Below are 57,671 nucleotides of genomic sequence, written 5' to 3' on the forward strand. Positions count from 1 at the left end.
ATAGCATAAAAAACTTACGAAATTATTTTTTAAAAATTAATTGTTTCTAAGGTTTGTTTGCCATACCTTAAATTAATAGCATCAAAACAATAAAGCACCAGCAAAAAACTGGTGCTAATAATTAAAACTTTTTGGGACATTTTCAAAAATGCTTGACATATTTATTTAAAATTATTCTTATTAATTAAAGTTATAAAAAGGAGGATACATGCAAATGTCAAATTTAAATAAAATTGATCCTTGTCAATTAAACAAAAGTACTTTTCAACTTATAGGAAAAGACTGGATGCTAATCACTGCCGAAAAAGATGGAAAAGCGAACACCATGACTGCAAGCTGGGGCGGTTTTGGAGTCATGTTTAGAAAAAATGTTGCATATATAGTTTTAAGGCCTCAGCGTTACACAAAAGAATTTATCGATGGATCAAATAAATTTTCCCTGTCATTTTTAGATGATAGTTTTAGAGATACACTGAATTATCTTGGAACTGTATCTGGCAGGAATGAAAATAAGATCCAAAAATCCAATCTTACGCTCTCACATTACAAAAACATACCTTATTTTGAAGAGGCAAAACTTGTAATTACCTGCAAAAAACTTTATGCACAAACCTTCGATCAAAAATCTTTCGTTGAAACCTCAATTATTGATGAATGTTATCCTAAAAGAGATTTTCACACTTTATATATATCTGAAATAGAGGATATACTTGAAAAAAAATAGCAATAATTTTAAAAGCAGACATTGGATTTAGTTACCAATCGTCTGCCTTTTTATATGTTTATAAAAACTGCTTTTAGGGTATACTATGAGATAATATTTACTAAAAAGAGTTGTTTTATGAACTTGGATATTTAAGGCAATTTATAATCTTATTATAGATTGCGTAAAATTTTATCATATTATGAAACAATTCTATTATTTTGTTTCATTGATATTATTATTGACAAGAGTAATACCAACACTTTTAGCAAATATATTTGCAAAATCAATCAAAAAATGCATAAATACAATGAAACGTTTTTGTATCTAGTAATATTACATCAGGAGGTATATTCATATGACAGTAGAGCCAATAAGAGATAAACGTAAGATAAAGCAAATATATTATTATTTAAAAGGAAAAGATTTAAAATATGGGTTGTTATTAAAGTTTGGATTAAATACCGGTCTAAGAATAAGTGATATATTGCCAATTAAAATAAAAGATATTTTTACTGACAGGTGGAATTATAAAGATTATTTAATTTTAAAAGAAAAAAAGACAGGAAAAGAAAAAAAAATAAAGCTTAATGATTCCATTAGAAAGGAGATAAATAATTATATAAGGCAGAGGAGTGTTACATTTGAATCATACCTGTTTCCAAGTCGCAAGGGTGGTCATATAAAAAGAGTTCAGGCTTATAAAGTATTGAAAGAGGGTTCTATAGTTTGTGGAATTGAGAATTTTGGTACACATAGTTTAAGGAAAACCTGGGGGTATTGGACATATAAAATGTCAAAGTATAATATAGGACTAATAATGGACACTTTCAATCACAGCTCGCAAAATATAACCCTTAGGTATATAGGAATAAATCAGGATCAAAAAGACAAGTTATATTCCATTGTTCAATTTTAACGAAAAAGGTACAATAAATTAGCAGAAACTGTAGTAAAAAGTAGACAGTTAATCTATTATATGATATATATATATTATGAAACAAAATAATAGAATTGTTTCATTGATATTATTATTGGTGGTGATTAAATTGCTTCAATCATATAAAATAGAGTCTACTGAAAATTCTACGGACGTCTTATTAAACTATTTAAAGAAATATTTCAACTGTGATTTAATATTGGCTTTTAATTACACTGAAGATAGTGCCTTTATTACAATAGACGAAATTCTGAGTGTAAAAGATATTGAACCTGAACTTACATCAAAGTTGTCAAAAGTACAAATTGATAATTTCTACAAAAAACTTTTAAAACAATCTCGCCATGAAAACAGTATTATCTACTTAAAAAATGATAATACGATACATAATTCTATTTTTGATAAAAATTCAGAAGATGAATTATTTATCCCTATGCAAATCGAGAAAAATTCAATAACATTTATATATTTATGTTCTCTTCATAACAATAAATGTATGAATGTCGACTTTATAAGTAAAGTTAACTTCAAACCCATGCTGTACTGCTTAATAAATATATATAAGTCTCTTTATAAAAGACGTGAATTCACTTTCGAACTTATTAACATACTCACAAAAATAACAAAAGAAAGAGAACCTATGTTAGTATTTCATCCATACAATGTAGCAGATATTTCAAAAAAAATAGCAATCCAATTGAAACTGAGCAGTAAGCTTATTAACAAAATATATTTTGCCGGTTTATTACATGATATAGGTAAATTATACATAAATAAAAATACTCTAAACAAAACAGGCAAACTGACGAAAGATGAATATAATTTATTGAAAAAACACAGCACCTACGGTTATAATTTGTTAAAAAACTTGTATCCGGACATAGCTATTTACATAAAACACCATCATGAAAAAATAGATGGCTCAGGATACCCTTACAATTTAAAAGGCAAAGAGATCCCTCTGGAAAGCAAAATAATCTCTGTAGCAGATGCTATAGACGCAATGCAGTCATCTAGAAGTTATAATACCCCCAAGAATATGGACGCTTCAATTACAGAACTTCTTCAAAGTACAAATCAATTTGACAGTGAAGTAGTAAATGCGGCAGTAACAGTGTTGATGTCATCTAAAAGAAGCGATACTTACAACTTAGACAATGAAATTGAATGGAGTACAATTACAATAACAACTCAGAAAGAATTCTATTCAACAGATGGAATTTTAAGAAGAACAAACTACGGATACAGGTTTATATCAAACCAGATAAATTTTTCATCAGACATAAATGTAGTTGATATTCAATCCATAAACCTCTATATTTGCAAAAGCCAGACCAAGATATACCAGTATGGTATATTTTATAGCCATTTTACCGAAAATATTTTATATATAAAAGATATCAACCAAATCAAATCAAACGATTCATTTAACATAGAATGGATATTACAGGGCATCTTGGTATTTCAGAAATTACCTATAAATAAAATTTCAATATTTAAACTTGGTGGTAACTCACTTATGTTTTACTTTGATATAAATATAAAAAAATATTATTCAAAGGAACCTTTTTACATAAAAATTAATTTTAACGACAATGAAAATGTACTTGTTGAAGGTTTTCTAACTCAGCTATTTAAATCAAATTCGAATTATTATTACGAATTCAAATATACAAACATTCCCGAAACCACACGTGAAAAGATTTTTAAGAAGATCTTCGAAAAACAAACACAAATAAACAAAGTATTCTAAAATCAACAATTCAGACTAAAAGTCAAATTTATATTATTATACCACAATTTCTCTATTATAAATTTATCTTTTCTTAAAAAGCACACAAATAAAGCTCTGGACAGATCCAGAGCTTTACAAAGTATATATCTTTTAACTTAATGGAGTAGATAGCCAATTTAAACTATTATATTTTTATTATACAATATTTTGAAAACAATTACAAGATTTTAATGTAAATAAATGTTGTTCATGCTTGTACTGTAGGTTCAATCACTGTCAACGTATTATTATAAGTATTAAGATTGGTCATGGCTCCTATTGGTATGGTCATTTTATAAGTTCCGTGTCCCGATGCCAAATTTGTCATAAGAGGCTTGTTAAGAGGTACCATAACTTCATTGATCAAATCTTCATATGACTTACCGTATGAAGATTCACAGTTCGTGCATTCTCCCATGATTATACCTTGGCAGTCATCAAATTTCCCCGCCAATATCAAATGATTTATATACCTGTATACTGTATTTATAGGTTCTCTAACTTCCTCAATTAAAATTATCTTTCCTCTCGTATCAACTTCAAATGGCGTGCCAAGATTGTCTACAAATGATGTAAGATTGCCGCCTACCACAACTCCAGTTACATTTCCGAATACTTTGCTTACTAGTGGCATTCCAGGAGGATTTTCAAGTCTTCTAGATAAAACAATTGTGGATGTAGCCTCCAAAAATTGATTTATATTATATGCTGGAGTCGTAGGTTTAAAATCTATCAATAGAAGGCTATGAAAAGTAATTAGCTTACAACGAACATACAATGTATTCAATAATATTGTTATATCACTGTATCCCGTGATAATTTTGGGATTCTGTGCTATAAAGTCATAATCTAAATATGGTAAAATTCCTGCAACGCCAACACCTCCCCTTGAAGGTATTATTGCTTTAACTTCCGGATTTCTAAACATCATCATAAGATCTGATGCTCTTTGTTCCGCTGTTGCCGAAACATATCCATCATACGAATACACGTACCTTCCGACAACTACCTTAAATCCCATATTTCTAAGAGTTTGTATGCCAAGATTAATTGAATTTGCAGATAATGGACTGCCTAAAGTAACTATTCCTATTGTATCCCCAGGACTTAAAATCTGTGCTCTTACTACTATAATTATTCACCTTCCAAATAACTTATTGATACTTATCCAATAATATATATTACTTTTATTAATTAAATATTACTCTATTTTTGCCATACTACTTACAATCTGAGCACTTTTGGTGATTTCACCCAATGTGGCTGTCACTTCCTCCGTTGCTGCTGATTGATTTTCTGAAACAGATTTAACCTCGTTTACTATTTCAAAAATATTTTTAATATCTTCATTTATTTTCAATAATATGTCTGAAATTTTCTTTGATGATTCATTACTTGATTGGGCTAATTTTCTGATTTCATTTGCCACAACTGAAAAGCCTTTTCCAAATTCACCTGCCCTAGCTGCTTCTATAGCTGCATTAAGTCCAAGCAAATTTGACTGTGACGCTATCCCCTGTATGATTCTTATAATTTCATTGCTTTCCAACAGCTCTTTTTCTGATTGCTTTATAACCTTTGAAAGATTTTCTATCATATTGAACAATCTGTCCGAACCCGCACTTATTTCCTCAATACTTGCATTGGTTTCTTCAAGTGAAGAAAATAAATTTTCGGCTGACTCTTCAACTTTAGATTGTTTGTCCAAACTTCTTCCTATTGCTATTCCTCCTAAAACCATACCACGTGCATCCTTTACTGGATATGATATCTCTCTAAATGAAATTCCGAATATTTCTTTTGGTACTACTGTATTATGAGGTTTTCCATCCCTTATAGCCTTATACAGGTTACTGTCAATTGGTATTCTTTCATCTACATTTACCTTTATATCCAAAGTGTCTCCAGGCTCGTAATATAAATAGGTTGAAGTGTCAGCAACCGCTACAGCTATATCTTCAAGCAGTATATCTTTAATTACCGGCATAACTTGTAAATATGCTTCTAAACCTTCGTTTTTCACCATAATGATTCTCCTTAAAATATATTTTACTTACAACACTAATATTCGATAATAATCGACTTTTTTCCTGCCGAAAATATTTATTTTAGCAACAAATATTTTGAATTTTTAACTTATGTAAAAGAGCTGCTTATCTAAGCAGCTCTTTTACATCTTTATATACAAGTGTGTTGGATATTCCTCCGTAATACCTTATAATCCCGTCTATAACAACTATGGGTGGATAAAATCCTCTTTCTATAATTTCCTCAACTCTATTTTTCTCATAAGAAATAACTTCACTTTTATTAAGACTTATAAAACTAACATCCACATTGTCACATATATCAGTGTTTTTTAAATATTTACAGAGGTTCTCACACAGCTCTTGCAAAGTTATCTCATTTTTTTCGGAAGAACTGCATCCACTGCAATTTCCTTTTTCACAATGTGCACTGCAGGAATGTTTGTTCCCACTGGAACATCCTTGAAAAATAGTCCTGTCTTCATAACCATATATATTTATCTTTATTATATCCATCACAGTAAGTCCTTTCAGAAAAATATATTTTGACAACTAAATTATATCATATATATTTTCCCGAGGAACCTGTATATATTCAATAAATTTACTTAAGTACTGCACCCGTATTTGCAGATGTAACCAACTTTGCATACCTTGAAAGATATCCTTTTTTTATCTTTGGTTCAGGTTTCACATAGCCTTCTCTTCTTCTTTGAAGCTCAGAATCACAAACCTTGAGTTCAAGATTCTTATTTTTTATATCTACAAGAATTGTGTCACCTTCTTCTACAAGTCCTATAAGTCCTCCTTCCATGGCTTCAGGGGAAACATGTCCAATAGATGCGCCCCTAGTAGCTCCTGAAAATCTACCATCTGTTAAAAGTGCAACATCTTTGTCAAGCCCCATTCCTGCTATAGCTGACGTTGGTGAAAGCATTTCCCTCATTCCAGGTCCTCCCTTAGGGCCTTCATATCTTATTACTATTACATCGCCTTTATTTATCTTGTTTCCAAATATTGCAGAAACAGCTTCTTCTTCAGAATTAAATACTCTGGCAGGTCCTTCATGCACCATCATTTCATCTGCAACTGCAGACTTTTTTACCACGGCACCGTTTTTAGCAAGATTTCCCTTCAGTATTGCTATCCCGCCCTCTTTATTATACGGATTATCAAGATTTCTTATTATATCATAATCAAGCACTTCATAGTTTTCTATAGTTTCTCCCACAGTTTTTCCTGTAACTGTCATACATTCCTTGTTTATGAGATTGTTTTTTGAAAGTTCGTTCATTACAGCTGGTATACCGCCTGCCATGTGAAGGTCTTCCATATGATGTTTTCCGCTTGGACTTAATTTCGCTATACATGGAGTCTTTTTGCTTATTTCATCAAAAAGATCAAGATCAAGTTCAAAACCAGCTTCATGTGCTATAGCAGGGAGATGCAGCACTGTATTTGTAGAGCCTGCAAGGGCCATGTCAACAGTTATTGCATTTTTAAATGCATCGATTGTAAGTATATCACTTGGACGTCTATCATTTTTCACACAATCCATAATATACATTCCAGCATGTTTTGCAAGCTGATTTCTCTCTCCTGTTTGTGCAAGTGCAGTACCATTTAAAGGAAGACCCATTCCAAGGACTTCGGTTAAGCAGTTCATACTGTTTGCTGTAAACAGACCAGAACACGACCCACATCCAGGACAGGATCTTTTTGCTTCATTTTCAAGTTCTTCTTCAGCTATTTTACCGTCACTACACGCCCCCACCTGTTCAATACATGTACTGAAATCTAGGCTCTTGCCTCTTAATTTTCCTGCCCTCATAGGTCCTCCACTTACTACAACGGCAGGAATGTCAAGTCTTGCAGCAGCCATAAGCATTCCAGGTACGACCTTGTCACAATTAGGTATCATGACAAGACCGTCAAAACCATGTGCCATTGCCATAGCTTCAATAGAGTCAGCTATTAATTCTCTACTTGCAAGTGAATACTTCATTCCTATATGTCCCATTGCAATTCCATCACAGACTGCAATGGCAGGAAACTCAATAGGTGTACCACCAGACATTGCCACTCCTATTTTCACAGCCTTTGCAATTTCGTCAAGGTGCATATGACCTGCAACTATTTCGTTCTGAGAATTTACTATGCCTATCAGAGGCCTCTCTATCTCCTCACTGGTATAACCCATACCATACATGAGCGCTCTAGCCGGAGCTGCTTTTATTCCGCTTTTCACCAAATCACTTTTCATTTATGAGTCCTCCTTTAATTTTACTTCAAGTTATAAATAAATTATCCGCAATCTATCAATTTATATTAAAAGCCCCTTTATATTTATGATTCAAAAACAAATTTTAAAACATCAACCTATGCTTTCCATTATAGATGCACCCGGTGGTACTATTGGAAATACTTTATCATGCATATCAATGCAGCATTCTACTATAACAGGTCCCTTTTGCTCTAAGGCCATCCTAAGACCACTTTCTACCTGGCTGGATTTTGTTATTCTAATAGATTTTATTCCATACGCTTCTCCAAGTTTTACAAAATCAACATCATCGGTAAGTTCTGTAAAACAATACCTCTTGTTGTAAAACATCTCCTGCCACTGATGAACCATACCGAGTGTTCTGTTATTCAATACCAGCTGGACAAGCGGCAGATTATATTTTGAAACCGTCGCAAGCTCGTTTGAATTCATTTTAAAACTTCCATCTCCCGCGATATTCAAAACTTTTTTATCAGGATTTCCAAAGCATGCTCCTATGGCTGCCCCAAGTCCGAATCCCATAGTCCCAAGCCCCCCTGATGATATAAAAGTTCTTGGTTTCAAAAACTTAAAGTACTGCGCTGTCCATATCTGATTTTGTCCAACTTCCGTTGTAACAAAGCAATCTCCTTTAGTAAGCTTGTAAAGCGTATCTATTACATATCTTGGATCAGGACATTCATTCTCTTCTGATTGAAAATCATAATAATTTTCACTGTCCTTTTTTTTAAGCCCTAATATTTTTTTCATCCAAGCTGAATGACTTTGTTTTTCCATCTTGTTATTCAAAATATCCAGTGCGTTTTTTATATCTCCTCTTATGGCAACATCCACATCAACATTCTTGCCAAATTCTTTAGGATCTATATCTATATGAATTATCTTTGAGTTGTTTGCAAAAGCACTGACCTTGCTTACTACCCTGTCGCTGAATCTTGCACCTATAGCTATCAAAAGGTCACAATTTGTAACTGCATAATTCGAGCATCTGCTTCCATGCATTCCTATCATTCCAGTATAGTTATCCATGTCTCCCGGGAATGCCCCAATTCCCATAAGCGAACATGCAACTGGAGTATCGAGTTTATCGGCAAATTCAAAGAGTTGTTTTTCAGCTCCGGAGGATATTGTCCCCCCACCTGCATATATCATAGGTTTTTTACTATTTTTTATAATTTCAACGGCTCTGTCTATATTATCAACGTATTTTTGCGAAAGCGATTCAACTTTTTCTCTGTCATATGATTCATCACAGACAATATCAAGCTGTTCCAAATTGCTGTCAATCTCGGAAACTTGAACATTTTTCGGGATTTCAACAACGACAGGCCCCTTTCTGCCGGAAACAGCTATCTTAAAAGCTTCATCCACAACACGCTTTATATCAGAGGGTTTGTTTATAGTAAAAGTCCTTTTAGTTATTGATTTTACTATACTTGTAATATTGACCTCCTGAAATGAATCCTTTCCTATAAGACTTTCAGGAACCTGACCAGTAAATACAATGATTGGCATAGAATCCATGTATGCAGTAGCAATACCTGTAACAGTATTTGTAGCCCCAGGACCCGAGGTTGCAATAACAACCCCGACCTTTCCTGTTGACCTTGCATAGCCATCTGCAGCATGAGCCGCCCCTTGCTCATGTGCAGTTATTATATGATTCAATTTTTCCCTCATATCATATAGTGCATCATATATAGGCAGAACTGCTCCACCAGGATATCCAAATATAGTATCAACTCCGTGTCCTATAAGACTTTTTAAAAGTACCTCAGCCCCCTTCATAGTCACAGCCTCCTTTTTTATAATAAACTATTCATTATCAGGATTTTCATTTATCCATGACATCATTGATCTAAGTTCTTTTCCTACTTTTTCAATAGGTGCATTTTGTTCCAATTTTCTTCTTGCAGTAAATCCAGGTCTTCCAGTCTGATTTTCAAGGAGCCAATCCCTTGCAAAAGTTCCATCCTGTATTTCCTTTAATACCTTCTTCATCTCTGCTCTGGTATTCTCATTTATTATTCTCTTGCCTATCTTGTAATCACCATATTCAGCAGTATCACTTATTGAATATCTCATTCTATTGATTCCGCCTTCATACATAAGGTCAACTATCATCTTCATCTCATGCATGCACTCAAAATATGCGTTTTCAGGAGCATATCCTGCTTCTACAAGAGTATCAAATCCTGCCTGTATAAGTTCAGCAATTCCTCCGCAAAGTACTACCTGCTCACCAAACAAATCAGTTTCAGTTTCAACTTTAAAAGTTGTAGTCATAACACCTGCTCTAGTTCCTCCAATCCCTTTTCCATAGGCAAGAGCTATTTCTTTTCCTTTTCCAGTATAGTCTTGATATACTGCATATAAGCAAGGCACACCTGCTCCAAGTGTATATTCTCTTCTAACTATATGTCCCGGTCCTTTTGGAGCTATCATAAGTACATCTATATTTTTAGGTGGTACTATCTGGTTAAAGTGAATATTGAAACCATGTGCAAAGAAAAGTGCATTTCCTTCATCAAGGTTGTCCTTTATGCTGTCTTCATAAACTTTCCTTTGTTTCTCATCAGGTATTAATACCATGACGATATCTGCCTTTTTAACAGCTTCTGCTATTTCATATACTTCAAATCCATAGTTCTCGGCTTTTTTCCATGACTTACTTCCCTTATACAAACCAACTATTACATCAAGTCCACTTTCTTTTAAATTCAAAGCATGTGCATGTCCCTGACTTCCAAATCCAAGAACAGCTATTTTCTTACCTTTCAAGATATCTAAATTTGCATCCTCATCATAATAAACTTTCAATTTTTCCATAATAAATTTCCTCCTAATATTTTTATTTACATAATTTAATTTGATACATAAATCTAAAGAAAAATCATACGAGATCAGATATAAAAATATTTAGATAATTTCTAATGTTGGAAATATTTTAAATCTGATAAAGTCAAGCAAATTTTGTTGCTTTGTACCGTCCCCATAATATTTATATAAAATTTTATATAAAAAAAGCAACCAACATTCTCTGCTTGGGGCGAGAAGTTTGGTCGCGCGGTACCACCCAAAATTTTTACTCAAAGTAATAACGGTTCTACCGATAAAGCCTACTTAAATTTCAACTCATAACTCCGAGGCTACCTTCAATAGCTAAATCCATGAGTTCCCACCAAACCTCACTCTCTAAGAAATTATCACTATCTACTCTTCCTCATCATTGCTTTTATACTCAATTACACCAAACAGACACAAAGCAAGACCATATAAAAAATAAGGTCAACTAACTGTTCAGCATAACATTATTACTTCATTACTTTAAATTTACTTTTAACAATTTACTTAATCAATATTTAGTGTATGTGACGATAATAATACCTAATGATAAAATTGTCAATAGTTTTTCAAAAGTTTTTTTGTAATTAAATTTTTCTACATATATAGGTTTTATTTTAATTTAAACTTGTATTTTAATTTATAAAGTAATGCCTTAGACTCAATATGCATTAAATTATTTATGATATTTTTAAAAATATACGTATTATATTAATAAACAATCAATTATTTTATGTATTATTTGAGTATTTATCTTAAATTTAGGCGTTGAAAATAAATAATAGTGCTTTTAAATATTGACACAAATATTTTTTTATAGTATAGTGTTTGCAAATACAAAAACGATGACAGAGACGAGTAAACAAAAATATGCTTTCAGAGAATAGGGATTTTGGTGTGAACCTATAGGCTAAAGTTGTTGAAAATCACTCTAGAGTTGCATGCTGAAATGTAAAAAGTAAGTATTGCCGGCTATGCCGTTATATATACAAGTAGTAATTTGGGTGGTACCGCGAACAGACTTTCGCCCCATGGTTGGGGATATGTCTGTTTTTTTTATACTCTAATTCTACTTTATCTTTAATTTTTACTTTAATCAAAACATAATCAATACTAGTGTATAAGTATCAATAAACAAGTTAAAAATCATGACTACAACACATTTTATGTTATTATAGTCATGTATATTGGAATTACAATCATGCTCAAAATAGTAGTGATTGATGTTACTACTGCTGCATATTCACAATCTGCACCATATTGTCTTGCCACAATAGATGTGTTAGTCATTACAGGCATAGCTGCCTGTATTACGAAAACCTGCTTCATAAGATTTGGTACCGAAACAAATCTCGCAAGGAGCATTATAAGAAGCGGAGATACTACAAATCTGCCTATAATAACAAATATTATGTCCATACTAATCTTTACTTTTCTTATATCTACATAATAAATTGTTATGCCTATAAACAACATAGAAAGCGGTGTTGTCATTTCTCCAAGATATTTGCACGTATCCATAACAAACCCTGGAAGCCTGATATTCAGCATTATAAGTATAATTGCCAATATAAATCCCATGAGAGGAGGAGAAAATACTCTCTTAAGCGTATTTACAGAAAATATTCCAGAACCTTTAGCTTGTCCTAATCCATCAGATACTATTCCATAAGAACCTATTGTCCAAAAGAAAACAGTATTGGATATATAATATAAAAGCACATATGGTACACTTTTAGCACCAAACAGCGACATATTTATAGGAAGCCCTATAAATATGGAATTGGAAACAAAAAACATGGATCGGAATGTACCTATTCTTCCTTTTTTCACTTTTATTATTTTAGAAATTACTACTGCCACTACATATCCTACAGCCATTGAAACTATAGGTATTATAAGTCCCTTTCCTATATGATCCAGTTTGTCTTTTGTAAAATTATTCATAAGATTAGATATCATCAAACATGGAAGTGCAATATTGCACACAAGCCTTGAAAAAACCTTCGATATATTTTCATCAAGCCACTTATACTTCGTCAGCATAAACCCTACACATATCATAATTACAATACTTAATATACTTCCTGCTGCATTAAACCCCGCCATCTAGTCTACACCACCGATATCATTGATTTTTCTAAGAGCATCTGCAAGAGAAGAATTTATTGGTTTTTCATTTTCATGATTCAATTTTTTAAGATATTTATTAGTTTCCCTCTTGTTTAGTTTCTCCTTGCTCCCATTAAATCTTCCATTAAAAGATTTTGCCTTTTCTCTAAAGCCACAGTTACTGCATATATATATCTTTCCATCACCTTTTCCACGAATTTCAAGTTTCTTATGGCATTCAGGACATCTTGCATTTGTAAATATACTTACATACTCCCTGTATCCGCAATTTCTATCCTGACATACATCCATAATTCCTTTCTTTCCTTTAACTTCAAGCATGTATTTTCCGCAATCCGGGCACTTTTTACCTGTAAGATTGTCATACTTGAACTTATTGCTGCTGGATTTTATATCATTTACAAGTTCAACTGCATATTCTCTCATGCTTTCTGAAAATGCATAAGGTTTCTTTTTTCCTCTGCTTATTTCATCCAGAGTATTTTCCCACTTAGCCGTCAATAGAGGTGATTTCAATCCTTCAGGTACAAGATTTACAAGTTGTTTCCCCTTTGATGTAGGAAATATTTGTTTTCCTTTTCTTTCAATATAGAACATATTAAAAAGCTTTTCTATTATATCGGCTCTTGTTGCCACCGTGCCTATCCCACCAGTTTTTCCAAGAGTTTCTGCATACACTTTATCAATTTTCATATATTTTTGTGGATTTTCCATGGCAGATAAAAGTGCTGCTTCATCAAATCTTGCCGGGGCACTTGTTTTGAGTTTTTCAATCTCCGCAGATACCACAGACAATTCATCTCCGTTTTGAAGCTTTAAGATATCATTTTTACCAGCTTTTTCCTTCCTGTCATAAATTCTTTTCCATCCCTGCTTCTTAGGAATGTTTTCTTTGCAATATAACTGTTCACCACATATATCTGCTTTTATTGAAACCTGAACATACTCACATGGAGGGAGAAGAACAGATATAAATTTTTTTACTACAAGATCATAAATATTTCTTTCTTCAAAACTCAACTTGGCCGGTAAAACACTTTCTTCTGTAGGTATTATCGCATGGTGGTCCGTAACCTTGCCATCGTCAACAAAGTTCTTGCTGGACTTTATTCCACTTTGTAAAACTTCTTTTATAAAAATTTTGTACTCTGAAAGAGATATTGCTTTCAAACGTTCTGGAATAGTCTCCAAAACATCTTTTGAAATATACCTTGAATCAGTTCTTGGATAGGTAAGTATTTTATAATTCTCATACAGTCTTTGCATTATAGACAAGGTCTGTTTTGCAGAATATCCAAATAGTTTATTTGCATCTCTCTGAAGTTCCGTCAAATCATACAATTTGCCTGGAAACTGTTTCTTTAAAACACTTTTCACCTCGGTTACCCTGCAAATTTTCCCTTTAAGTTTCGAAACTATTTTTTTCGCAATTTCATAATCAAATATACTGTCGCCTTTTTGACCAGTCCACTTTAGTGTAAAATCTGATGTATTTACTTTTATGTTGTAATATTCTTTTGGCTTGAAATCTTTTATTTCTTCTTCCCTTTTAACTATCATTGCAAGTGTTGGTGATTGAACCCTTCCTGCAGTCAACTGTGCATTATATTTACTTGTCAGTGCACGTGTCACATTGAGACCTATTATCCAATCAGCTTCTGCTCTGCACTTTGCTGCCTTGTACAAGTTATCATAATCTGATGCAGATTTTAAATTTGCAAATCCCTGCTCTATTGCCTTATTCGTTTGTGATGAAATCCACAGCCTTTTTAGAGGTTTATTTATATGAGCTTTTTCTATAATCCATCTTGCAACCAGTTCTCCTTCTCGTCCGGCGTCGGTTGCAATAACTATTTCTGAAACATCATTTCTGTTCATCTGTGATTTAACTATATTAAACTGTTTACCCGTTTGCTTTATAACAACTGTTTTTAAATATTTAGGCATCATGGGTAAATCTTCCATCTTCCATACTTTATACTTTTTATCATAACTTTCAGGATCAGCCAAAGTCACCAGATGTCCAAGCGCCCATGTCACAATATACTTGCTTCCCTCAACATATCCTGAAGATTTCCTGCTGCACTTAAGAACTTTCGCAATATCTCTACCAACAGATGGTTTTTCAGCTAATACTAATATTTTTTTCATATTTGTTTCCTTTCAAAATTACTGAATTAATTAATCTTATGTATTTTGTCATCCAAATTAAAACTCTTTCATAAGATATTATACGATTTATCATTATCATTTACAACTTAATATATATAAAGAGGTAGCAATTGCCTTCAAATAGCTCTGTACTGTCTGTTATTTCTTTCTATAAAATAGAATTAATTCCATATTAATCCATGTGAACTTGAGTTTTTATAGGTATTAATGGTATAATAAAAAACAGTATTACTTTTTTACATATAGAACCGCAGTAAAATCACGGTTCTATAATCAGTTATAGGGAGGAAATTAAATGAAGAGAAAGGCGTTATCTGCGGTTGTGATTCTAGCACTGACAACTATGATTAGTAACTGTGTATTTGCTCAATCAAGCCAGCTAAGCCAAACACAAGATAACAAGGTGCAACTGCAAAAAAAGGTTAATCAATTAGACACCCAGGTTAATTCTGTAATAAGCAAAATTAACCAAAACAAAGCAGACATGAATAAGATCAATCAAAATATTAAGAATACAGAAAAAAAATTAAAATACGCCAAAGATAAATCAAAAGCTCAAAAAAAGGTGTTTGACAGTAGATTGAGAGCAATGTACATGTCAGGAACTGACGGTTATATTGAACTATTATTGTCGTCAAACAGTTTTGAAGATTTTTTGTCGAGAGTTGATACTGTATCAAGAATAATTAAATTTGACAAAGGAATAATGGACAAACTGAAGAAAAATGAACAGACTATAGATTCTGAAAAAAAGAATTTGGTTTACCAAAATACAAAACTTCAAACTTTAAGAAATGGCAATGAAAAAATATTATCAAAATTAAATTCTGATATAGCCACTCAAAAAAATCTGCTTGCAAAAACATCAGCTAAAGAAAAGGAACTTTTAGCTAAAGAAGAAGAACAAAACAGCAGGCAGGTGGCCTTTAACAGTGCTCATTCATCAGGTGCAGTACTATCACGTGGCGGAAGCGTGAGTTCAGCATCAAAAGTTATAGCTGTAAACGCCACTGCTTATTCAGATGATGGGCTTACAGCAACTGGAGCTCATACATCCCAAGGAATCATAGCTGTGGATCCCAGAGTTATTCCACTCGGATCAAGAGTCTATGTTGAAGGTTATGGATACGCTGTTGCAGCAGACACAGGTGGTGCTATAATAGGCAATAGAATAGATGTCTTTATACCATCTGAATCAGGTGCCAGAAATTGGGGTATGAGATCGGTAAATGTATACATACTAAATTAATAATTAAAATACATTTGCTAAAAGCGCCGGCATTTTGTCGGCGCTTTTATTTTAAGTTTATTTAAGATTAACAATTACATTTAGAACATCCGCCGCATCCTGAAGGTGGTTCTATGAATGGTTTAAGTTCAAGCCCCATTTTACTGCTTTCACGACTGGATAATATAATAAATCCACCGAAGGAATTTATTATTTCTCTGTCAACTATAAAATTTATATCATTTACTGTATCTATAACATCATTTTCTTCTTCTTTTCCGGAATATACATTGAATATTGGTCCACTGCAGTTCGTTCCCAAATATTTTATTCTCAAATTATAATCTTCCACATTACTTGATACTAGAAAATCTTTAAATTCCCTATAAGCCTCATCACTAACTTTCATGAATTTCATAACAAACTTCCTCCTGCTTCAAATAAGCTATTAATTTGTTGATATTATATCGTACATTTTGCAATTAATCAATTTGAAAATCTGATTTATATTTTTTCTATACAAATAACTTCTGGAGGATCATTTATCTGATTCATAAAACATATTTTTAAAACATTGAATATTTTTTGATTCAACTCACTTACATAAGCTTCAATTTCCTTTTTTTCTCTTTTTCCCTCCAGATGCCCGTAATACACAGAAATTACAACAGCGCCTCCTCTTGCTATTAAATTCAACGCCTTCTCAAGAGCCTCAATTGTGGTTTTACATTTTGTTGTTATATTGTGGTTTCCTCCTGGAAGATACCCAAGATTAAAAATAATAAGCTGTACATTATTTGCTACATACTTATCCATATTTTCATGTCCATCATTTACAAGTACAACGTTTTTTTCTGTACAATTTTCCAAAATGCGTTTTGTATTGGATATGGCCGTCTCTTGTATATCAAATGAATATACAACACCGTCTTTTCCAACGATATTAGATAGAAATGCAGTATCTTTTCCATTACCCATAGTAGCATCTACTGCCCTGTCTCCAGCTTTCAATTTTTTCATACATATGCTTCTTGCTATGGATACCGCATTTTTATAGTAACTTTCCACAGTTCTCATCCTTTCACAAATGTATATTTAAAAGGGACTGCAATCAATTGTTTACATATTATTTGAAATTAGCCAAAATATTATTTTTTAAATTTTTAACTTTTAGTAACTTTCCCGAGCTTGAGCTATATATACTTATTTTATAATCACAAAAACCATGTCTTTCTTGAAAATAATTATAAGTTTTTGTAACCGCCTGAACTGCACTTACCTTTATTATTGATATTTCTTTGTTGAAGGCACCTCTTCCTATGTAAATAAGATTCTCGAATATTCCAAGGTGTGAATTCTTTATTTCAAGAATACCTGCTTCAAACAGTAAAACCAATAAAATGAAAGTAAACGGTGCATACTGCCTTTTAAAAATAAAAAAACCTGAAAAAACTACAATCCAAAACAATATTTTCTTGTAAAAAAATCTTCCAAAACCATTTCGTGATACTTTATATTTATCTCCATTATATTGGAAATTCTCAAGTATTCCGGCTAAAATAGTACTTTCCATCTTCTTTGTACAAATAGGATATAGTACGGCCCTTTCGCCTTCCTCATCACCATAACCTATACTTTCAATTTCCAGTGTGGAAAATCCAAATATCTGCATAAAAACCGTTCTTTTTATGTTTACTCCGTTTATCTTTTTAATTTCAAAGCTATAATTCTTTTTATTGAAAACTCCATAACTTATATTTATTTTTGAAGAATCCTTAAATACCTTGAAACCATAATACTTGAAAAATGTTCCTATTACAGAAATTACAATTCCCAAAAACAAAAGAAAAATTACAAAAGCTGCAATAATATAAATTCCCTTCGCTTCCACTTGTTTTACATATACTTGAGTATTTATGCTAAATATTTTTTCAATATAATCATTTATAAAATTTTGTATTACAAAAAGAACTCCTATTCCCTTGAAAACAGAATTTGAAACCACAGCGTATATAAAAAGTTCAAATGCCCCAGCCTTGTAAACTGTGGTTTCATCAATACCTTCCTGTTTTCTTTCCGAAGACAAAATATCTTTAAGATAAAACGCAGTATCCCTGTTCAATACAAATTTAAGTTCGCTTCCCTTGCTCTTGCTTTCTCCTGTATCTATCTTTATAGTTGAAGCATTAAAGACTTTTTCTACTATATTCTGGGAAATATCCACAGTATGTATTCTTGAAAAATGAATTTCAGTTTTGTTTACTTTAAAAAGTCCGTTTTGATAATATATGGAATTTTCCCTTATAGTAAAGAAATCTTTTCTCCAATTTATTATTTCAATTGCCAGAATCATAATACAAACCGCCAGAGCAATTAATAATGATTTAAAAATCCCCAATTCTCTTCCTACTAGTCCAATTCCTATAAATATACTTATAAATTGTTTTAAAAGCTTAAAGAAACCATAAAAAATATTCAGCAGATGATTTCTATAAATTTTCAACAGCAATCACCTGCCTGAATTATATTCTTGAGACTTTCAGCTATCTTTTCAGCTTCCATTGAAGTCACAGCTGGTATTTCCTTTGTTATTCCAGCTGTTATTATCTCAATTGACGAAACCCCATATCTCTTTTGAATAGGTCCCTGTTTTATTTCAAAATTTTGAACTCTGGAAATCGGTATCAAGGTTTTACTTTTGAAAAATATTCCATGTATAACTTCTATCTTGTCTTCAAATATACCATATTTCCATTCCTGATACTCCAAAAACGGCAAAAAATAACTATACACTATCAAAACAATTACCATTATTGAAATGCATAAATAAAAAATAAATTTTGCTCTGTCAGAATAAAGCAACTTGGGAACGATAAAGAAATGTGATAAAACCGCACATAAAATCAATATTATAAAAGAGAATATAGTTCTTCCAATAATCCATGACTTAACCGCACTTTTATCAATTTTTCTATAGTCGTCCAGGTTGTAATTAATCAATCATCTCTCTCCTTTTAAAATAAATCTAAACCATCAGTATTATTCCGGGTAAACAAGCCTGTCTTCACTTATATCCTCTAAAACTTCCTTAAGATATTTCCTTCCCCAGTAATTTGCCATTGAAAGATTCATATCAAGATAATTTCCACAATCTTTTGCTGCCGCACCTGGAACGTCTCCCTTGAATTCAGCTATAAACTTATACATTTTCTTTAAAAGTTCTATAATATCCTTCGATTCATAATCTCCTCCAAGTATAAGGTAAAATCCCGTTCTGCATCCCATAGGTCCAAAATAAACCACTTTAGATCCATATTCCTTGTTGTTTCTAAGGAATGTTGCTCCCAAATGTTCAATTGTATGAACTTCAGCAGTATTCATAACAGGCTCGTCATTTGGGCTTGTCATCCTTATATCGAATGTAGTAATAACAACGTCACCAAATTTATCTTTTCTTGAAACATACACTCCCGGTTTTAATTTAATATGATTAACTGTAAAGCTTGCAATTTTTTCCATCACGAATTACCTCCTGACAATTTTTATATAAATATTCTACAACTTTTTATAATTGATGTAAAATTTCAGCTTTAAAACTGCTATTCATCTGCAAGTCTGTAACCAACGCCAACTTCTGTATATATATACTCCGGACTTGCAGGATCTTTTTCTATCTTTCTCCTCAAACTTGCCATAAAAACCCTTAAAGACTGAGTTTCATTTCCAACGAAGGTACCCCAGATTTCACTTATTATGAAGTTGTGAGTAAGTACTTTTCCCGAATACTTGCAGAGAAGACATAATATCTTATACTCCATTGGAGTAAGATGTATTTCTCTGCCGCAAATTTCAACACGCCTCTTACTGAAGTCAACAACAAGCTGTCTCACTTTAAAAGACTCGACTTCGCCTTCGTCTACATTTCTTATTTTACTATGTCTGAGTGATACCCTTATTCTTGCAAGTAGTTCCCCTATACCAAATGGTTTTGTCAAATAATCGTCCGCACCAAGATCAAGTACCTCAACTTTTTGTCTTTCCTTTTCCCTTGCCGATACAACTATAATCGGCACATAAGAAAGTTCTCTTATCCTTGACACTACTTCAACACCGTCAATATCAGGAAGTCCAAGATCGAGTATTACAAGATCCGGCCGGTTTGACATAGTAAGGGCAACTGCCTCATTTCCCTTATCTGTTTCCACATAATCATATCCCTGTGTGGACAGCGCCGCAGTTATAAAATTTCGTATAGGCCTGTCATCTTCAACTATAAGAATATACGGCTTGTTTTCCATAATCAATCCATCTCCCTCACAGGAATGCTAAATTTAAAAACACTTCCGCCATCTTTTCTATTAAATGCCATTATTTTTCCTCCATGTGCATGCACTATCGATTTACATATTGCAAGCCCAAGTCCAACTCCTCTGCGGGAATCTGGTACTTCACTTCCATCTGTAAAAAATGTATCAAATATATGTGGAAGTATCTTCTCATCTATTCCCTTTCCACTGTCTATAACTTCAAAAACTGCATTTTTATTTTCTAAAAAGGCTTTTATGTATATTACAGATCCTTCCTTTGAAAATTTCGCGGCATTGTCTATAAGGTTTATAATTACCTGTTCTATAAGTCCCCCATCCATAGGAAGCATTATAACAGTTTCCGGCACTTTCACCTCTATTTTATGATCTTTAAAAATGCGGGAACTTCTCTGTACCGCTTCGGATAAGACTTCTTCAACCACTTCCATATTTTTGTTGATTTTTATAGTACCTCTTTCGTCAAACTTAGTCATTGAAAGTAAATTTTCAACAAGCCTCACAAGCCACTCAGTATCGTCATAAACTCCACTTAATAGTTTTACTTTGGTTTCTTTGTCTATAAAATCCCCTTTTTCAAGTATGGTACTTACAGAACCTTTTATACCTGCAAGCGGACTTCTAATGTCATGAGAAATTGATCTCAAAAGATTGCTTCTAAATCTTTCCTTTTCTATTTGAATTTTTGAATTTTCCTGTTTTTGTACAAGATTCTCCCTGTCCATGGCAAGTGCAACCTGACTTACAATACTCTTTGCGATAAATTTTTTTTCATGATCAACAGTACCTGGAAGGCATGATATCCCAATAACACCCATTACTGTATCCTTGGCTTTTATAGGAATATAATATCCCGAATTATTGTAAAAAGTGTCTGTACTATTTCCAGATTCCCTGCCAAAAGAAAAACTCCATTCAGCAGCTTTCTTTTCATTTTCCCGTGAAAATATGTCTTTGTCGGATTCCATATCACAATTGTATACATATGTGCTGGACAGCTTACCACCTTTTGGAATATAACACACTACAGTTCTATCAATCAATCGCGAAATGTATTTTACTCCAACTGCTACAACCTCCGAATTTCCAACCGAGCTTAAAAGCTTTCCACTTATAGTATACAATGAATGTGTTCTTTTTTCACGTATAAATGAATTTTTTGCTTCTTCCTGCAGCCTGTTAGTAAGTCCACCTATTACAGACGCTGCTATAAGAACCATTGCAAAAGTAGTTATATAGTTTTTATCATAAAATTGAAAAGATCCCCTTGGCTGTATAAAAAGATAATTAAACACGCATACGCCTATCAACGATGAAATGACTCCTACAAAGTATCCTGTAGTTTTTATATATGTAAGTATAATTCCAAGAATAAGTATCATGAATATATTTACTTCCGAAAGATCCATATATTCAAAAATTTTTGCAGCACATATAGTTGATACCATTATAAGCACGGCCTTTATAGCATCGTTAATAGAAAACTTCAATTTAAAATTTGATGCGGTCTTTATGAATGTCTTTCTCTTCCTGTGTATGGAATCCGTAACAACATATAAGTCGATGTAAGAACTTGAATTCATGATTTTATCTACAACATCTTTTGCATAAAAGTAAAAAAACTTGCTAGCGTTTTTATTGTTTTTTCCCATTACTACCTTTGTCGCATTTCTAAATTTTGCATATTTCAGTATGGATTCTGCTATATCATTGCCCCAGACTACAGCTATTTCCCCTCCAAGTTGTTTTGCAAGACTGAAATAGGAATTCAGTCTTGCCCTGTCCTTGTTTTTCATTTTGCTGAATCGTGCTGTTTTAACATACAGCATTATCCATTTTGAGTGATATGCTTCTGCCATCCTTGCAGCACTTCTTATTACTTTTGAAGATGACGGCGAAGAACTTATACAGGCAAGTATTTTATTCGACGTTGGCATAACATTGATGCTGTCTTTTAAAAGCCTGCTGCTTTCCATTTTATAACTTAGCCTGTCGGCAGTTTTTCTCAATGCAATTTCCCTTAAAGCATAAAGCTTTTCCCTTGTAAATGTTTTTAAAATACCGGATCTTATTGTCTCATTTACATATATATCTTCACTTTCAAATCTTTTTAAAAGTTCATCCGGTTCTATGTCCACAATTTCAACCTTGTCGGCACCTTCAAATATTCTGTCCGGAACAGTTTCTGAAATATCAATTCCTGTAAGGTTTGAAATTGCATCATTCAAGCTCTCAATATTCTGGACATTCAATGTAGTATATACATTAACTCCTTTATCAAGCAAATCCTGTATATCCTGCCATCTCTTTCTGTGTCTTTGCTCTCCAAAATTCAAATGCTCAAGTTCATCGACAAGTATGATATATGGCCTTCTACTTATAGACCCATCTAAATTAAATTCCTGTACTTTGGTCCAGCCATAATCTAAAGTATTGTTTTCTATTTTTTCAATATTTTTTGAAATACTGCTTATTTCCTCTCTTCCATGAGAATTGACAAAACCTATTACTACATCTTTTCCAAGTTTCTTGATTCTTTCAGCCTCTTTTATCATTGAGTATGTCTTGCCAACTCCAGGTGCGTATCCGAAAAATATTTTTAGTTTTCCTCTTTTGGTTTTTTTTATTTCATTTTGAGACATTCAAAACTATTCCTCTTTTCAAAAACTATATTTAAACTAAACCACTAATTTTCGTTTATTATATAAGGTATTGTAACTACTGCTATGTTTCTTTTTTTCAGCAGAACCGTCTTTATAAAAACCGCAGTCTGATTATGAAGTATGTTTCCCCACCATTTTGTAACGATAAATTGCGGTATAACAATTGTTATAGTATCATCTTCTCCAGCTGTATATTCCTCAGATTCTATAAATTTCACTAAAGGTTTTATTATACTTCTATACGGTGATTTTTTAACTACAATAGGTATCTTAACATTATATTCTTCCCACTTTTTAAGAAGTTTTGCAGTAGCCGAATCATCTATTGAAACATGAAACACTATTATATTCTGAGATATCGTTCTTGCATAATTAAGTGCTTTTAAAAATGATCTGTTTAGTGTATCTATAGGTACTATTACATATTTTTTCTGTTCCTTTAAATTTATATTTTTAGGTCTTTCATAAACAGGCAACCTGAGCTGGACTGCAACTTCATCATAATGTTTCTTTATTTTACACATTAAAAGCACAATAGCCGGTATCAATACAAAAATAATCCATGCTCCCTTTATGAATCTTGTAATTCCTATAATTATCATCGTCGCAAAAGTGAGCACAGCTCCTGTACCATTTATAAATGCCCTGTGCTTCCATCCGCTTCCACGATTTTTAATCCACCTCTTTAACATTCCCCATTGTGAAAGCGTAAATGATATAAATACCCCTACTGCATAAAGTGGTAAAAGATAATGTGTGTCTCCATTGAAAATCACAACAAGTACCGCAGATAAAAATCCAAGCACTATTATTCCATTCGAATAATTAAGTCTTCTCCCTCTTTTTGCAAACTGCCTCGGAGCATAGCCGTCTTTTGCCATAAGTGCAAGCAGCAGAGGAAGTCCTGCAAATGATGTATTTCCGGCCATAATCAATATAATAGCAGTTGATACCTGTATTAAATAAAAAATTATATTTCCGTTGAAAACCTGACTCGATATCTGAGCTAAAACTGTCACATTTGAATTTGGAACTGCGTGATATATTGTAGAGAGATATGAAATTCCTCCAAACATCAAAAACATCGTAATCCCAAGCAGGAACAAAACTGTTTTTGCATTTTTCTGAGATGGTTTTTTAAAATTGGGAACCCCATTACTCACTGCTTCTATGCCTGTCAAAGCAGTACATCCAGATGCAAAAGCCCTTAAAAATAAAAAAGCAGTGACTGTTTCCGATGCTTTAGGCAGGTCATACTGCATTTTGGGTATATAACCTGTCAAATGAACTCTTATAATTCCCCATACAATCATAACAAGTACGAGGAATATAAATACATAGGTAGGTATTCCGAATACTTGTGATGAATCTTTTATTCCTTTTAAATTTCCCACAACCAAAAATAGTATCAGAAAAAGGGTTATTGAAACAGCATGTGGAAGCAGCACCGGGAATGCTGAGGTAATTGCTGCAGTTCCGGCGGTTGTACTTACTGCAACTGTCAATATATAATCAATCGTCAGTGACGCACCTGCAACGAGTCCTGGAACAGTACCAAGATTATCCTTTGCAACAATATAAGAACCACCACCACCGGGATATGCATCTATTGTCTGACTGTACGAAAATACAAGCATGAACATTAAAAATACAATACACATGGATACATACAGCATATATTTATATGACATCATTCCGGAAAATGGGATAAGTACAATCAATATTTCCTCTCCCGCATATGCTACAGAAGAAATTGCATCACTTGACATTATGGGAAGTCCCCAAAAAACATTGAACTTTTGACCTTTCAAATCTTCACTTCTAAGTGTTTTTCCAGTAATCGCCCCTAAAATTTCTCCAATATTCATTCACATCGCCTCTAAGTCCATTTATTATAATTCAATATGTTATCATTACAGACATAAAGGTGAAGTTAAGATTATATCAAAATGTATAAAGATTGTATAAAAATTTCAACTTATATACTATTTTAAAACCTGTGCAATTATTCTTGCTGCATACTTCATCGAGGCCTTGGACTCGACTGTGCTATTTGCATTCGAACCTACTTCCATAAGCATTGCATTATTGCTTTTATCCTGATTAAAATATCTTGTTCCATAATTATAATAGCATATTCCCTTGGTCAGTCCAGGATAAAGTTTGTTTGACAAACCAATGATCTGGTTCACAAGAGCTATATTTTTGCTGAAATGAGGATTCTTTCTTGCCATCACAAACATTATTGTAGATACATTTTCCCCATTTACCTTGACTGTAGTTAAGTTCTTGTTTTCAGATGCATCCCTATGCATGTCTATAATAAGCTTGAAATCACCATATTTTTTTAAGTATTTATCAAGAGTTACGGAGGACCTTGAATAACTCTGAGTATAAGCTTCCGCATCATGAACAGTCTTGTCATTTATTGCAGATATCCCATATTTATTGAGCTCGGATACAAGCTGATCTCCAACGGCACATACATTTTTGCTGTTGTCGAAACTGTTGGCTCCACCAGGCTTGTAACTTTCAGTTGTGTGAGTATGATATATGAGAACATCTGGTTTTTTACTGCTAATGCTTCTTTTCAATTTAGGATCAAATACAGCCGCTGATTTATCTTCAGCACCATTATTGGCTTTGGCAACCTCTTTGCTGTCAAGCTTAAACTGGTCTACACTATTGTCTTTAACATCAACTCCAAGAAAAGCAATTTCTTTTCCAAGTATTCCTATAGGATTTTTCACATTTACATCAAATATCTCAAGAGGAGTATTGGAAAAAGAAAAACTGTTCTCAGCCATATCATCTTCATTGAAACTTGTAGCCTTTACAGCAGGCATTGCATAATTCAACACTTGTACATAAAACATATTGCCTTTGGATCTTCCCTGTTTCATTCCGGATGCCTGAACAAAATAAGGTAAAACTATAACAAGTAAAAGACTTATAATGATTGTAGCTATTTCAAAACCAGAATTGTATTCTTTGTTAAATCTCCTATAATTCAATAAATTTGCAGCTCATCTATAAAAAGCCGCTTCCCTCCCCTTCATTAGTTATTTACTTTAATTACTAATATATATGATGATTTTTTTGATTAAATTACTTCAAGTGTAAAATCAACCAAATTATTGACAATAATTCGATTATCTTATATCATATATGTAAATGCAATTTAATTGCATTTACATATATGATATAGGAGGAACTAAAATGTCAAAGAAAAAGAACACGCTTATCATTTTTTTAATGTTTTCAATCTTGTTTTTATTCGGATGCACATCGGGTAATAAATCAACTACAGATAAAACAAATAAATTGAAGGTCATTGTATCATTTAATGCAATGAAAGAATTTACATATGCCATAGGCAAGGACAAAATAAATATAGAAACTCTTGTTCCAAACGGAACTGAGCCGCACGATTTCGAACCCAACATAAAGAATATGAAATCGATAAAGGATGCAGACATCTTCATATACAGCGGCTTTGGAATGGAATCATGGAAGGACAAGGTCATAAACTCCGCCGGAAATAAAAATCTTGTTTTGGTTGATGCCTCAAAAGGCATAACTCCTATAAAAAATACAGATTCCGAAGAGATAAAAGAACATGGCACCTATGATCCTCATGTATGGATAAGTCTTAAGAGTGCCAAAATTCAATCCAAAAATATAAGAGATGCCCTTTCAAAAGCTGATCCTAAAAACAAAAATTTCTATTACAGTAATTATGAAGCTTTTGCAAAAAAACTTGATGCACTGGATACCGAATACAAAAACAAGTTCTCCCATGTGAAGAACAAAAACTTTGTAACAGGTCACGCCGCTTTCGCTTATTTGTGCCGTGACTATAATTTGAAACAAAACAGCGTTGAGGGTGTATTTGCAGAAGGAGAGCCGTCTCCAAAAAAGCTTGAAGAACTTATAAAATATTCCAGGCAAAACAATATAAAAACCATATTTGTAGAAAACATGGTCAGTCCTAAAGTATCAAACACTCTTGCAAAAGAAATCAATGCAAAGGTCGAAAAAATATATACCCTTGAAAGCAGTGAGGATAATAAAGACTATATAGAAAGCATGACATACAATTTAAAAACTATATATGACAGCTTGAAATAAGAAATATTTCCAGGAAATATTTTCAATAGGATCTCTATTTTTGCTTACTGTACTTACATTTTAGTTAATGTTATAATTTTAAAGTAATATTATGCAAAGGAGAAATCACATGAGCAAAGCAGATAGACAATATCTAAATATAATAGAAAACATCTTAAAACACGGTTATCATGACGGAAACAGAACAGGTATCCCTACTTTAAAGCTTCCCCATCAAATGATGCAGTTTGACCTGTCAGATGAGTTCCCAATACTGACCACAAAATTTGTTGCCTTTAAAACAGCAGTGCGGGAGCTTTTATGGATATATAAAGATCAGTCAAACGATGTAAGAAAACTTCAGGAACAAAACGTACATATATGGGACGAATGGATGAGAGATGATGGTACTATAGGAAAAGCCTACGGCTATCAGATTTCAAAATTCAAACAAATTGACAATCTTATAAATACTATAAAAAAAGATCCTCAAAACAGACGAATGATTATGTCCATGTGGAATATCGAAGATCTTCCAGATATGGCGCTGCAGCCCTGCTGTTATGAAACACTGTGGGATGTCCAGGGAGACAGATTGAACTGCATGCTCGTTCAAAGAAGTGGAGACTTTCCACTTGGAGTTCCATTTAACATGTGTCAGTATGCAGTTCTTGTACATCTTATAGCACAAGTTACAGACTTGAAGCCCGGTCTCTTTACTCATGTAGTAAACAACGCCCATATATATGAAAATGAAATAGACGGAATGAAACTTCAACTTACAAGAAAAAACGATGACTTCAAGGCGCCTTCTCTATGGGTAAATCCTGAGATTAAAAATTTCTATGATTTTTCCATAGATGATATAAAGCTCATAGATTACAAGCACCATGATAAAATAAGCATGGAGGTAGCTGTCTGATGCTCAGTATAATTGCAGCACTCAACCAAAACTATCTCATAGGAAAAGACAATAACCTTGTATGGCATATAAAAGAAGACCTTAAAAGATTCAAAAAAATAACTACAGGTAAAACTATAGTGATGGGCAGAAAAACCTTTGAATCCCTGCCTGGTATTCTTCCAAACAGAAAACACATAGTAATTACAAGAGACACTCTCTACAGTGTACCTTCCAACTGTGTATCTGTAATTCACAATATAGATAAGATACTTGACTTTAAGAACTCCTCCGAGGAAATATTTATAATTGGAGGAGGGGAAATATACCGGCAATTTTTACCTTTTGCAAAGCGCCTCTATTTAACCAAGATAATATCAGATGAAACCGGAGATACATATTTCCCAAAATTCAAATATAATGATTACACAACTCTCGAATTTGAAGAGCATATGGATAAAGATATAAAATATACTTTCATAACACTTGAAAAAAAGAATATATAAGTAAGTCTGCCAGTATTAATGACCTGGCAGACTTTTACTTTTTAAAGCAGTGCATATATTCTTTTACTTTTTTCCCCTCAACTACAAAGGCCTGACCTTTTGAGCAAAATATTGAATCTTCATTGAACCGTTCATCTTGGTCCTTGTTATAACCTATCTTTTCAATTACCTCATCCTGATTATGGCATGAATAATAGCCATCAAAATCAAAACTTATGAATCCTCTTCCTCCAGTAAATGACATAAATTCAGCAGGATAATCCATAAAACATTCTGCAGGACCTTTTCCTTTTAAATATACAATTCCATTTGAAATGTCAGGCGTTTCAAATTCACCATTCAGCCTCTCGATATCTGAAAGTATCTTTCCCATGAAATCAACGTCGGCTCTTATTTTAAAAGAATAATATGGCTCCAGCAAAGTACATGTAGCTTTTTCAAGAGCGTTTGCAAATGCTCTTGAAAAAGCTTCCCTGAAATCACCACCAGATGTATGCTTTATATGTGATTTTCCATCTCTGAGTACTATTTTTACATCTGTAACAGGAGAAGCTGTAAGTTTTCCTCTAAGTCCTTCTCGTGTAAATTTTTCTATAAGATTTTGATATCTTGTATCAAGTCTTTCTATTTTGCACATGCTCTGAAAAGAAATGCCGCTGTTTCTTTCCGCTTCCTGAACTTCAATATAAATTTCGGCATAATGCCTTAAAGGTTCAAAATGACCATAGCCCTCTGCACCTCCAACAATAGTTTCTTTGTAAAGTATACTTGAGGGACCGAACTCCACTGAAATATTAAATCTTTTTAAAACTATTTCCTGCAAAACTTCAAGTTGTATTTTTCCCATAAGCGACATTTCGATACTTTGAAGGTTTTCATTCCATGAAACATCGAGAGAAGGTTCCTCCTCCGAAAGAATCTGGAAACATTCGAGTACCCATTTGGGATCTAAATCTTTATCGAATATGACCTTTGATTTTAAAAGCGGAACCAGGTCTTGTGTAAAACTTCCATTGAAATTTCCAAGGAAACACCCTGCACTTGATTTTGAAAGTCCCTTGACGGTGCACAACATTCCTGCATCTGCAGTCTTTAAATTTATATATTTATCCCCACTGCATATATCTATTCCACAAATTTTTTCATTAAAATCTCCAGTATTTTTTACATGAACAATTACCTCATCCCTTAATTGAAGACTTCCCCCTGTTACCTTTATATAGGAAATCTTGTTTTTGAATGAGTCAAACCTTACCTTGTACACAATTCCAGAAAACTTTCCTTTCTTACTGTAATTTGTGTATGTAAGACAGTGCAGCTTTTTAATAAAGTTTTCTATACCAAGGTCAAGGAGGGCAGAGCCATACATGCATGGAAAAATATTACATTTCTTTATCATATTCAAAAGTCCATGAAACCATACATCTTCTCTATAATCTTCATCTATATATAAATCCAGAAACTCTTCATCTCTCTCCGCCATAAATTCCATAAGTCTTTTTGAAACAATATCTTCATCTCCAAAGACATAGAAATCCTCCGTAAGATTCTCTCTTATATTGTCCTTTATTTCACGAATGCTGTTTTTATGCCTATCCATTTTATTTATAAATATAAATGTTGGAATGTTTTTTTGTCTTAAAAGTCTCCATATTACCTCGGTCTGTGCTTCAATTCCATCGGCAGCACTTACAAGTAAAACTGCATAATCAATTACATCCATATTTCTCTCCATGTCCGGAGAAAAATCTGAATGTCCCGGTGTATCTATTAAATAATAAGTAGAATCCCCCACTTTAAACACAGCCTGATTTGAAAAAACTGTAATGCCACGTCTTTTTTCTATCTCATGGCTGTCAAGAAAAGAGTTACCCCGGTCCACTCTCCCTCTTTGTCTTATGGAATTGGAATGATATAGTATTTGTTCTGCAAAAGTAGTTTTACCTGCATCCACATGTGCAAAAAGTCCTATGACCTTGTTCATCAGAATCACCCTGCCTAAAGTTTTATATTCTTTCCTTTTTCTTTTAGATAGGAGAAAAGTTCATTTTTATCTTTGTTTATAATAAGTCTTTCAGGCATATCTATTTCTTTCAACATTCTCAAGGCATCATCAAATTTTCCTATTTTGAAACATGAATGCGCATCACTGTCAAGTACTATTCTTACATCATTATCTTTGCACAAAGCTGCAACTTTTTTGCACGTTTCAGAACTTCCTACTCTAGACAGTGAAAAAGAACTGTTGTTTATTTCAACAAGTATATTTTTCTCCTTTGCCTTTTTTACTATTTCTTCTGGATAAATTGGGAATTGTGGATTACCACAATGTCCCAGTATGTCCACACATGGGTTATCCATTGCTTTTAACAGTATTGCTGTATTAATCTCCGAATCGGTATTTGGTGTCATTACAGGATTATGGATACTTGCTATCATGATATCCATCTTTTTTTGAAGCTCTTGAGGCAGATCAACATTTCCATCGGAATCACAAATATTCGCCTCGCATCCATAGAGCATTGTAACTCCATACAGTTCCCTTGGAAGCACCTTGAAATTATTGAAGTACCATTCATGTGGCGCTCCCGGCATACTTGGCGCATGATCTGTGGTTCCAAGAACTTCAAGTCCTATGGAAGATGCCCACTTTGCATTTTCAAGAAGTGTAGTATATGCATGGGTACTTGCTATAGTATGAGTATGTAAATCAATAGGATATTTCATCTAAACTCCTGCCTTTCAAATTGTAGATTTCCACTTTTCTAATTATAGTCCAAAAAATATATATGTACAAAGCAAGATGGATGCCAGTTACACGCTCCTATCCACATTTGCTATAAATATCTTCTGGATTCATTATAATTATCAAATATTTTCAAGTGCTATGAGTGCAGCTCCAAGTGCACCCGCTATTTGAGGCTCTTCAGGTATTATTATAGATGCTCCAAGTTTTTCCTCAAGACATTTTACAACACCTGCATTTTTGGCAACTCCTCCAGTCATCATATAATTTCCCATTTTTCCTATCCTGTTTACCAGCGAAGCCGTCTTTGAAGCAACTGATTTGCTTAGTCCATGAATTATATCGGGTATATCCTTGTTGTTTGCAATCAACGATACAACCTCGGATTCAGCAAATACGCTGCACATACTTGTTATGTCTATATCTTCCTTCCACTCAAGAGACAACTTACCCATTTTCTCAAGTGGAACCTCAAGAGTCCTGCTCATCATCTCAAGAAATCTTCCCGTACCTGCGGCACATTTGTCATTCATGGCAAAATCAATCACATTTCCTCTTTCATCAAGTCTTATTGCTTTACTGTCCTGACCGCCTATATCAACGATTGTTCTTATTGAATTATCTATAAAAAAAGCTGCTTTTCCATGACATGTTATTTCTGTAACATCTTCATCTGCAAAAGGTATACTAACTCTTCCATAACCTGTACTCACAATTTTGTCTATATCAGAAATGTCAATATTTAATTTGTCTACAGCTTGCTTGAATGCGGCTTCCACTCCCTGTTTGCTCTTTGCGCCCGTTCTTACTACGGAATAAGAAAGTATCTCTCTTCTCTGGTTTATTATTACCACGTTGGTAGAGGTTGAACCGCTGTCTATACCCGCTGCAAGAACAACTTTTTTTCCACATGGTTCAACAGAAGATTTCTCACCGCCATCTTTCCTTGTCTTCAAGGTTTCCACAAAAGCCTCTATCCTGGTTCTCATCTGACCACTTCCCTCTTCTGTATAATCCGTTTCTATTTTCAACACCGGTATTGAAAGAGTGTCTTTCAAATATGCATACTCGAAAGAATACATATCACAGAACTTTGTCGTGTGATATATTATCCCTTGTATATTTCTAATATTTTCCCTCAGCACTTTACGTCTCTTCTCTATGTCAACCATTCTTATACATGGAAACTTGTTTATAAGGGCTGAAGAATACTCATTTATGGCATCACGATTGTTAATAATTTTAGATGGGACTTCATAATTGCCATTGCATGTAAAGTTAAAAAATATATCCGCACCTGCATTTTTAATCTGCTCTACTGTTTCCGCTCTGGCTCTTGATCCCATAAGTGCAACAGATATGTCAGAGCCCCTTGCATTACTTTCCGTGCAATCTGAATTTACTATGTCAACAAATTTATCTACATCAAACTTTTTTCCCTTAAAGTCTTCCATCGCATGGATGAATTTTAGTATTTCCTTTTTCATAATAAGCTCTGCAGCTCTGCTTTTTTTTCTTGGCACATCAATAATATATACAAAATCGAAGTCACATCTTTGCACCAAAACATCGTAAAGCCTTTTTATACTGTCACAGCAATTTACAAGAACTACGTTTCTCACTCCTGAATTTATGCATTCCTCAAGAACAGCCTTTGCATAAGTGCATATATTTGGGTGCATAAGTGTCTCGGCTTTTTCGAATCCACGTACATCAGGCTCTATCCTTGAAACACTCTCACCGAAAGCCTCTATTATATGTATCGGAGTATATTTACATACATATCCTATCATACTATCACCTTCCTGCCTCTTAATATCTCCATAAAAGCATCAACCCTTGTTTTTATTTGTCCTTCCTGAGCATTTCTCCTGTCTATGCCATCTCCATCGATGGAAAGATATGGTATGCCTCTTTCCTTAAGCGCATTTTTAAGCAGCATAGTACCTCCACTGCACTCTTTACACCCAAATGAACAAAAATTTATAACTCCGTCCACCATAAAGCTCTCTGCAATATCAATTATATTTTTGACCTTTAAATCAAAGGAACCATTAAGTCGATTTTTAAGAAATTTATCCGCCAAAGCTTCATAGGGACTGTCATAATCAATCTTCCAATCAGTATCAAAATTATAGTCGCAGGCAACAAGCTGATATTCCGGATCAAAATTAAAGTACTCCTTCAAAGTATTGCTATAAAAGGGCATTATGTGACTCCACAAAATTCTTTTTCCACTATATCGTGGATAATTTTCTATATCTAAAGCCTGATTCTTATAAAAATCACGCACGTCGCATCTCCCTATTCCCAAATGTGAAGCAAACAACCTGAACATTTCAATAGTAAGAGTATTGGGGAAATATCTGTATTTCAACTTTTCATAAAAATCTTTCATATAGCCTCTGGTTTCATTCTCAATTTGCATGACCTCTTTAAATTTATCCAAATCAAACTTTGTATTCATTATATCCTGCATAAATTCCACTATCTCATGAAGCTGACTGACAACATACTCTTTGGTATAATCATTATATTCATATGGAATATCAAGGTAGTAATACGGTATACCATATTTTTCTGAAATATGCCTTGCAGTATTTAAATTGGCATCACATATCATAGATGATGTAATTATGAATTTTGATTTGGGAACAACTTCGAGATCAACTGCACCTATAAAAGCTTTGTGATAACTGCACAAGGTATCTGAAATCCCGATTTTTTCAGCATGATCCACAAATATATCTTCACATTCAGCTCCCGAAAGGAACGAGGAAAATCCTTCTACAAGAAGCGGATGTATACCCATGGCATGAAGAAGTTCAACAGGTGAAAATATGGTAACTATTGAAGATTTCTCAGGATATTTCATTGGCTTTATAATAAAATCAAGACACAATCTATTCAGATAATTTAGTGATGGCGGCATATCTTTTCTTTTAAACTTTGAAACCGCCAGTTTTTCAAGTGAAAAACCCTTTAAAAGCAATTTTGATGCTTTTTCTGGATTGTCAATATTCTTTTTTATATAATTTCCATAAGATTTAATAAAACCCATTTCAATACCTCCTTCAAATTTTTTCTACAATATTATAATTATACCATGTACGCAAAAGGCATATAAATCTTTTATAAAAAGATCATATGCCTTTAAAATGTATCGAACTTTACTTTCTCATAATTCTGCTTATAGGTCCCACAGGAGATATTATATTTTCTATTTCATCATAAGGTATCTCTATCTTAAAAAGTCCATATGAATATGGTGTATATCTGTATATCTGGTAAAAAAGCACCAGTGAAGTTTGGGTAAGATAATACTCCTGATTTTTATCTATACCTTTATATTCATTGATTAAATCTATATTATTCTTACGAATATAGTCTTTTGCAAGGTCATTTATCGTCTGTATATAATATACTTTGGGATTGAAAAGTTCACTGAATGAATATACATGTCCCGTATTTACATTCAATGTGACAGCACCATATTGGGTAAATCCGTGGGCTGCCCCACGTACATAAGTCCACATGCCGAAAAGTACACTGAGTATCTGATTTTTATTTACAGTTATATCATAAGTTCCAATTATGTCAGTAAAATCCACTACTTCCGGAAGGAGTACCTGACTTTTAAAAAGTTTATCTACCTCATCTACAATCTTATTGTTTGCCTCTTTGAACTTGTCAGCAGATTCACCACTATGGATAACAGGATACGATATACTAAATTCATCCGGCTTGATTTTTTGTTCCTCCACAGCTGCAGGCTTTTTAATTGCTTCATCCTTTTCTCTTCTCATTTTAAACAAATGCCAGTTTTCTGGATACTTAAAATAAATCACCTTAAATTCTCCTATAATTATTTCTACATAATTATAATATTTTATATTTTGCATTACCGTGCAAATCTATGATCGGAATACAACCTCTTCTCTTGAAAACATATATTTTGCAAAAAGTATTGTAATAACGACGTAGACAATGTGCCAAAGTATTACAATCATTATATGCAAAGGGCTGAAAACCCCTGCTATAGCTTCTTTCATAACTGAAATGGCATTTACAACAGGTATGTTGAAAAATACAATGCCTATGTTCTTTGGATCCATCATAAATGGTATGTATGTAAGTATCATAACTGGAACTAAGAATCCTCCGAGATATGTATTGGCTTCTTTCATTGATCGTGAAAATATGCTTATGGATATTTCAATTGAACTTACCGATACAAGCACAAATATAGACACTATACCTATTATGAGAAAAGCACCCATCGGAATCGAAATACTCCCTCCATTTGAAAACATATAAACCATGGATCCTATCATTGAGGCAAGAGTTACAGCAAGAGTTATAATCGCTACAACTGAAATTGAAACAAGCTTTCCCCAAAATATAGACATCCGACTTACAGAAGTCGATAAAAGAGCTTCAAACGTATCTCTCTCTTTTTCTCCTGCAACCAAATCCGCAGCCATTCCAATCGTCGGACTTATCATAAAAATTACAAGCAATGTCGGCAACATTCCAAGTATTGAAGATGCAAACGAGCCATCATCCTTTTTCTTGAGGTTTGTCTCATTTATGTCAAATGGCACAAGTATTTTGCTGCTCATTCCTTTAGCTTCCAGCCTTTGATCTACAATTGACTTGCTGTATTTATCAAATATTTCCTTCACCATGGAAGATGCCCCATATGACCTGTTGGAATCTTCATCATATATAATATTTATTTTCGTATTTTTCTGTTTTTCTACATTTGCATCGAAATTTTTAGGAACCTCTATTATAAGAGATATCTTTCCTTTTTTCAGTCTCTCATCTGCATTTTCCGGACTTTCTATCTTTATGTTTTTCATACTTTTCAGTATATTGTAAACCGACGAATCATGACTTCCCTTATAGGCAACTGTAACACTTTCCTTTACTGAATCCACTGTATTTTTCATAGTAGAATCTATTATCTTGAACATTACAGGATACATTATAATTGGAAGTAGTATTGTAAATATCAACGTTTTTCTGTCTCTGAATATATCCACAAGTTCTTTCTTTAAAATCACCCAAAAACTATTCAATTTCTGTTTCCTCCTATTAAAGAAATAAATATTTCTTCTAGATTATTCATTCCATATTTGTTCTTAATTTCATTGACGCTTCCCTGCTCTACAAGTTTTCCCTTATGAATTATAACAATCCTGTCACATAATTTTTCCACTTCATTCATGGAATGTGAAGACAATAATATGGTTTTACCATTCTGCCTGCACCTTAAAATAAACTCATGTATTATTCTTGCAGCAGATACATCAAGACCTGTACTTGGTTCATCAAATAACATTACCTGAGGAGAGTGTACTATTGACCTGGCTATGGATACTTTTTGTTTCATACCTCTTGAAAATTTTCCTGTTCTTCTATCCATGTACCCTTCCATCCCAAATTCCGATTCAAGCTCCTCTATTCTTTTATTTATTTCTTCACTGTCCATACCATAAAGCTTGCCAAAATATTCTATATTTTCTCTTGCCGACAATCTGTCGTAAATTCCTACTTCTCCTCCAAATAATATCCCTATCTGACTTCTAACCTTAGACGGATTTTCAGACACATCATAATCATTTACTTTTATACTTCCACTACTCGGTTTTAGCATAGTTGAGATCATTCTCAAGGTAGTCGTTTTTCCTGCTCCATTTTCTCCTAAAAGTCCTACTATTTCCCCTTCCTGAACATTAAAAGATATATTTTCCACAGCCTTTACTTTCTTGAACGTTTTGCAAACATTCTTCAATTCTAGCATAAATGCACCTCCTGCTCTAAAGTATATATGATTATACACCAATATTTCAACCATATATCACAATCAAATTTTGTTAACTTATATACCGCATATATCATAATATGTAAATATGACATCATTAGAAGATTCTAAATATATCTGGAGGTAATTACCAATGGATAATTCAAACTTATCCTTTAAACTTCCCTGCACAAAAATCTCAGAATCTTTTTTAAAAGAATTACTTGACTCTCATATTTCAATGATCATCATGGATGTGCGAACTTGTGAAGAATTTGAGGAAGGTCACATCCCTGAAAGTATAAATGTTCCAATAGAAGAATTCGAGGAAATACTTGAGAAATTAAATCCAGACAGGAAAATCACAATTGTCATATACTGCGAGAGCGGCCTGCGATCCCTTGAAGCATGTTATATACTAAAAAGATTCGGGTTTTACAATATATACAATTTGGGTCCAGCTTCAAATTGGCACTCAAAACTTGTACAATAAACAATACTCTAAACCACATTGAGTCTATATGTGGTTTAGAGTATTTATTTATTATTTGTATTCTTTCTATTCTCATGAATAAGTTCTCTTGAAAATTCAGTAAAAAATCCAAGCTTATCTATTTTTACGCCATTTTTTTTCAATATCCTAAGTCTTTCATAAAGCCTCAGTAAAATATAAAAAATCGAATAGGCAACTATTATACCTGTGCCGGCTATCAAACCCGAAAGCTGTCCTTGTATAAAAGGCATACTTAGAATAATTCCTGCAAGACTTATCATTGTAAACCAGAAACAATATTGAAATTTCCTTGTATTACTGCAAATCCGCAACTCGGAGGCAACTATCATAATATATGTAAATAGCAGGAGAAATCCACCTGAACTTACAAGAAAAATGTATACTCTGGGAAACATGAGTCCAAACATCAGTCCCAAAAGCATAGCGAATCCTGAAAATACAATTCCTCTGAAAGGTACACTTTTTGTGTCTTTTAATAGCCTTGGTGCACACCCTGAGTCTGAAAGTGATCTTATCATACGTCCAAGTCCAAACATTGCCGCAAGCATTGTAGAAAGTATAGCAATGAACATAACAATATTTATCATATTTCCAGCCCACGTTATTCCCCATTTATCAAGTGACGCGGCCATAGGACTTATATTTTCAGTCAAATCGGATGATGGAATTAAAAGAAGAATAACTGCAACAGAAAGCACATAAAATGCTGCAAGACTTGATACGGTATACAAGGATGCTTTTTTTACCACAATTTTGGAGTTCTCCGTATCTGAAGCTGCAAGTCCTATTATTTCAAATCCAGCATATGCAAACATAACTGTAAGCATGCTTCCTGCAATTTTCTTTAATCCACCGGAAAAAACATACTCGCTTCCGATTATACTTGTACCTACAGCCGTTCTCGACTTTGAAAATCCAAATATTAAAGAAAGTCCAATTAAAATGAATGATATTATAGCAAGCAATTTAAATGCAACAAGACTGCTTTCAAGCTTTCCTATTTTTTTAACTCCAATAAGATTTACAAGGGTAATTCCAGCTATAACAACACTTCCAAAAATCGCCGTTGAAGTATTTGGAAACCATCCCTTGAACAAAATTGAGAGAGCCGCCGCCTCACTTGACATAGCAAGAATCATTCCCGTCCAGTAAGCCCAGCCTACAACAAATCCGGTTCCATTGCCAAAGGCCATTGATGCAAATGTCATAAATGATCCATTCGATGATTTTTCTTCCGTCATGCGCGACAGTGCTGAAAGTATAAAATAAACCAGAACAGCGCCAAGCACATATGAGAATATAATCGAAGGCCCAACTGCTTTAATTGCTATAGAAGAGCCTATAAAAAAAGATCCACCTATTATAGTACCGAGGGCCATCATTGTAAGTTCTGCCGCAGACAGCCCTCTTTTCTTGTTTTCCACTTAATACCACCTCAAATCAATATAATCTCAGTAGTATTATGTTATAAAATTCAAGAAAAAATTCTATAATAAAAAGCTCATCTTAAAACTCTTGAATATTTAAGTACTCCATTAGAAACATACTTGCATATCATGCCTATCTCTTCCAGATATTCCAGATACGATCTAAGCATTCTTTCTATAACATTGTATTTGTATATATTTTTCACAGGTATTTCAAAATTCTTTACAACAGACTGAAATATATCGTCAAACTTCATATCATGACTTATGCTTTCCAGTATTTTATCAGCCCTTTTTTTATAAAAATCTATGTTACTGTCTATAAGTTTCACAATATCTTCATATATTCCCTTGTGTGCTATTATATATTTGCTGCATTTAAGTTCATGCAGTCTTTCTTTGCTTTCAAGATCCTGCTTAAGCATATATGCATATGGCATTTTTGCACTTTTCATAACTTCACGGCTTATAAGAGCATCTCCAAGGTATGCAACATTGTCTGGAGTTATTATGCATATATGTCCCGGACTGTGCCCCGGTGTATCTAAAATGCCGAATTTTATTCCACACAGCTCTACAGACTTTTGTCCCGGATGAATCATTACGTCGGTTCTGCATATCATGTTTTCAAAATGTCGTTCTACATCCGTCAAAGTTAAAGCTCCGTAATAAACTTTCAGTGCAACTGCCGAACTGCATGTAAAGGCCTCATAGTAAGGCATAGCAATTCTGCAGCCGTACTTATCCGCCAGATGGGAATTGTTGCCGACATGATCTATATGTGCATGAGTGCATATTATAGCCCGAACTCGAAGATTGTTTTCTTCCAAAATATCATCTATTATTTTAGTGCCAGCACCTGCAAGTCCCGAATCAAGCATTATTATATTTTCATTGTCTATTTTATAAAATGGTACATCTGCTATTCCTGTATCAATATAAAATGTATTACCACAAATATTATTTAATTTCATAGTTATTCAAACAAACCCCTAACTTTTTTGAATTACTTTTATTATATTAAAAAGCATATTATTTACTGGAGTATCCATTCCATATTTTTTTCCAAGCCTGCATACAGTACCTGCAAACATATCAACTTCGGTTTCCCTTTTGTATTTTATATCCTGAAACATGGATGTTCCACTATTTTCAGGCATTGTTTGGAGTACTTCATGCCACTTTTCAATGTCTTTTTCAGATAGGTCCGCCCCAGCCTTTTTTGACAATTTTACTACTTCCATCATGGCCGAATCCATTATTTCTCTTGCATAATTATTTTTCTGGAACAATCCATAAGTTCCACCCAAAACCGCCGAAGACTGGTTTATTCCCACATTTATCATAAACTTATACCACATAGTTTTTATCATATTCTCCGGTATTTTGTACTGAATTCCAACTTTATCGAAAAGCTCCTTTACTGCCGCCACTTTTTTTGAATAACCTTCATTATATGCTTCTCCAAAGGCTATAGTCCCAGGCTTTGAAAAAGTTATCTTGTTTTTATAACGGCTACCATCTATGGCGATACACATGGAATAAAGCATTTTATTCATTCCATATCTGTCGCCTATAATTTTTTCGCTTGTAATTCCATTCATTAGAGACATTATAATAGTATCATCGCCGACATAATTTTTAATATCTTCAACTGCCCGTTCCAGTTGATTTGATTTAACGGATATAATTACAAGATCTGCCTCTTCACCCTTTTTTGCAGGATCTGTATATGTAAAATCATAATGTTTTCCGTTTATTATAAATCCATCTTTCCTATACCTCTCAGCTCTTTCCCCTCCAGCTATCATCTTAATCATGCCAGGGTCCCAATCGTAAATTTTACTGTTATAAGCGCATCCTATTGCCCCAAGGCCTATTGCCACTACATTATTTATAGATCTCATATTAATCCCCCCAAACAATTAGTCAGTTCAATTCTAACACATTTTAAAATATTCTTATACTTTTTTCCTTAAATTCCAAGTAAATTTCCCGTTTATAAATTAAATAAATTTTCAGTTAAATAAATCAAACGATATAATTATAAATGCAAATTATATTAGTCGTTTAGACCCATATGTACTTGAATATTGTTTCAAATTGTTAAATTATATACCTTTAAGCTATTATATCAGAAAATTTAATATAATATGTTTTTTAAAAGTACAGTCTTTAAAACTTTTATTTTCTTTCAATATTGAATTGACACATCTACCCCTTAGTTGTATAATATATGCATTGAAAGGAAGTGATAGTTTGAAGAAACTCAATAATAAAAATTTAATGATTATAACTCCTGAAGTTATAAAAGAATGTTTATGTGAATCTTTCGGAATAGACGAGCTCATTACAAAATCACATAAAAACAACAAAAAGCTTTCTCGCTAGCCTTTTTACCTCCTTTTCCATTTCTTGAATGGAACTTTGGTAAAAAAGGCATTTTTCATATGAATTCCATGTCTTCATTTTTTATTTATTATCTTTATCTCCACCATTTCCTTTAATTTTACACAATTTTATATTGAATATATATTCAATTAAGGATAAAATAATATAATATGAACAGTTAATTTAAAATCATATTATATTGAGAGTGATACTTTTATGTTTACAAGCTTACTCAGGGGCATAGCTATAGGGCTGATTACCGGAATGCCTGTAGGACCTATAGGTGCACTATGCCTAAAAAACACTTTGAATTTCGGCAAAAACTGTGGACTTGTATCAGGGCTTGGTTCTTCTTTTGCAGACAGCATATACGCTGTAATTGCTGTATTAAGTATTTTTATAGTACAAAAATTCATAGTAGTACATGGATTTATTTTTAAAACAGCCGGAGGGATGATTCTCATTTTCTTTGGAATTTACATTTACTTTAAAGAAAGCGGCAAAAAAAGTCTTCGAAAGAGAGACATGTCTATTGAATCTTCTTTTCCAAATCAAAATCCTCTTTTCAAGGCTTTTACCTCAACTTTTTTACTGGCTCTTGCAAATCCTGCTACAATATTTTCATTTATAGCAGTATTTACAGGACTTAGATTTGCTCATGTTGAAAATGGTCCAAACAGCAAAATACTTCTTGTCATAGGAGTATTTATAGGAAGCCTGCTATGGTGGATTGCTATTGTATTTACAGCCAGCAGTCTCAGCAAAAAAATAACTGTAGAACATACAAATAAAATAAACAAAATATTGAATTTCATAATAATAGCTTGTGGTATCCTAATACTTTTAAGTGCATTCCACATATCTGATTTTTTTGGTCATGATGTAATGAATATACATAGAAAACTTTTTAGAATGTTTTTCAACACAAAACCCAGGATGCCCATGATACCCGGCCCATAAATTTAACAGGACTTCAAAAAAGCCTTCAGATAAACAAGCTATCTGAAGACTTTTTTTGTCATCCGTAAATTAGCCAACGATGTTGATGTTTTCTGCCTGAGGTCCTTTTTGTCCCTGAACTACATCGTAAGAAACTTTCTGTCCCTCTTCCAATGTTTTGTAGCCGTCAACGTTTATTTGTGAAAAATGTGCGAAAACATCTTTTCCATCTTCTCCTGTAATAAATCCAAATCCTTTTTCTGCATTAAACCATTTTACTGTACCTGTCATTTGATCAATACCTCCGAAATCTTATTTTTCTTAAACTCTCTGTAATAATACACCAATAAAATTTCGAATTTAACATACTATTTACTAAGTACTAATTGAAATATATATCTGTGTTTAAATTATTTACGGTTCATTTAAGTTACAGAAATATGATATCACTGCTTTAAATATAAATCAAGTTATTTTTTAAAATTTTATTCGTTACTTCTGCGTCTTGTTTGCTTATGATATACTAGGTTTGGAAAGTACAGAAGGATGTGTAATAATAATGAATCTATTAACAGCAGAAAATATAAATAAAAGCTATAGCGAGAAACCAATTTTGAAAAATATATCTTTAGGTATAAATACCGGAGATAAAATAGGAATAGTCGGCACAAACGGAACAGGTAAATCCACACTTTTAAAAATAATTTCAGGACTGGATGCTCCTGACAGCGGTGAAGTTATAAAGTCGAACACCACCTCCATAGGGTATCTTCCTCAAAAATTTGAATTCGACAATAATTCTGATACAACTGCCATCAAATATATATTTGAAGGTGAGTCCCCTTTAATGAATCTTCTTAGAAAATATGAGACTACAGCTGAATTTTTAAAAAGTGATCCCAAAAATGAAAAACTTCAAAAACAATTTATTGACCTAAATTCTCAAATGGATGCACAGGACGCCTGGAAAGCAGAGAGCCTTGCCAAAACAGTACTGTCAAAGCTTGGCATAAACAATCTTGATCAAAAGATAATAAACATGTCCGGTGGTCAAAAAAAACGTCTTGCCCTTTCATCTACCCTTATAAATCCATCAAATCTTTTAATGCTTGATGAACCTACAAATCATCTTGATGATGAAGCCATCGAGTGGCTGGAAGAATTTTTAAAATCTAATGCCAATACTGTTGTTATGGTAACCCACGACAGATTTTTTCTTGATAGAATTACTAACAAAATACTTGAACTTGATAATGGAAATCTGTACAGCTTCACAGGAAATTATACATATTTTCTTGAAAAAAAAGTGGAACGCATTGAAAATGAAAATTCAAGAGAACAAAAACGAAAAAAGCTTATGAAAAAAGAACTTGAATGGATAAAAAGAGGCGCAAAGGCAAGAAGTACAAAACAAAAAGCAAGAATAGAACGATTCGAAATTATGAAAAATGAGGATGCCCCATTACATAAATCAAACATTGACATAAGTATAGAAAGTGCACGTCTCGGTAAAAAAATTATAAACATGAACAACATAGGAAAACACTTTGGTGACAACCTGATAATAAAAAATTTCTCATATAATATACTTAAAGATGATAGAATCGGGATCATAGGTTCAAATGGATGCGGTAAATCCACTCTTATGAATATGATAAGCGGTAAAATCCAGCCTGATTGTGGCAGTATAGATGTAGGTAACACTGTAAAGATAGGTTATTATTCTCAAAACATTGTGGATATGAACCCTCAGGATAGAGTTCTTGAATATATATCCGGCAAATCTCACTACATAGTAAATGCTTCTGGAGATAAAATAAGTGCTTCCGTAATGCTTGAAAAGTTTTTATTTGATCCTGAACTCCAGTGGGCACCTCTCTCCAAACTCTCCGGTGGAGAAAAAAGAAGATTATATCTTCTCAAGGTGCTTATGGAATATCCAAATGTACTCCTGCTTGATGAACCAACAAATGATCTTGATATTGAGACTCTTGAAATACTTGAAGATTATATTGAAGACTTCAGAGGTCCTGTTATAACTGTCTCCCACGACAGGTATTTTCTAGACAAAGTTACAAATAAGTTGTTTGTATTTGAAAAAGACAGTACTCTCTCCCAATATACGGGAACATATTCTTATTATAGAAAAAACTTGAAGGATGAAAACAGGCAAAAGTATAGCGGAGTCAAAAAACAAAAGAAGAGTGTAAATTCAAGTACCCAAAATATGCCTAGATTTACCTACAAGGAAAAAATGGAATTTGAAAGTATAGACGAAACAATTGAAAATCTTGAAAATGCACTTTCTGAGAAAAAGGATGAAATATCACAGGTTTCCTCAGATTACATTCTTCTTCAAAAGCTTACAGAAGAGAAGACATCCATTGAAAAAGAACTCGAAGAAAAGATGAACCGCTGGGAATATCTAAACGAGCTAAATGAAAACATTCAGCAGTCTCGCAAAAATCATTAATTTGTACTTCAATTTTTTAAAGCGGCTAAATAAATATTTAGCCGCTTAACATATCTTCTTTAATATGTTCATTAAATTTTCCACACTTCAACATGACTATTTCATATCTGTAGGGCGGTATTTTCTCTCCACAATCAACCTTTAAATACGGGGTTTCAAGAATTTTTGGTACATTTCTCAATTTATCATGGTTTGCAATATACGAAAGCGCATTAAAACCAATCTTTCCAAAACCTATCATTTCATGTCTGTCTTTTCTTGAACCTCTGTCATTTTTACTATCATTCAAGTGTACGACTGCAAGTCTGTCAATTCCTATAATTTTATCAAATTTTTGAAGTACTCCATCAAAATCATTCACTATATCATAACCTGCATCATTTACATGACACGTGTCAAAACATACTGAAAGTTTTTCATTATACCCTACTCCATCTATTATTTCTGCAATTTCTTCAAAGCTTCTGCCACATTCAGAACCTTTACCTGCCATTGTTTCAAGGGCTATGTTCACAGATTGATCCTTCAAAATAACTTCATTTAGGCCCTTTACAATCTGCTTTATTCCATTCTCCGACCCGGCACCTACATGAGCCCCAGGATGAAGAACTATGTTTTTAACACCGTATATCGAAGATGCCCTGTCTATCTCCTGTTTCAGGAAATCTACACCAAGCCTGAAAGTTGAAGCTTTAACACTGTTTCCAAGATTTATAATATAAGGCGCGTGAACTACTATTTCAGATATTCCATTCTCCTTCATTTTTTGTGAAGCTTCTTTTATCTTAAACTCCGAAATATCCTTTCTTGAAGTATTCTGAGGTGCACCCGTATATATCATAAAAGTATCTGCACCATAGGAAAGCGCCTCATCTACAGATCCTAGAAGCATATTTTTTCCTTTCATTGAAACATGGGAACCTATCTTGATCATACTATACCTGAAATTTTAACCTTTCTATTTTATCAAGCAGCAAACATCATTTGCAAACTGAACTGGATCTTCAACAGGAAGTCCTTCAATCAAAAGTGCCTGGTTGTAAAGAAGATTTGCGTATACTTTAAGTTTATCCTTGTCTTCTTCAAACGCCTTCTTAATTGCCGTAAACATTTCATGATTAGTATTTATCTCCAGTATCTTTTCAGCTTTTACATCCTGACCGTTGCTTGGCATTGTTTTAAGTATCTTTTCCATCTCAATTGAAAGCTCGCCTTCATTTGAAAGGCATACAGGATGTGTCTTCAATCTGTTTGAAGCCCTTACTTCCTTTACCTTTCCATCAAGTGCATTCTTCATGAATTCAAACATATCTTTGTTCTCTTCTGTTTCCTTCTTACTCTCCTTGTCATCTGAATCAAATCCAAGATCTTTGCTTGATACGGATTTAAATTCCTTTTCTTTATACTTCATAAGCATCTTTATTGCAAATTCATCAACTTCATCAGTAAAATAAAGTATCTCATATCCTTTATCTTTTACAAGTTCAGTCTGTGGAAGTCTGTCAACTTTTTCTACACTTTCACCTGCAGCATAATATATATACTTCTGGTCATCTTTCATTCTTGAAACATATTCATCAAGGGTTACAAGCTTTTTCTCCGTTGAGGAATAAAACATAAGTAAATCCTGAAGTACCTCCTTATTTGCTCCAAAGTCGGAGTATACACCAAATTTAAGCTGTTTTCCAAAATTCTTATAGAATTCCATATACTTTTCACGGTCATTTTTCAACATAAGCATAAGTTCATTCTTTATCTTTTCCTTTATTTTTTTTGCAATGAACTTCAACTGCCTGTCATGTTGAAGAAGTTCTCTTGATATGTTAAGTGACAAATCCGCAGAATCAACAAGTCCCTGTACAAAGCTGAAATAATCTGGAAGAAGATCCGAACACTTTTCCATTATCATGACTCCATTTGAATAGAGTTCAAGTCCCTTTTCAAACTCTTTTGTGTAAAAGTCATATGGTGCCCTTGCAGGTATGAAAAGAAGTGTTGTATAGCTTACAAGTCCCTCGACTTTGGAATGTACAACTTTAAGAGGTTTTTCATATCCAAAGTGCTTATCCATGTAAAATCTGTCATAATCCTCGTCCTTAAGTTCATTTTTGTTTTTTCTCCATATAGGAACCATGCTGTTTAAAGTTTCATCTTCAAAATAGTCCTCATATTCCTTTTCATTATCCTTCTTAGGTCTGCTTTTTTTCATTATCATCTTAATCGGATATTTTATAAAATCAGAGTATTTTTTTACAAGTTCCTTTATTTTATAGTCTTCCAAAAGCTGGTCATAATTTTCATCTTCAGTGTTCTGCTTTATATTAAGTATAATTTTCGTGCCTACGGAATCTTTTTCACAAGGTTCTATACTATAACCTTCAACACCCTTTGATTCCCATTTATACGCCGTATCAGAATCAATAGAACGGCTTTTTACAGTTACTACATCGGATACCATGAATGCAGAATAAAATCCAACTCCAAACTGACCTATTATGTCTACGCCGTCTTTTTTGTCATTATCATTTTTAAATGCCAGGGAACCACTTTTAGCAATAGTTCCAAGATTGTTTTCAAGCTCCTCCTGGGTCATGCCTATTCCTGTGTCCTCAACTGTAAGAGTCCTATCTTCCTTGTTCAATGAAATTCTAATGTAAAAATCATCTTTGTTGAAATTTACATTCTCATCAACTAAAGATCTATAATAACTTTTATCAATAGCATCACTTGCATTTGATATAAGTTCCCTCAAAAATATCTCTTTGTTTGTATAAATCGAGTTAATCATAAGATCCAAAAGTCTTTTGGATTCCGCCTTGAACTGCTTCTTAGCCATTTTATCATTTCCTTTCATTTATAATATATGATTATGAGTACCCTATATAATAACTTCAATAAACCACGCCTATGACAAAGTCAGCATGGTTATTTATCAATCATTTTGTTAGCACTTAATATAATTGAGTGCTAATTTCATTTTAGCAATTATTTTCTCTTTGTCAAGGAGTTATAAACTATTTTTTATCAATCTGAACTTGTCGGCAGCAAAGCAGAACGATATTCTCGGAATTATTGACACAGGACACAGTCTTTGATATTATATAAACAGAACAGTATTCTGTTTATAAGGAGTATGAAAGCTAATGGCACGTAAACCTATATTACACGGTGGAAAACGCGATGAGATACTCGAATGTTCTACCAAATTATTTTTAAAATACGGGTACGAGAAGACCTCTATCCGCATGATACTAAACGATGTTGGCGGAGAAGTCGGGATGTTCTACCACTATTTCAATTCAAAACAGGAATTATTCGACAAGGTATTCGAGCATTTTATGAACCAACAAAGTATAAAACTAAATAAAATATTGTCAGGGGATACTGCATCGGAAACACCCTATCACAAATTGGAACAAATACTAATTTGTTTTTCACAAAGTATGAAAGAGTATCAAAAGTTATCAGATGGCAATATACATTGGTCTATCTTGTCTGCATTACATGAATTAACAGTATATTCTCTGCAGCCTGCGGTAAAAGATTTGATAAGTAGGTTGTGTGGCAAATACAATATAGATATTTCTGCTGAAATAAATTGGATTACCCCTTATTTATTGAAAGGAATTAGTGGATTATTACACGAAGAAAGTTTTTTAAAGTTTCCGCAGTCAAAGCAAATTCAAATAATCATAGAGTTAATTTGTAGGACGTTAAAAATACCTGCTGATGTTTTAAAAAATGTATGGGGGGTTTCTATATGAATATTTTATTTATAAACTTACCTTATTCCGGACACGTAATACCAACATTAGGTCTTGTTGAAGAATTGCAAAAGCGGAATAATCATGTTACTTATTTGTTGACAGAAAATTGGCGGGATAAAGTTTTAGCTGTTGGAGCAGAATTTATAAGCTATAAAAATGATAAAAAATTATCTAAACAAATAAAAAATGCCTGTGAGGCCGCCAAAAAGCTGATAGAGCATAACGATTTAGTCATATATGAACAATTTTTCTTTTTGGGAAAACATCTCGCAGAAAAATACAATAAACCAGTTGTGCGAATTTTCACTTCATTTGCTTCCAATGAGAAGCTTATGAAAGGATACATAAACGCAGGAGGGGTTTTCAGTATATTTCGATCAAAATGGATATGCAAAAGATGGACAAAAGAAGTTTCCAAAGATATAAAACTGAAAACTGATTGTTGGCTAGAAGAGATTATTCAAAATCCCCCTGACCTTAACCTGGTATATACTCTAAGAGAATTTCAACCATTTGCAGAAGATTTTCCGGAGGATCAATTCAAATTTATAGGATCTTCTATCTATAAACGTAATAAAAGCAGTTCGTTTATGTTACAGTGTACCAAACACCCTATTATATATATATCTTTGGGAACGGTTGTAAATAAAGCAAAAGTATTTTATAAGAAATGCATCAAAGCATTTGAGCATGAAAATGTTACCGTAATCATGTCTATCGGAAATACGGTAAAAATGAAGAGCTTAGGAGTTATTCCAAACAACTTTCATATTTATCACTTTGTGCCACAACTTGAAGTGTTAAAAAAAGCAGATATATTCATTACTCATGGTGGATTGAACAGTGTTACAGAAGCACTTTATTACGGAGTTCCCATGGTTGTAATTCCATTTATAACGGACCAACCCGTAAACGCAAAACAAATTGAAAACTTAAAATTAGGAAAAAAGTTGGAATATAAGCAAATTACGAGCAAGCTTTTAAGGGAAACAACAGTGTCAATATTAGATGATCATATCATACTTAAAAACATTCGTAAAATGCAGCAAAAAATGCAGGCAGCCCACGGCAACCAATATGGAGCAGATTTAATTATGGACTACTATAAATTACTGTAAGCATTGCCCTGCAGGAAAGTTGGACATCATTTAGTCATCAAAATCAGTAATTTTCCATGGATTGTCTTTCCCTTCAGCAAAATATATACAACTCAGTATTGAATTTTCAACCATGTCGGAAACAGCCTGATTCGTATAAAAAGCAGTATGCGGTGTAATTATTACATTAGGATAGGACTTTAAGACAGCCATATTCCTGTTTTTAATGATTTCACACTTCTTGTCCTCATAGTAAAGCCCTGTTTCCCCCTCTATTACATCCATTGAAGCTGCACCTACCTTAAGACTTTCTATTCCGTCTATAAGGTCTGACGTGTTTATAAGTGATCCTCTTGCTGTATTTATAATTATGACACCTTTCTTCATTTTTTCTATGCTTTCTTTATTTATTATATGATAATTGTCCCGAGTTGCAGGAACATGCATTGTTATAATATCACTTTCTCTAAAAAGTGTTTCAAGATCAACGTATTTTCCATAGTATTCCATTTCGTGATTTGGATGAATATCATAGGCAATTATTTTACACCCAAATCCACTCATGTCTCTAGCTACTGTCTTGCCTATCTTTCCAGTACCGATTATACCAAGAACCAAATTGTGTATTTCCTTTCCTTGAATCCCTCTTAAAGAATAGTCCTGTACACTTGCCCTTTCAATTATAGATTTTGCTTTTCTTGCCGCCATAAGTATCATCATAACAGTATAATCTGCAACACTGTCTGTAGAATAAGTTACATTTCCAGCCTGCATTCCAAGTCTTTTTGCACATTCAACATCTATATGTTCATATCCTATAGTCCTTGTAGAAATATATTTCACTCCAACATCATGAAGCTTTTCCATAAGCACTTTGTCCATTTTAGTAGTTATAATACTTATACACTCAAACCCCTTTGCAAGCTCAACTGTTTCCAGACTTGGTTCTTCACTGCACAGTTTAATATTTACATTATATTTTTTACTGAACTTGTCAAAATAAACAGCTTCATCCGTTCTATAACTGTATACACATATATTTACCATAATATTGACCTCCCAAATATTGAAAATAATACGGTTCCATAATTTATATTATAAACCAATTCAACACAGTACGTCATTTCAATATTAAAAAATATATTTAGAACATATCACTGTCTACAAAAAACACATCTTTCATTGGAAGCAGTACAGCCCCTAATATTGCCGCATTCTCCTTTAATTTTGAAAATGTAACACTGCACTCTTTTTTATCATAAAAGCTATTGTCCTGAAAAACTAATTTGATTAGTTTTTCCTCTATCCTGTCCTTGTAAGGAAATATTTCTCCACCTATAATTATGTACTGTGGATCTAAAGTCAAAATTATATTTTTAATACCCTCCGCAAGGAAATCAATATATTCATTCAATATTGAACTTGCCTTTTCGTCGTATTCCGTCATCTTCATGAAATCATCCAATGTCCCACACTGTTTGTTAAATGCAGTTCTGTATTTGCTTACAAGAGACTTCTTTGAGGCATACAACTCCCAGCAGCCTCTTTTTCCGCAATTGCACTTTTTCCCATCTTTTACGATAGTCATATGTCCAAATTCTCCAGCCCTTTTATTAAATCCCTTATAGAGGTCATTTCCGTTTACAATACCGGTTCCAATACCTTCTGTAATTGATATAAAAACCAAACTGTTTTTTACATGACTGAAATTAATGAACGCTTCTGCATAAGCTGATGCATTTGCTTCATTTTCTATGTATATGTTGAAATCAAAATACTTTTTAAATTCATCAAAGTGTACGTTCTTCAATCCAAAATTAGGGACATTTTTTAAGATCAATTTGTCTTCATCAACCGTACCAGGAAGAGAAAACCCTATTCCAAGTATCCTGTCCCGACTGATGTTAAGATTTTCAATAATTTTGTTTATGTATTCGGACACCTTTACTATTATGTTTTCAAAATCAAAAAGTTCCTCTGGAGTATCAAAGCTCATCTCGGATATTATATTAAATTTTAAGTCTGTTATAATAATTCTGACTTTGTCTTTAGTTATCCATACCCCAAAAGAATATCTGGAATCTGGAATAAACTTGATTATTGTAGGTTTTCTCCCTCCTGTCGATTTTGCAACACCTGCTTCCTCCAAAAATCCCTGGTCAATCAGTTCGTTGACATTACTTATAACCGTAGGTATGCTTATGCTAAGACCTTTTGAAATATCTTGTTTTGTAAGCTGGTCGTTTCTATACACCAAGTTAAGTATTTTTTTTTGGTTTAATATTCTTATTGTTTCCTGATCAACTGACTTCAACCTTTTCATATAAAATACCACCATTCAATTTTAAATTTTAGTACAATTAGTATATAATAGTTAAGTATATCATTGTTTCAAAAACTTTTTAAGACCATTTTAATAATAAAAAAGCACGAGCAAGCCAAATATGACTAATCTCGTGCAACAGATATCTTAAATCTCTATTTAAATGGGTTTTCCTTGTTGTAAGGCATTCCCTCAGGCCTGTTAAAATCAAGCTTTTCTACATCCAAATATTTGAACAAATTATAAAGTGCTTTTCCATAATGCCCAAATGCAACTGCTCCATGATGCGGATATCTGTTTTCAAGTAATACATATCTGTAGAACCTTCCCATTTCGTGTATTGCAAAAACTCCTATGGAACCAAAAGAACGTGTTTTAACAGGAAGAACTTCACCTTCTGCCACATAAGCATTTAATTTTGAATCTGCACTGCTTTGAAGTCTGAAAAAAGTAATATTTCCAGGTATAATATCCCCTTCAAGAGTTCCTCTTGTTATATTTGGTTCTCTATCAGGTTCAAGAGCTCTTGCCATGATCTTCTGGTTTCTCATTGTAGGAGTTACAATTTTACATGCAGCCGTATTTCCACAATGAAATCCCATGAATACATCTCCTGATTTATAATTGAACTTTCCTTTAATCTCATCTGTATACATATCATTAGGTACAGTATTGTTGATGTCCAAAAGTGTTACGACATCACTGCTTATACAGGTTCCGATATATTCGCTCAATGCACCATAAATATCAACCTCGCATGACACCGGTATACCCATTGCAGTTAGACGGCTGTTGACATAACATGGAACAAATCCAAATTGAGTTTGAAATGCAGGCCAGCATTTATTTGCAAAAGCAACATATTTTCTCGATCCTTTGTGCTGCTCCATCCAATCCAGCAGAGTTATTTCATATTGTGCAAGTTTCGGTAGGATTCCAGGCATTTTATTTCCGTCTCCAAGTTCCTTCTCCATGCTTGAAACCACCTCAGGAATTCTTGGATCATTTTTGTGTTCATTAAAGGCTGCATACAAATCAAGTTCTGAGTTTTCTTCAATTTCCACTCCAAGATTATATAATTGTTTTATTGGAGCATTACATGCAAGAAAGTCCTGCGGACGCGGTCCAAATGAAATTATTTTCAAGTTTCTAAGTCCAAGCAATGCAGTTGCAACCGGCACAAATTCAAAGATCATTTTTGCAACTTCCTCTGCAGTTCCAACTGGAGCTTCCGGTATATATGCCTTTATATTTCTAAGTCCAAGATTGTAGCTTGCATTCAGCATGCCACAATATGCATCTCCACGGCCGTCAATCAAACTGTCACCTTTTTCTTCGGCAGCCGCAGCAAACATTACAGGTCCACAAAATTGCTTTGCAATTAAAGCTTCTGAAGTTTCAGGACCGAAATTACCAAGATATACTACCAGTCCGTTTACATTTTCATCTTTTACTTCTTTTAAAGCCTTCTCCATGTCATTTTCATTTTCAACTGTAGTAGGACATTCATATATATCTCCATAAAGCTTTTTATACGAATCAACCACGGCCTTTCTGCGTCTTGCGGACAACTCCATTGGAAAACAATCTCTACTTACTGCAATTATTCCTAATTTTACTTGTGGTATATTCTTTATCATTAAATTTCTCCTCCAATTCTTTATAATTTATTATTTTACTGAAATATTTTTCCCTGTCAATCCAACAAATACCCCTTGCTCGTCCAAATTTGCATCCTTATGGGCAATAAGCCATTTGTTTTTTGAAAACAACAATCTGTCTTCTCCAATTCCCTGAACATCTTCCGAAAGAGGCATATTGGTCCCCCTAGGAAGTACCACAATACATTTGAAACCACCTTCACCTGCATTACAGGGTGCATAGTGAAGTGTTGTCGCATATATTTCTATCATAACTCCTGCAGGTACAAGAAAGGCTTCTATATTCGATGTATCGTAAAAATAATCATTTTTTATATCCTGCTGACTGCCTACAAGCAAAATCATGTCAGTTACTGCAATATTTATTTCAGAGGATCTATGATACTCTAATGCATTCAGACAATAATTGTTTCCATTGCAATATCCAATTTGTATAGGCATTCCTCCAAATTCCCTCGTTTCAAGCTGATGAAAGATTTCAATAGATTCCAGTTTATCAATGGATGGTTCGTAAATTATATCCTCTGGAATAGAAATATCCTGCATGGAACATATAATATCCGTTAAATCATAATTTTTCAAAACTCGTCCATATTTTTTAAATTCACAATCAGTAACTTTTTTTACAATCACTTATTATACCCCCTAATTTTATTATTGCACATTCCCGGCACGCTGGCGAAGAGTTCCTTCGATTTCCTCCAGTGAACGATTACGTGTTTCAAATACTTTATAGTGAACAAACCATATAGCCACAAAACAAATTACACCATATCCTATAAAAAGGCTCCCTGTTCCAAAGAAATTGAGTAATGTAGGAAATGTAAGTGACACAATCATATTTGCAGCCCAGTTTATTACACTGCTGAATGAATTTCCAAGTCCACGGATGTTCAAAGGAAAAACTTCCCCTATCATGACCCACATAACAGGTCCCCAGGTAGCAGAGAAAAATGCTATATAAATAGTGAGGGCAATAACACATATAACTGATGCCGTAAATGATCCCTGTGAAAATTTCATTGAAAAACTCATTATCAAAAGTGAAATACCCATTCCAAGTCCACCATAGATAAGCATCTTTTTACGGTCAATCTTGTCCATAATAACCACAGCTACAGCAGTTACTATAACATTGAATATTCCAATGCCTATATGTGCAAGCAAAGCCGCCTGAACGCCAAAACCTACAGCTGTGAATATTGTAGGTGCATAATACAACACTGTATTACATCCCATTACCTGCTGAAAAATTGCAAGTCCCACACCTATAACAAGAGCTGGATGAACAAATTTTCCAAAAAGCTCCTTCAGTCCGCCGCTTTTTATTGCGGCCTGATGCTTTATTTGATCAAGTTCACTATTTACAAGTTCATCATCATTTTTATTCATCTGTTTTAAAACATCCTTGGCATCTTCTTCTTTTCCATCCTTTACAAGAAATCTTGGACTCTCAGGCAAGAATATGGCTCCAAAGAAAAGTATAGCAGCTGGAATAGCAGCAAAACCGAGCATCCATCGCCATCCAGTGTACATACCTGAAAAGCTGTAATTAGTTATATATGCAAGAAGTATTCCACTCATTACCATAAGCTGGAACAGGCTTGACATGGAACCTCTCTTCTCTGCCGGTGACAGTTCAGCAAGATATGTCGGTATGAGAGCCGACGATGCACCAACGGCCATTCCTAAAATAATACGTGAAAAAATAAGTGTTGCAAATCCCTGACAAAATGCAGAACCAATGGCACCTACGAAAAAAATTATAGAGGATAATAAGACCAGTTTTTTTCGGCCATACTTATCAGACATCGGTCCTATTATGGCAGCGCCCAAAACAGCTCCAAGAAGCACTGCACTTACAACCCATCCCTGCTGCCATGAATTTAAGTTCATTTGTTTTTCAATAAATAGTATTGCTCCTGAAATAACACCTGTATCGTATCCAAACAAAAGCCCTGCCAAAGCACCAAAAGTATAAATCAAAGGATTGCTAATTTTTACTTTCAAGATATCATCTCCTAATTAATTTATATAAACATTTGAAGTAAATGTTTTCATACTATTCAACTTTAAATTTGTATTTTGTAGTACTGCTGTATTGTCTTCCCATCCTTAATATCGTAGATGGAAAACATTTATGATGCAGTGCATCAGGAAAGTGTTGAGTTTCAAAACACAGTCCGCTGTATTTGTAATATGCGGCATTCTCCTTGCAACCCTTGCATCTTTTTATATTGTTCCCGGTATAAAATTGTATACCCGGTTCAGTTGTATACACTTCCATAAGCCTTCCACAGGAATTTTCAAAAACTTCAGCAGCTTTTAAAAAATCTTTTTCGCCTTTTTCAAGTATCCAGTTATTATCATAACCACCTGCAAATGTTAACTGATCATAGTCTTTGTTGATATTCTCACAAACTCTGCTCCTCTTTCTAAAATCCATTGGGGTATTTTCTACATCCCTTATCTCACCAGTTGGAATGCCCTCTATGTCATTTGCTGTAAACTTGTTAGAATTTATCATTACTTCGTGATTCAATATGTCTCCTTGAGAATGCCCTGATAGATTAAAATAAGAGTGATTTGTCAAATTTACTACAGTGTCCTTGTCACAAATGGCATGATAGCTTATCCTAAGTTCATTGTTGCGGCAAATACAATACTGAACCCTAACTTCAAGATTGCCGGGATAGCCTTCTTCACCGTCTTTGCTCATATAGGTCATTTCAATACACTGTTCTCCATTATCATTTATGGAAATCCTCGGCGTCCAAAGTACCTTGTCAAATCCAACTGTTCCGCCGTGTAATTGATTTTTTCCTTCGTTTTCGGTTAATTTATATTTTTTACTGTCTATTTTAATTTCAGCATTTTTAATTCTATTGGCATTACGCCCTATTACAGCACCAAAGAAGAATTCACCCTCTATATAATCCTGCAGATTATCGTATCCAAGTACAACATCATCAAACTTGTTGTTTCTGTCAGGTACTCTAAGAGATACCAAAGTTGCTCCAAAATTTGATATTTTTGCTGACATTCCATTTTCATTAATCATGGTAAACAGATAAACAGATCTATCATCCGCCATCTTTCCGAAGATCTCTTTTTGAATTTCCAAATCACTCTCATCTCCTATAAATTCAAATCACTAATCTCCCTAAATTTATCCTTTAAGCAAAAATACATTGAAGAATATACACCGTACAATTTATTGTATTTTTCTACATTTTGTTTTATAGGTTCAAGCTTTTCCGTGGTTTTTACAAGTGATGCACATGCTTCATCAACTGAACTGAAAAGTCCGCATCCAACTGCCGCAAGAATTGCCGCACCCAAAGCAGGTCCTTCTTTTGAATTAACAACGTATACATCCAGATTAAAAACATCTGCAACTATCTGTCTCCACAGTCTGCTTTTTGAACCGCCTCCGCTTATTCGTATTTCATTCATTTGAACATTCAGGCTCTTAAGTATTTCAAAAGAATCCCTTAATGCAAAACATACTCCTTCCAAAATAGACCTTGTCATGTCACTTCTCTTGTGAAGTATGCTCAGACCTATAAATGCACTCTTTGCATAAGGATCATTGTACGGAGTTCTCTCACCCATCAAATAAGGCAGAAACATCAATTTTTTGCTTCCCACAGGAGAACTTTCAGCCTCATTGAGAAGCTTTTCAAATACATCTCCGCCTATATCACTGTTTACATTTTCAACCCACCACTTCAAGCTTGATGCCGCTGAAAGCATAACTCCCATTTGATGCCACTTTCCATTTGCATGGCAGAAAGAATGAAGCCTGTTTTTTTTATCGACATAAAACTTTTCACTTGACGCAAAAACTACTCCAGATGTACCAAGGGCCACAGACAATGCTCCCGGGCTTACTGTTCCGGTACCTACAGCTC

Annotated in this window: 50 protein-coding genes and 2 other annotated features (1 of these 52 running past the window's edge); of the genes, 13 read left to right on the top strand and 37 right to left on the bottom strand. The window is 33.5% G+C overall.

Annotated features, from left to right (window positions below; translation table 11 throughout):
- The first annotated feature begins 214 nt into the window (after window positions 1-214).
- The 3 genes from AC4CVH_RS03320 to AC4CVH_RS03330 all read left to right on the top strand — a co-directional run bounded on the left by AC4CVH_RS03320 (window position 215) and on the right by AC4CVH_RS03330 (window position 3,396).
- The gene (locus AC4CVH_RS03320; RefSeq protein ID WP_490786315.1) at window positions 215-724 is read left to right on the top strand and encodes a flavin reductase; all 510 of its coding nucleotides are present in this window, start codon (window positions 215-217) and stop codon (window positions 722-724) included.
- A gap of 337 nt (window positions 725-1,061) precedes the next feature.
- Complete coding sequence (locus AC4CVH_RS03325; RefSeq protein WP_490786316.1) at window positions 1,062-1,622, top strand: tyrosine-type recombinase/integrase; 561 nt, start codon at window positions 1,062-1,064, stop codon at window positions 1,620-1,622.
- Between the two features lie 130 nt (window positions 1,623-1,752).
- Window positions 1,753-3,396: an HD-GYP domain-containing protein gene (locus AC4CVH_RS03330; RefSeq protein ID WP_490786317.1), complete on the top strand. Its 1,644-nt coding sequence runs from the start codon at window positions 1,753-1,755 to the stop codon at window positions 3,394-3,396.
- Between the two features lie 229 nt (window positions 3,397-3,625).
- Here the strand turns inward: AC4CVH_RS03330 and AC4CVH_RS03335 are convergent, their stop codons facing one another.
- The 8 genes from AC4CVH_RS03335 to AC4CVH_RS03370 all read right to left on the bottom strand — a co-directional run bounded on the left by AC4CVH_RS03335 (window position 3,626) and on the right by AC4CVH_RS03370 (window position 14,856).
- The gene (locus AC4CVH_RS03335; RefSeq protein WP_490786666.1) at window positions 3,626-4,555 is read right to left on the bottom strand and encodes a S66 peptidase family protein; all 930 of its coding nucleotides are present in this window, start codon (window positions 4,553-4,555) and stop codon (window positions 3,626-3,628) included.
- Between the two features lie 63 nt (window positions 4,556-4,618).
- On the bottom strand, window positions 4,619-5,443 hold the full coding sequence (locus AC4CVH_RS03340; RefSeq protein ID WP_490786318.1) for a methyl-accepting chemotaxis protein: 825 nt from the start codon (window positions 5,441-5,443) through the stop codon (window positions 4,619-4,621).
- A gap of 127 nt (window positions 5,444-5,570) precedes the next feature.
- Window positions 5,571-5,960, bottom strand: coding sequence for a hypothetical protein (locus tag AC4CVH_RS03345; protein ID WP_490786319.1), 390 nt, complete (start codon window positions 5,958-5,960; stop codon window positions 5,571-5,573).
- Between the two features lie 88 nt (window positions 5,961-6,048).
- Window positions 6,049-7,707 (bottom strand): dihydroxy-acid dehydratase, encoded by a 1,659-nt coding sequence (gene ilvD, locus AC4CVH_RS03350; protein ID WP_490786320.1) that lies wholly within the window; start codon window positions 7,705-7,707, stop codon window positions 6,049-6,051.
- Between the two features lie 111 nt (window positions 7,708-7,818).
- Complete coding sequence (ilvB, locus tag AC4CVH_RS03355; RefSeq protein WP_490786321.1) at window positions 7,819-9,516, bottom strand: biosynthetic-type acetolactate synthase large subunit; 1,698 nt, start codon at window positions 9,514-9,516, stop codon at window positions 7,819-7,821.
- Between the two features lie 27 nt (window positions 9,517-9,543).
- Entirely contained in the window at window positions 9,544-10,557 is a 1,014-nt protein-coding gene (gene ilvC / locus AC4CVH_RS03360; RefSeq protein ID WP_490786322.1) for a ketol-acid reductoisomerase, read from the bottom strand.
- A 213-nt stretch (window positions 10,558-10,770) separates the two neighbouring features.
- Window positions 10,771-10,967: a binding site (T-box leader), on the bottom strand.
- Window positions 10,968-11,408: 441 nt separating this feature from the next.
- Window positions 11,409-11,607: a binding site (T-box leader), on the top strand.
- Between the two features lie 129 nt (window positions 11,608-11,736).
- Window positions 11,737-12,681: an AEC family transporter gene (locus AC4CVH_RS03365; RefSeq protein ID WP_490786323.1), complete on the bottom strand. Its 945-nt coding sequence runs from the start codon at window positions 12,679-12,681 to the stop codon at window positions 11,737-11,739.
- The gene (locus AC4CVH_RS03370; RefSeq protein WP_490786324.1) at window positions 12,682-14,856 is read right to left on the bottom strand and encodes a DNA topoisomerase III; all 2,175 of its coding nucleotides are present in this window, start codon (window positions 14,854-14,856) and stop codon (window positions 12,682-12,684) included.
- 316 nt (window positions 14,857-15,172) lie between these two features.
- On the opposite strand from AC4CVH_RS03370, the gene AC4CVH_RS03375 reads away from it, so the two are divergent.
- Window positions 15,173-16,126: a 3D domain-containing protein gene (locus tag AC4CVH_RS03375; protein ID WP_490786325.1), complete on the top strand. Its 954-nt coding sequence runs from the start codon at window positions 15,173-15,175 to the stop codon at window positions 16,124-16,126.
- A 67-nt stretch (window positions 16,127-16,193) separates the two neighbouring features.
- Here the strand turns inward: AC4CVH_RS03375 and AC4CVH_RS03380 are convergent, their stop codons facing one another.
- From AC4CVH_RS03380 to AC4CVH_RS03420, 9 genes are all read right to left on the bottom strand, one after another.
- Complete coding sequence (locus tag AC4CVH_RS03380; RefSeq protein ID WP_490786326.1) at window positions 16,194-16,523, bottom strand: HesB-like protein; 330 nt, start codon at window positions 16,521-16,523, stop codon at window positions 16,194-16,196.
- An 86-nt stretch (window positions 16,524-16,609) separates the two neighbouring features.
- Window positions 16,610-17,182 carry a tRNA 5-(aminomethyl)-2-thiouridylate-methyltransferase MnmM gene (gene mnmM, locus AC4CVH_RS03385; protein WP_490786327.1) on the bottom strand — a complete coding sequence of 191 codons (573 nt, stop codon included), beginning with the start codon at window positions 17,180-17,182 and terminating at the stop codon, window positions 16,610-16,612.
- Window positions 17,183-17,231: 49 nt separating this feature from the next.
- On the bottom strand, window positions 17,232-18,608 hold the full coding sequence (locus AC4CVH_RS03390; RefSeq protein ID WP_490786328.1) for a PH domain-containing protein: 1,377 nt from the start codon (window positions 18,606-18,608) through the stop codon (window positions 17,232-17,234).
- Window positions 18,605-19,105 carry a PH domain-containing protein gene (locus tag AC4CVH_RS03395; RefSeq protein WP_490786329.1) on the bottom strand — a complete coding sequence of 167 codons (501 nt, stop codon included), beginning with the start codon at window positions 19,103-19,105 and terminating at the stop codon, window positions 18,605-18,607. Before AC4CVH_RS03395 ends, AC4CVH_RS03390 begins: the two co-directional genes overlap by 4 nt.
- Before the next feature lie 39 nt (window positions 19,106-19,144).
- The gene (locus AC4CVH_RS03400) at window positions 19,145-19,624 is read right to left on the bottom strand and encodes an S-ribosylhomocysteine lyase (RefSeq protein WP_490786330.1); all 480 of its coding nucleotides are present in this window, start codon (window positions 19,622-19,624) and stop codon (window positions 19,145-19,147) included.
- A gap of 80 nt (window positions 19,625-19,704) precedes the next feature.
- Window positions 19,705-20,403: a response regulator gene (locus tag AC4CVH_RS03405; RefSeq protein WP_490786331.1), complete on the bottom strand. Its 699-nt coding sequence runs from the start codon at window positions 20,401-20,403 to the stop codon at window positions 19,705-19,707.
- Window positions 20,404-20,405: 2 nt separating this feature from the next.
- Window positions 20,406-23,072: an ATP-binding protein gene (locus AC4CVH_RS03410; protein ID WP_490786332.1), complete on the bottom strand. Its 2,667-nt coding sequence runs from the start codon at window positions 23,070-23,072 to the stop codon at window positions 20,406-20,408.
- 44 nt (window positions 23,073-23,116) lie between these two features.
- Window positions 23,117-24,961 carry an APC family permease gene (locus AC4CVH_RS03415; RefSeq protein ID WP_490786333.1) on the bottom strand — a complete coding sequence of 615 codons (1,845 nt, stop codon included), beginning with the start codon at window positions 24,959-24,961 and terminating at the stop codon, window positions 23,117-23,119.
- A gap of 117 nt (window positions 24,962-25,078) precedes the next feature.
- Window positions 25,079-26,107, bottom strand: a complete 1,029-nt coding sequence (locus AC4CVH_RS03420) for a stage II sporulation protein P (protein WP_490786334.1) — start codon at window positions 26,105-26,107, stop codon at window positions 25,079-25,081.
- A gap of 205 nt (window positions 26,108-26,312) precedes the next feature.
- Here AC4CVH_RS03420 and AC4CVH_RS03425 point away from each other — a divergent pair, with 205 nt between their 5' ends.
- From AC4CVH_RS03425 to AC4CVH_RS03435, 3 genes are all read left to right on the top strand, one after another.
- Complete coding sequence (locus tag AC4CVH_RS03425; RefSeq protein WP_490786335.1) at window positions 26,313-27,224, top strand: metal ABC transporter substrate-binding protein; 912 nt, start codon at window positions 26,313-26,315, stop codon at window positions 27,222-27,224.
- 109 nt (window positions 27,225-27,333) lie between these two features.
- Window positions 27,334-28,125 carry a thymidylate synthase gene (locus AC4CVH_RS03430; RefSeq protein ID WP_490786336.1) on the top strand — a complete coding sequence of 264 codons (792 nt, stop codon included), beginning with the start codon at window positions 27,334-27,336 and terminating at the stop codon, window positions 28,123-28,125.
- Window positions 28,125-28,610: a dihydrofolate reductase gene (locus AC4CVH_RS03435; RefSeq protein ID WP_490786337.1), complete on the top strand. Its 486-nt coding sequence runs from the start codon at window positions 28,125-28,127 to the stop codon at window positions 28,608-28,610. Before AC4CVH_RS03430 ends, AC4CVH_RS03435 begins: the two co-directional genes overlap by 1 nt.
- 34 nt (window positions 28,611-28,644) lie before the next feature.
- On the opposite strand, the gene AC4CVH_RS03440 is transcribed toward AC4CVH_RS03435, so the two are convergent.
- The 7 genes from AC4CVH_RS03440 to AC4CVH_RS03470 all read right to left on the bottom strand — a co-directional run bounded on the left by AC4CVH_RS03440 (window position 28,645) and on the right by AC4CVH_RS03470 (window position 37,165).
- Window positions 28,645-30,594: a GTP-binding protein gene (locus AC4CVH_RS03440; RefSeq protein ID WP_490786338.1), complete on the bottom strand. Its 1,950-nt coding sequence runs from the start codon at window positions 30,592-30,594 to the stop codon at window positions 28,645-28,647.
- A gap of 14 nt (window positions 30,595-30,608) precedes the next feature.
- Window positions 30,609-31,337 (bottom strand): phosphatase, encoded by a 729-nt coding sequence (locus AC4CVH_RS03445; protein ID WP_490786339.1) that lies wholly within the window; start codon window positions 31,335-31,337, stop codon window positions 30,609-30,611.
- A gap of 141 nt (window positions 31,338-31,478) precedes the next feature.
- Window positions 31,479-33,149, bottom strand: a complete 1,671-nt coding sequence (locus AC4CVH_RS03450) for an acyl-CoA dehydratase activase (RefSeq protein ID WP_490786340.1) — start codon at window positions 33,147-33,149, stop codon at window positions 31,479-31,481.
- Window positions 33,146-34,417: a 2-hydroxyacyl-CoA dehydratase subunit D gene (locus AC4CVH_RS03455; RefSeq protein ID WP_490786341.1), complete on the bottom strand. Its 1,272-nt coding sequence runs from the start codon at window positions 34,415-34,417 to the stop codon at window positions 33,146-33,148. Before AC4CVH_RS03455 ends, AC4CVH_RS03450 begins: the two co-directional genes overlap by 4 nt.
- Window positions 34,418-34,526: 109 nt before the next feature.
- The gene (locus AC4CVH_RS03460) at window positions 34,527-35,204 is read right to left on the bottom strand and encodes an RsiV family protein (protein WP_490786342.1); all 678 of its coding nucleotides are present in this window, start codon (window positions 35,202-35,204) and stop codon (window positions 34,527-34,529) included.
- 66 nt (window positions 35,205-35,270) lie between these two features.
- Entirely contained in the window at window positions 35,271-36,440 is a 1,170-nt protein-coding gene (locus tag AC4CVH_RS03465) for an ABC transporter permease (RefSeq protein ID WP_490786343.1), read from the bottom strand.
- Window positions 36,437-37,165, bottom strand: a complete 729-nt coding sequence (locus AC4CVH_RS03470) for an ABC transporter ATP-binding protein (RefSeq protein WP_490786344.1) — start codon at window positions 37,163-37,165, stop codon at window positions 36,437-36,439. The genes AC4CVH_RS03465 and AC4CVH_RS03470 overlap by 4 nt, the downstream gene beginning before the upstream one ends.
- Before the next feature lie 154 nt (window positions 37,166-37,319).
- Here AC4CVH_RS03470 and AC4CVH_RS03475 point away from each other — a divergent pair, with 154 nt between their 5' ends.
- Window positions 37,320-37,658 carry a rhodanese-like domain-containing protein gene (locus tag AC4CVH_RS03475; RefSeq protein WP_490786345.1) on the top strand — a complete coding sequence of 113 codons (339 nt, stop codon included), beginning with the start codon at window positions 37,320-37,322 and terminating at the stop codon, window positions 37,656-37,658.
- A gap of 44 nt (window positions 37,659-37,702) precedes the next feature.
- Here AC4CVH_RS03475 and AC4CVH_RS03480 read toward each other — a convergent pair whose 3' ends face one another.
- From AC4CVH_RS03480 to AC4CVH_RS03490, 3 genes are all read right to left on the bottom strand, one after another.
- Window positions 37,703-39,103 carry an amino acid permease gene (locus tag AC4CVH_RS03480; RefSeq protein ID WP_490786346.1) on the bottom strand — a complete coding sequence of 467 codons (1,401 nt, stop codon included), beginning with the start codon at window positions 39,101-39,103 and terminating at the stop codon, window positions 37,703-37,705.
- Window positions 39,104-39,180: 77 nt separating this feature from the next.
- Complete coding sequence (locus tag AC4CVH_RS03485; RefSeq protein ID WP_490786347.1) at window positions 39,181-40,080, bottom strand: MBL fold metallo-hydrolase; 900 nt, start codon at window positions 40,078-40,080, stop codon at window positions 39,181-39,183.
- Between the two features lie 18 nt (window positions 40,081-40,098).
- Window positions 40,099-41,013: a ketopantoate reductase family protein gene (locus AC4CVH_RS03490; RefSeq protein WP_490786348.1), complete on the bottom strand. Its 915-nt coding sequence runs from the start codon at window positions 41,011-41,013 to the stop codon at window positions 40,099-40,101.
- Window positions 41,014-41,365: 352 nt separating this feature from the next.
- On the opposite strand from AC4CVH_RS03490, the gene AC4CVH_RS03495 reads away from it, so the two are divergent.
- Window positions 41,366-41,497, top strand: coding sequence for a hypothetical protein (locus tag AC4CVH_RS03495; protein WP_490786349.1), 132 nt, complete (start codon window positions 41,366-41,368; stop codon window positions 41,495-41,497).
- A gap of 216 nt (window positions 41,498-41,713) precedes the next feature.
- Window positions 41,714-42,457, top strand: coding sequence for a LysE family translocator (locus AC4CVH_RS03500; protein WP_490786350.1), 744 nt, complete (start codon window positions 41,714-41,716; stop codon window positions 42,455-42,457).
- A gap of 69 nt (window positions 42,458-42,526) precedes the next feature.
- Here the strand turns inward: AC4CVH_RS03500 and AC4CVH_RS03505 are convergent, their stop codons facing one another.
- The gene (locus AC4CVH_RS03505) at window positions 42,527-42,727 is read right to left on the bottom strand and encodes a cold-shock protein (RefSeq protein ID WP_490786351.1); all 201 of its coding nucleotides are present in this window, start codon (window positions 42,725-42,727) and stop codon (window positions 42,527-42,529) included.
- Between the two features lie 268 nt (window positions 42,728-42,995).
- Here AC4CVH_RS03505 and AC4CVH_RS03510 point away from each other — a divergent pair, with 268 nt between their 5' ends.
- Window positions 42,996-44,909, top strand: coding sequence for an ABC-F family ATP-binding cassette domain-containing protein (locus AC4CVH_RS03510; protein WP_490786352.1), 1,914 nt, complete (start codon window positions 42,996-42,998; stop codon window positions 44,907-44,909).
- 37 nt (window positions 44,910-44,946) lie between these two features.
- On the opposite strand, the gene AC4CVH_RS03515 is transcribed toward AC4CVH_RS03510, so the two are convergent.
- Together AC4CVH_RS03515 and htpG are read right to left on the bottom strand one after the other, a co-directional pair.
- Window positions 44,947-45,843, bottom strand: a complete 897-nt coding sequence (locus AC4CVH_RS03515) for a deoxyribonuclease IV (protein ID WP_490786353.1) — start codon at window positions 45,841-45,843, stop codon at window positions 44,947-44,949.
- Between the two features lie 24 nt (window positions 45,844-45,867).
- Entirely contained in the window at window positions 45,868-47,745 is a 1,878-nt protein-coding gene (gene htpG, locus AC4CVH_RS03520) for a molecular chaperone HtpG (RefSeq protein WP_490786354.1), read from the bottom strand.
- A gap of 307 nt (window positions 47,746-48,052) precedes the next feature.
- Between htpG and AC4CVH_RS03525 the strand changes: the two genes are divergently transcribed.
- On the top strand, window positions 48,053-48,673 hold the full coding sequence (locus tag AC4CVH_RS03525) for a TetR/AcrR family transcriptional regulator (protein ID WP_490786355.1): 621 nt from the start codon (window positions 48,053-48,055) through the stop codon (window positions 48,671-48,673).
- On the top strand, window positions 48,670-49,794 hold the full coding sequence (locus AC4CVH_RS03530; RefSeq protein WP_490786356.1) for a macrolide family glycosyltransferase: 1,125 nt from the start codon (window positions 48,670-48,672) through the stop codon (window positions 49,792-49,794). The genes AC4CVH_RS03525 and AC4CVH_RS03530 overlap by 4 nt, the downstream gene beginning before the upstream one ends.
- Window positions 49,795-49,824: 30 nt before the next feature.
- Here the strand turns inward: AC4CVH_RS03530 and AC4CVH_RS03535 are convergent, their stop codons facing one another.
- The 7 genes from AC4CVH_RS03535 to xylB all read right to left on the bottom strand — a co-directional run.
- Complete coding sequence (locus tag AC4CVH_RS03535) at window positions 49,825-50,820, bottom strand: D-isomer specific 2-hydroxyacid dehydrogenase family protein (RefSeq protein WP_490786357.1); 996 nt, start codon at window positions 50,818-50,820, stop codon at window positions 49,825-49,827.
- A 97-nt stretch (window positions 50,821-50,917) separates the two neighbouring features.
- Window positions 50,918-52,096 (bottom strand): ROK family transcriptional regulator, encoded by a 1,179-nt coding sequence (locus AC4CVH_RS03540; RefSeq protein ID WP_490786358.1) that lies wholly within the window; start codon window positions 52,094-52,096, stop codon window positions 50,918-50,920.
- Window positions 52,097-52,251: 155 nt separating this feature from the next.
- Complete coding sequence (locus AC4CVH_RS03545; protein ID WP_490786667.1) at window positions 52,252-53,733, bottom strand: L-fucose/L-arabinose isomerase family protein; 1,482 nt, start codon at window positions 53,731-53,733, stop codon at window positions 52,252-52,254.
- A 33-nt stretch (window positions 53,734-53,766) separates the two neighbouring features.
- A complete protein-coding gene (locus tag AC4CVH_RS03550) occupies window positions 53,767-54,390 on the bottom strand; it encodes a DUF4867 family protein (RefSeq protein ID WP_490786359.1) in 624 nt (207 codons plus the stop codon).
- A 21-nt stretch (window positions 54,391-54,411) separates the two neighbouring features.
- Window positions 54,412-55,767, bottom strand: a complete 1,356-nt coding sequence (locus tag AC4CVH_RS03555) for a sugar porter family MFS transporter (protein WP_490786360.1) — start codon at window positions 55,765-55,767, stop codon at window positions 54,412-54,414.
- A 52-nt stretch (window positions 55,768-55,819) separates the two neighbouring features.
- Window positions 55,820-56,881, bottom strand: coding sequence for an aldose epimerase family protein (locus tag AC4CVH_RS03560; RefSeq protein ID WP_490786361.1), 1,062 nt, complete (start codon window positions 56,879-56,881; stop codon window positions 55,820-55,822).
- A gap of 14 nt (window positions 56,882-56,895) precedes the next feature.
- On the bottom strand, window positions 56,896-57,671 hold the 3' portion of the coding sequence (gene xylB, locus AC4CVH_RS03565; RefSeq protein WP_490786362.1) for a xylulokinase. 727 nt of this gene lie beyond the right edge of the window; only the last 776 of its 1,503 coding nucleotides appear in the window; its start codon lies beyond the right edge, outside the window — the gene reads right to left on this strand; its stop codon occupies window positions 56,896-56,898.

The organism is Clostridium pabulibutyricum (assembly GCF_058242705.1).

What these genes read in the sequence shown, in the direction of transcription:
- AC4CVH_RS03450 (WP_490786340.1), bottom strand. Translation starts at nt 33,149, where the DNA reads ATGATAGGATATGTATGTAAATATACTCCGATACATATAATAGAGGCT.
- htpG (WP_490786354.1), bottom strand. Translation starts at nt 47,745, where the DNA reads ATGGCTAAGAAGCAGTTCAAGGCGGAATCCAAAAGACTTTTGGATCTT.
- AC4CVH_RS03530 (WP_490786356.1), top strand. Translation starts at nt 48,670, where the DNA reads ATGAATATTTTATTTATAAACTTACCTTATTCCGGACACGTAATACCA.
- ilvC (WP_490786322.1), bottom strand. Translation starts at nt 10,557, where the DNA reads ATGGAAAAATTGAAAGTTTATTATGATGAGGATGCAAATTTAGATATC.
- AC4CVH_RS03375 (WP_490786325.1), top strand. Translation starts at nt 15,173, where the DNA reads ATGAAGAGAAAGGCGTTATCTGCGGTTGTGATTCTAGCACTGACAACT.
- AC4CVH_RS03535 (WP_490786357.1), bottom strand. Translation starts at nt 50,820, where the DNA reads ATGGTAAATATATGTGTATACAGTTATAGAACGGATGAAGCTGTTTAT.
- AC4CVH_RS03500 (WP_490786350.1), top strand. Translation starts at nt 41,714, where the DNA reads ATGTTTACAAGCTTACTCAGGGGCATAGCTATAGGGCTGATTACCGGA.
- AC4CVH_RS03485 (WP_490786347.1), bottom strand. Translation starts at nt 40,080, where the DNA reads ATGAAATTAAATAATATTTGTGGTAATACATTTTATATTGATACAGGA.
- AC4CVH_RS03370 (WP_490786324.1), bottom strand. Translation starts at nt 14,856, where the DNA reads ATGAAAAAAATATTAGTATTAGCTGAAAAACCATCTGTTGGTAGAGAT.
- AC4CVH_RS03380 (WP_490786326.1), bottom strand. Translation starts at nt 16,523, where the DNA reads ATGAAATTCATGAAAGTTAGTGATGAGGCTTATAGGGAATTTAAAGAT.
- AC4CVH_RS03515 (WP_490786353.1), bottom strand. Translation starts at nt 45,843, where the DNA reads ATGATCAAGATAGGTTCCCATGTTTCAATGAAAGGAAAAAATATGCTT.
- AC4CVH_RS03410 (WP_490786332.1), bottom strand. Translation starts at nt 23,072, where the DNA reads ATGTCTCAAAATGAAATAAAAAAAACCAAAAGAGGAAAACTAAAAATA.
- mnmM (WP_490786327.1), bottom strand. Translation starts at nt 17,182, where the DNA reads ATGAGAACTGTGGAAAGTTACTATAAAAATGCGGTATCCATAGCAAGA.
- AC4CVH_RS03345 (WP_490786319.1), bottom strand. Translation starts at nt 5,960, where the DNA reads ATGGATATAATAAAGATAAATATATATGGTTATGAAGACAGGACTATT.
- ilvD (WP_490786320.1), bottom strand. Translation starts at nt 7,707, where the DNA reads ATGAAAAGTGATTTGGTGAAAAGCGGAATAAAAGCAGCTCCGGCTAGA.
- AC4CVH_RS03365 (WP_490786323.1), bottom strand. Translation starts at nt 12,681, where the DNA reads ATGGCGGGGTTTAATGCAGCAGGAAGTATATTAAGTATTGTAATTATG.
- AC4CVH_RS03470 (WP_490786344.1), bottom strand. Translation starts at nt 37,165, where the DNA reads ATGCTAGAATTGAAGAATGTTTGCAAAACGTTCAAGAAAGTAAAGGCT.
- AC4CVH_RS03435 (WP_490786337.1), top strand. Translation starts at nt 28,125, where the DNA reads ATGCTCAGTATAATTGCAGCACTCAACCAAAACTATCTCATAGGAAAA.
- AC4CVH_RS03440 (WP_490786338.1), bottom strand. Translation starts at nt 30,594, where the DNA reads ATGAACAAGGTCATAGGACTTTTTGCACATGTGGATGCAGGTAAAACT.
- AC4CVH_RS03425 (WP_490786335.1), top strand. Translation starts at nt 26,313, where the DNA reads ATGTCAAAGAAAAAGAACACGCTTATCATTTTTTTAATGTTTTCAATC.
- AC4CVH_RS03510 (WP_490786352.1), top strand. Translation starts at nt 42,996, where the DNA reads ATGAATCTATTAACAGCAGAAAATATAAATAAAAGCTATAGCGAGAAA.
- AC4CVH_RS03325 (WP_490786316.1), top strand. Translation starts at nt 1,062, where the DNA reads ATGACAGTAGAGCCAATAAGAGATAAACGTAAGATAAAGCAAATATAT.
- AC4CVH_RS03445 (WP_490786339.1), bottom strand. Translation starts at nt 31,337, where the DNA reads ATGAAATATCCTATTGATTTACATACTCATACTATAGCAAGTACCCAT.
- AC4CVH_RS03540 (WP_490786358.1), bottom strand. Translation starts at nt 52,096, where the DNA reads ATGAAAAGGTTGAAGTCAGTTGATCAGGAAACAATAAGAATATTAAAC.
- AC4CVH_RS03475 (WP_490786345.1), top strand. Translation starts at nt 37,320, where the DNA reads ATGGATAATTCAAACTTATCCTTTAAACTTCCCTGCACAAAAATCTCA.
- ilvB (WP_490786321.1), bottom strand. Translation starts at nt 9,516, where the DNA reads ATGAAGGGGGCTGAGGTACTTTTAAAAAGTCTTATAGGACACGGAGTT.
- AC4CVH_RS03415 (WP_490786333.1), bottom strand. Translation starts at nt 24,961, where the DNA reads ATGAATATTGGAGAAATTTTAGGGGCGATTACTGGAAAAACACTTAGA.
- AC4CVH_RS03340 (WP_490786318.1), bottom strand. Translation starts at nt 5,443, where the DNA reads ATGGTGAAAAACGAAGGTTTAGAAGCATATTTACAAGTTATGCCGGTA.
- AC4CVH_RS03525 (WP_490786355.1), top strand. Translation starts at nt 48,053, where the DNA reads ATGGCACGTAAACCTATATTACACGGTGGAAAACGCGATGAGATACTC.
- AC4CVH_RS03320 (WP_490786315.1), top strand. Translation starts at nt 215, where the DNA reads ATGTCAAATTTAAATAAAATTGATCCTTGTCAATTAAACAAAAGTACT.
- AC4CVH_RS03405 (WP_490786331.1), bottom strand. Translation starts at nt 20,403, where the DNA reads ATGGAAAACAAGCCGTATATTCTTATAGTTGAAGATGACAGGCCTATA.
- AC4CVH_RS03455 (WP_490786341.1), bottom strand. Translation starts at nt 34,417, where the DNA reads ATGGGTTTTATTAAATCTTATGGAAATTATATAAAAAAGAATATTGAC.
- AC4CVH_RS03430 (WP_490786336.1), top strand. Translation starts at nt 27,334, where the DNA reads ATGAGCAAAGCAGATAGACAATATCTAAATATAATAGAAAACATCTTA.
- AC4CVH_RS03505 (WP_490786351.1), bottom strand. Translation starts at nt 42,727, where the DNA reads ATGACAGGTACAGTAAAATGGTTTAATGCAGAAAAAGGATTTGGATTT.
- AC4CVH_RS03400 (WP_490786330.1), bottom strand. Translation starts at nt 19,624, where the DNA reads ATGGAAAAAATTGCAAGCTTTACAGTTAATCATATTAAATTAAAACCG.
- AC4CVH_RS03490 (WP_490786348.1), bottom strand. Translation starts at nt 41,013, where the DNA reads ATGAGATCTATAAATAATGTAGTGGCAATAGGCCTTGGGGCAATAGGA.